This window comes from uncultured Nostoc sp. (assembly GCF_964245445.1).
In the GTDB taxonomy this organism is placed as follows: domain Bacteria; phylum Cyanobacteriota; class Cyanobacteriia; order Cyanobacteriales; family Nostocaceae; genus Nostoc.
Map to the genome: position 1 here is coordinate 1 of NZ_CAXTNE010000017.1, position 54,423 is coordinate 54,423.

General features: G+C 43.5%; 44 protein-coding genes and 2 pseudogenes. 17 read left to right on the forward strand and 29 right to left on the reverse strand.

Annotated features, from left to right (window positions below):
- On the forward strand, window positions 1–191 hold a 191-nt coding region (locus ACFE90_RS04845), incomplete at its 5' end, for a hypothetical protein (protein WP_375498253.1).
- Window positions 192–482: 291 nt separating this feature from the next.
- Window positions 483–1,619, forward strand: coding sequence for an aryl-sulfate sulfotransferase (locus tag ACFE90_RS04850; protein ID WP_375498255.1), 1,137 nt, complete (start codon window positions 483–485; stop codon window positions 1,617–1,619).
- 854 nt (window positions 1,620–2,473) lie between these two features.
- Here the strand turns inward: ACFE90_RS04850 and ACFE90_RS04855 are convergent.
- The 9 genes from ACFE90_RS04855 to ACFE90_RS04895 all read right to left on the reverse strand — a co-directional run bounded on the left by ACFE90_RS04855 (window position 2,474) and on the right by ACFE90_RS04895 (window position 12,728).
- Window positions 2,474–4,699: a xanthine dehydrogenase family protein molybdopterin-binding subunit gene (locus ACFE90_RS04855; protein ID WP_375498257.1), complete on the reverse strand. Its 2,226-nt coding sequence runs from the start codon at window positions 4,697–4,699 to the stop codon at window positions 2,474–2,476.
- Window positions 4,696–5,688, reverse strand: a complete 993-nt coding sequence (locus tag ACFE90_RS04860) for an FAD binding domain-containing protein (RefSeq protein ID WP_375498259.1) — start codon at window positions 5,686–5,688, stop codon at window positions 4,696–4,698. Before ACFE90_RS04860 ends, ACFE90_RS04855 begins: the two co-directional genes overlap by 4 nt.
- Window positions 5,675–6,205: a (2Fe-2S)-binding protein gene (locus ACFE90_RS04865; RefSeq protein ID WP_375498333.1), complete on the reverse strand. Its 531-nt coding sequence runs from the start codon at window positions 6,203–6,205 to the stop codon at window positions 5,675–5,677. Before ACFE90_RS04865 ends, ACFE90_RS04860 begins: the two co-directional genes overlap by 14 nt.
- Before the next feature lie 5 nt (window positions 6,206–6,210).
- Window positions 6,211–6,690, reverse strand: a complete 480-nt coding sequence (locus tag ACFE90_RS04870; RefSeq protein WP_375498261.1) for an ester cyclase — start codon at window positions 6,688–6,690, stop codon at window positions 6,211–6,213.
- A gap of 38 nt (window positions 6,691–6,728) precedes the next feature.
- Entirely contained in the window at window positions 6,729–7,193 is a 465-nt protein-coding gene (locus ACFE90_RS04875; RefSeq protein WP_375498263.1) for a YbhB/YbcL family Raf kinase inhibitor-like protein, read from the reverse strand.
- Between the two features lie 40 nt (window positions 7,194–7,233).
- Entirely contained in the window at window positions 7,234–8,349 is a 1,116-nt protein-coding gene (locus ACFE90_RS04880; protein ID WP_375498265.1) for an L-dopachrome tautomerase-related protein, read from the reverse strand.
- A 21-nt stretch (window positions 8,350–8,370) separates the two neighbouring features.
- Window positions 8,371–9,171, reverse strand: a complete 801-nt coding sequence (locus ACFE90_RS04885; RefSeq protein WP_375498267.1) for an SDR family NAD(P)-dependent oxidoreductase — start codon at window positions 9,169–9,171, stop codon at window positions 8,371–8,373.
- Window positions 9,172–9,352: 181 nt separating this feature from the next.
- Window positions 9,353–11,857 carry a glycoside hydrolase family 65 protein gene (locus ACFE90_RS04890; RefSeq protein WP_375498269.1) on the reverse strand — a complete coding sequence of 835 codons (2,505 nt, stop codon included), beginning with the start codon at window positions 11,855–11,857 and terminating at the stop codon, window positions 9,353–9,355.
- Complete coding sequence (locus ACFE90_RS04895) at window positions 11,772–12,728, reverse strand: ribokinase (protein ID WP_375498271.1); 957 nt, start codon at window positions 12,726–12,728, stop codon at window positions 11,772–11,774. Before ACFE90_RS04895 ends, ACFE90_RS04890 begins: the two co-directional genes overlap by 86 nt.
- Before the next feature lie 1,393 nt (window positions 12,729–14,121).
- On the opposite strand from ACFE90_RS04895, the gene ACFE90_RS04900 reads away from it, so the two are divergent.
- The 3 genes and pseudogenes from ACFE90_RS04900 (at window position 14,122) to ACFE90_RS04910 (ending at window position 15,716) form a co-directional block, all read left to right on the forward strand.
- Window positions 14,122–15,162, forward strand: coding sequence for an SDR family oxidoreductase (locus ACFE90_RS04900; RefSeq protein WP_375498273.1), 1,041 nt, complete (start codon window positions 14,122–14,124; stop codon window positions 15,160–15,162).
- A gap of 157 nt (window positions 15,163–15,319) precedes the next feature.
- Window positions 15,320–15,454: pseudogene (locus ACFE90_RS04905) on the forward strand (alpha/beta fold hydrolase); the annotation flags it as partial.
- Between the two features lie 25 nt (window positions 15,455–15,479).
- Window positions 15,480–15,716 carry a hypothetical protein gene (locus tag ACFE90_RS04910; protein WP_375498275.1) on the forward strand — a complete coding sequence of 79 codons (237 nt, stop codon included), beginning with the start codon at window positions 15,480–15,482 and terminating at the stop codon, window positions 15,714–15,716.
- 79 nt (window positions 15,717–15,795) lie between these two features.
- Here ACFE90_RS04910 and ACFE90_RS04915 read toward each other — a convergent pair whose 3' ends face one another.
- From ACFE90_RS04915 to ACFE90_RS04945, 7 genes are all read right to left on the reverse strand, one after another.
- The gene (locus ACFE90_RS04915) at window positions 15,796–17,163 is read right to left on the reverse strand and encodes an NAD(P)/FAD-dependent oxidoreductase (protein ID WP_375498277.1); all 1,368 of its coding nucleotides are present in this window, start codon (window positions 17,161–17,163) and stop codon (window positions 15,796–15,798) included.
- A 53-nt stretch (window positions 17,164–17,216) separates the two neighbouring features.
- A complete protein-coding gene (locus tag ACFE90_RS04920) occupies window positions 17,217–17,462 on the reverse strand; it encodes a hypothetical protein (protein ID WP_375498335.1) in 246 nt (81 codons plus the stop codon).
- A gap of 38 nt (window positions 17,463–17,500) precedes the next feature.
- Window positions 17,501–18,163: a heme-copper oxidase subunit III gene (locus ACFE90_RS04925; RefSeq protein ID WP_375498279.1), complete on the reverse strand. Its 663-nt coding sequence runs from the start codon at window positions 18,161–18,163 to the stop codon at window positions 17,501–17,503.
- Between the two features lie 131 nt (window positions 18,164–18,294).
- Complete coding sequence (locus ACFE90_RS04930; RefSeq protein WP_375498281.1) at window positions 18,295–19,971, reverse strand: cbb3-type cytochrome c oxidase subunit I; 1,677 nt, start codon at window positions 19,969–19,971, stop codon at window positions 18,295–18,297.
- Window positions 19,961–20,881: a cytochrome c oxidase subunit II gene (locus tag ACFE90_RS04935; protein ID WP_375498283.1), complete on the reverse strand. Its 921-nt coding sequence runs from the start codon at window positions 20,879–20,881 to the stop codon at window positions 19,961–19,963. The genes ACFE90_RS04930 and ACFE90_RS04935 overlap by 11 nt, the downstream gene beginning before the upstream one ends.
- A gap of 24 nt (window positions 20,882–20,905) precedes the next feature.
- Window positions 20,906–21,499 (reverse strand): DUF2231 domain-containing protein, encoded by a 594-nt coding sequence (locus tag ACFE90_RS04940; RefSeq protein ID WP_375498285.1) that lies wholly within the window; start codon window positions 21,497–21,499, stop codon window positions 20,906–20,908.
- Window positions 21,496–21,990, reverse strand: coding sequence for a DUF2231 domain-containing protein (locus ACFE90_RS04945; protein ID WP_375498287.1), 495 nt, complete (start codon window positions 21,988–21,990; stop codon window positions 21,496–21,498). The genes ACFE90_RS04940 and ACFE90_RS04945 overlap by 4 nt, the downstream gene beginning before the upstream one ends.
- A 438-nt stretch (window positions 21,991–22,428) precedes the next feature.
- Between ACFE90_RS04945 and ACFE90_RS04950 the strand changes: the two genes are divergently transcribed.
- Window positions 22,429–23,199, forward strand: a complete 771-nt coding sequence (locus ACFE90_RS04950; protein ID WP_375498337.1) for an SDR family oxidoreductase — start codon at window positions 22,429–22,431, stop codon at window positions 23,197–23,199.
- A 13-nt stretch (window positions 23,200–23,212) separates the two neighbouring features.
- On the opposite strand, the gene ACFE90_RS04955 is transcribed toward ACFE90_RS04950, so the two are convergent.
- Window positions 23,213–23,386, reverse strand: a complete 174-nt coding sequence (locus tag ACFE90_RS04955; protein WP_375498289.1) for a hypothetical protein — start codon at window positions 23,384–23,386, stop codon at window positions 23,213–23,215.
- A gap of 174 nt (window positions 23,387–23,560) precedes the next feature.
- On the opposite strand from ACFE90_RS04955, the gene ACFE90_RS04960 reads away from it, so the two are divergent.
- Window positions 23,561–24,376, forward strand: a complete 816-nt coding sequence (locus ACFE90_RS04960; protein ID WP_375498291.1) for an alcohol dehydrogenase catalytic domain-containing protein — start codon at window positions 23,561–23,563, stop codon at window positions 24,374–24,376.
- Between the two features lie 192 nt (window positions 24,377–24,568).
- Window positions 24,569–24,790, forward strand: coding sequence for a hypothetical protein (locus ACFE90_RS04965; protein ID WP_375498293.1), 222 nt, complete (start codon window positions 24,569–24,571; stop codon window positions 24,788–24,790).
- 142 nt (window positions 24,791–24,932) lie between these two features.
- On the opposite strand, the gene ACFE90_RS04970 is transcribed toward ACFE90_RS04965, so the two are convergent.
- From ACFE90_RS04970 to ACFE90_RS05000, 7 genes are all read right to left on the reverse strand, one after another.
- A complete protein-coding gene (locus ACFE90_RS04970; RefSeq protein WP_375498295.1) occupies window positions 24,933–25,094 on the reverse strand; it encodes a hypothetical protein in 162 nt (53 codons plus the stop codon).
- A gap of 1,116 nt (window positions 25,095–26,210) precedes the next feature.
- Window positions 26,211–30,485: an amino acid adenylation domain-containing protein gene (locus tag ACFE90_RS04975; RefSeq protein ID WP_375498297.1), complete on the reverse strand. Its 4,275-nt coding sequence runs from the start codon at window positions 30,483–30,485 to the stop codon at window positions 26,211–26,213.
- A complete protein-coding gene (locus tag ACFE90_RS04980; protein WP_375498299.1) occupies window positions 30,482–35,017 on the reverse strand; it encodes an amino acid adenylation domain-containing protein in 4,536 nt (1,511 codons plus the stop codon). Before ACFE90_RS04980 ends, ACFE90_RS04975 begins: the two co-directional genes overlap by 4 nt.
- Window positions 35,018–35,083: 66 nt before the next feature.
- Window positions 35,084–36,082, reverse strand: coding sequence for a cupin-like domain-containing protein (locus ACFE90_RS04985; protein WP_375498301.1), 999 nt, complete (start codon window positions 36,080–36,082; stop codon window positions 35,084–35,086).
- 34 nt (window positions 36,083–36,116) lie between these two features.
- Complete coding sequence (locus ACFE90_RS04990) at window positions 36,117–41,027, reverse strand: aminotransferase class III-fold pyridoxal phosphate-dependent enzyme (RefSeq protein WP_375498303.1); 4,911 nt, start codon at window positions 41,025–41,027, stop codon at window positions 36,117–36,119.
- 12 nt (window positions 41,028–41,039) lie between these two features.
- A complete protein-coding gene (locus ACFE90_RS04995; RefSeq protein WP_375498305.1) occupies window positions 41,040–42,953 on the reverse strand; it encodes an amino acid adenylation domain-containing protein in 1,914 nt (637 codons plus the stop codon).
- A gap of 733 nt (window positions 42,954–43,686) precedes the next feature.
- On the reverse strand, window positions 43,687–43,953 hold the full coding sequence (locus ACFE90_RS05000) for a hypothetical protein (protein WP_375498307.1): 267 nt from the start codon (window positions 43,951–43,953) through the stop codon (window positions 43,687–43,689).
- A gap of 785 nt (window positions 43,954–44,738) precedes the next feature.
- Between ACFE90_RS05000 and ACFE90_RS05005 the strand changes: the two genes are divergently transcribed.
- Window positions 44,739–44,963 (forward strand): hypothetical protein, encoded by a 225-nt coding sequence (locus tag ACFE90_RS05005; protein ID WP_375498309.1) that lies wholly within the window; start codon window positions 44,739–44,741, stop codon window positions 44,961–44,963.
- Window positions 44,956–45,132: pseudogene (locus tag ACFE90_RS05010) on the forward strand (ATP-binding protein); the annotation flags it as partial. The gene ACFE90_RS05005 and the pseudogene ACFE90_RS05010, both read left to right, overlap by 8 nt.
- A 15-nt stretch (window positions 45,133–45,147) precedes the next feature.
- On the opposite strand, the gene obgE reads toward ACFE90_RS05010, so the two are convergent.
- Together obgE and ACFE90_RS05020 are read right to left on the reverse strand one after the other, a co-directional pair.
- Window positions 45,148–46,176: a GTPase ObgE gene (obgE, locus tag ACFE90_RS05015; protein ID WP_375498311.1), complete on the reverse strand. Its 1,029-nt coding sequence runs from the start codon at window positions 46,174–46,176 to the stop codon at window positions 45,148–45,150.
- 74 nt (window positions 46,177–46,250) lie between these two features.
- Window positions 46,251–46,925, reverse strand: coding sequence for a Mo-dependent nitrogenase C-terminal domain-containing protein (locus tag ACFE90_RS05020; RefSeq protein WP_375498313.1), 675 nt, complete (start codon window positions 46,923–46,925; stop codon window positions 46,251–46,253).
- 259 nt (window positions 46,926–47,184) lie between these two features.
- On the opposite strand from ACFE90_RS05020, the gene ACFE90_RS05025 reads away from it, so the two are divergent.
- Together ACFE90_RS05025 and ACFE90_RS05030 are read left to right on the forward strand one after the other, a co-directional pair.
- On the forward strand, window positions 47,185–47,337 hold the full coding sequence (locus tag ACFE90_RS05025) for a hypothetical protein (RefSeq protein WP_375498315.1): 153 nt from the start codon (window positions 47,185–47,187) through the stop codon (window positions 47,335–47,337).
- Between the two features lie 101 nt (window positions 47,338–47,438).
- Complete coding sequence (locus ACFE90_RS05030) at window positions 47,439–48,542, forward strand: glutamate--cysteine ligase (protein WP_375498317.1); 1,104 nt, start codon at window positions 47,439–47,441, stop codon at window positions 48,540–48,542.
- Here the strand turns inward: ACFE90_RS05030 and ACFE90_RS05035 are convergent.
- Window positions 48,530–48,757, reverse strand: coding sequence for a hypothetical protein (locus ACFE90_RS05035; RefSeq protein WP_375498319.1), 228 nt, complete (start codon window positions 48,755–48,757; stop codon window positions 48,530–48,532). The two genes, ACFE90_RS05030 and ACFE90_RS05035, sit on opposite strands and share 13 nt — an antisense overlap.
- A gap of 393 nt (window positions 48,758–49,150) precedes the next feature.
- Between ACFE90_RS05035 and ACFE90_RS05040 the strand changes: the two genes are divergently transcribed.
- The 3 genes from ACFE90_RS05040 (at window position 49,151) to ACFE90_RS05050 (ending at window position 51,352) form a co-directional block, all read left to right on the forward strand.
- Window positions 49,151–49,510: a hypothetical protein gene (locus ACFE90_RS05040; protein ID WP_375498321.1), complete on the forward strand. Its 360-nt coding sequence runs from the start codon at window positions 49,151–49,153 to the stop codon at window positions 49,508–49,510.
- 383 nt (window positions 49,511–49,893) lie between these two features.
- Window positions 49,894–50,433, forward strand: a complete 540-nt coding sequence (locus ACFE90_RS05045) for a Dps family protein (protein WP_375498323.1) — start codon at window positions 49,894–49,896, stop codon at window positions 50,431–50,433.
- 151 nt (window positions 50,434–50,584) lie between these two features.
- Window positions 50,585–51,352 carry a ChaB family protein gene (locus tag ACFE90_RS05050; RefSeq protein WP_375498325.1) on the forward strand — a complete coding sequence of 256 codons (768 nt, stop codon included), beginning with the start codon at window positions 50,585–50,587 and terminating at the stop codon, window positions 51,350–51,352.
- A 178-nt stretch (window positions 51,353–51,530) separates the two neighbouring features.
- Here the strand turns inward: ACFE90_RS05050 and ACFE90_RS05055 are convergent, their stop codons facing one another.
- Together ACFE90_RS05055 and ACFE90_RS05060 are read right to left on the reverse strand one after the other, a co-directional pair.
- Window positions 51,531–51,926 (reverse strand): TIGR02588 family protein, encoded by a 396-nt coding sequence (locus tag ACFE90_RS05055; RefSeq protein ID WP_375498327.1) that lies wholly within the window; start codon window positions 51,924–51,926, stop codon window positions 51,531–51,533.
- Window positions 51,923–52,810 carry a TIGR02587 family membrane protein gene (locus ACFE90_RS05060; RefSeq protein WP_375498329.1) on the reverse strand — a complete coding sequence of 296 codons (888 nt, stop codon included), beginning with the start codon at window positions 52,808–52,810 and terminating at the stop codon, window positions 51,923–51,925. Before ACFE90_RS05060 ends, ACFE90_RS05055 begins: the two co-directional genes overlap by 4 nt.
- 280 nt (window positions 52,811–53,090) lie before the next feature.
- Here ACFE90_RS05060 and ACFE90_RS05065 point away from each other — a divergent pair, with 280 nt between their 5' ends.
- Window positions 53,091–53,273, forward strand: coding sequence for a CsbD family protein (locus ACFE90_RS05065; protein ID WP_100901031.1), 183 nt, complete (start codon window positions 53,091–53,093; stop codon window positions 53,271–53,273).
- A 170-nt stretch (window positions 53,274–53,443) separates the two neighbouring features.
- A complete protein-coding gene (locus tag ACFE90_RS05070) occupies window positions 53,444–53,995 on the forward strand; it encodes a Uma2 family endonuclease (RefSeq protein ID WP_375498331.1) in 552 nt (183 codons plus the stop codon).
- Window positions 53,996–54,423: the final 428 nt, after the last annotated feature.

Genomic DNA, 54,423 nt, shown 5'->3' on the forward strand with positions numbered 1-54,423 from the left:
CCTTGTTGAGAAGTAGATTACCATACTTTTTTATTAGTGGGATAGTTTCATATAATCATTTACCTCATCAAAGCTGCTGTGGATTTGCCGCGATCGCGCCAGTGTGCTGTAAGCATATTGCTTCTAGCAAATTCTGGAAATGCTGCATCATACGGGCAATAGTTGCCCCATCAAATAAATCGCTACTGTAACAGCAATAGCCCTCAAGACCTTACAGGGTTTCCCAAAAGTTTAGTTCAATGTCAAAACGCGCTGCATCAAGACCCCAAGGCATTTTCTCGACCCTTAAGCCAGGCAGATCCCAACCAGATTTAATTTTTAATTTGATACTCGACAACAATTGTGCCGCCTCCCACAATGCCATACAATGTATACATATAAATACGATAAATTGATCAAAATATAGTAGTTTAATTTATTCCGGTGACCGTCATTGGCGACAGTGGAAACAACCTCTAAATTCACCTTTGAAGAGATGGAACGTGACTGATATTGCAACTGGTACGGCGGCTAATGTTGACCCAGTGACGCTGCGGCGACGGGGAGTAGGATTAATTGCAGTCGATTACAGCCGCTCTGCGGGTGGTTATACGCTGTTTGCGCCCCAAACCGACGCAGGCAAGGTTTATCTGATTGACATTGAGGGAACCATCGTCCACACCTGGCAACTGCCCTATCGTCCGGGACGAGATGCTGTGCTTCTACCTAATGGCAATCTGGGCTACAACGGCAATCACCCCGATTCACCGAACCTCTACCCCGCTTGGGCACTCTGGCATGGAGGCGCTTTCTTTGAGGTGACACCTGATGGACAAATAGTGTGGCAATACACCGACTATTTCCATCACCACGACGCACAGTGGTTGCCCAACGGCGATCTGCTCTATGCGACAGTTGAGCCGTTGCCATTAGATTTTGCCAAACAGATTGTGGGTGGCAGTACTGCTCATGATCTGCCGGATGGGACGATTTACGCAGATGTGATCAAGCAGGTGAACCGAGCCGGTGAACTAGTCTGGCTCTGGCGCGTCTGGGAACACCTTAACCCCGCAGATTTTCCTATCTATCCGGGTTTCGACCGCTATCACTGGCCGTTGATCAATGGGCTTTGGTTGGCGCAAGGAGAGTTGGTCTTGATCAGCCTGCGAACGACATCGGGTGTGCTCGCTGTAGACAAACGCACAGGGAATATTGTCTGGCAGATTGGTCCTGACCAGGTTGCCCAACAGCATACGCCTATAGAACTGGACAATGGCAATATCTTGATTTTCGATAACGGCAATTTTCGACCTGGAATTGCGACTCCATTCTCGCGCGTCATTGAAGTGAATCCTATTACTGGGACAATTGAGTGGGAATATGCCGACGAGCTACGCACTGCATTCTTTTCGCCCTACATGGGGTCAGCCCAGCGACTGCTAAATGGTAATACGCATATTACCGAGGCGGCAACGGGTCGGCTGTTTGAGGTCACGCCGGATGGCAAAGTCGTGTGGGAATACATCATTCCTTACTTTAGGGAATATCCCGAAGCGGCAGCCCGTCTGTATGTGCCAGGTCATCACAATAGCGTGTTTCGATCGCACCGCTACGCGAAATCTCAGATCCCCTGGCTTTAACCACTCCTTGCGATCATGTCAAGCAAAGCGCAACTCTTGGCCGACACTGAACACAACCAGCAGAACAGCGATCTACCAACAGAGGATTTAAGCAATTTTCTACCCGTAGCTTGAGTGAGTCCGAAGGCAAAATTACTTTACTGGCGAACATAGACGGGAAAAAACTTTCACTGTTGGTAGAAGCGATTGCTTCAATGACAGGCAGAACAGATATTTGCTGTTGGCGCTACAACTTACTTTCTAATTATTTAATTCAGCAATTAAAACGTCCAGACGTTCAGATGTGTTTGGTCTAATTTAAATTGCCTTGTTAGCGATCGCCTGTCTGTCAAAATGCCTGGTTAACGATTGCCTGTGAAGATCAGTACAAAGGCCCTTTAGGAAAAGGTGAACCGCCAAGTTTGGAAAAAGCTTTGATGTACTGCGTGATGCTAATTGCGATCGCAGTTTTAGGCCCTGGTGCTTATTCGCTAGATGCTCTCATTTTTGGACGGTAAATCATCAATCATAAAAACTGGATCGTAACTAAGGAGATAAATATAAACTTCTCCTATAGATAGATGCTGCGTTGGATAATTACCACCTACATATATTTATAAATTGACAATTAACTGAGAAACTCAGTCTCAAAATAGATTAGTGGCTCTTGGATGAACTGAATATTTTGATCGCTGTGATCGGTGCGATCGGGGTGCAGACGCAAAGTTCTTCTAAGCTTTGTTTTATTAATAAGACTCCGGTCACTATATCTTATGTTTGAGCATAATTACTCATTATCTCATGCCAGAAACTTTCTTCGCTTACCCCTCCCCCAACCGCTATATGCGCCCCAAGTCGTCTTGAAAGCACCCTTGTTACAGTAGCTTGTCTAATGTAATGGGCAGATCGCGAATCCGTTTGCCTGTAGCGTGATAGACCGCGTTGGCGATCGCAGCTGCGGCTCCAACCGTGCCAATTTCGCCAATACCCTTGGTGCCAATCAGGTTAAGATGCAAAGCTTCTTCCTCGACAAAAAAGGCATCAATGGGGGGAATATCGGCATTCACCGGAATCAGGTACTCAGCGAGATTCGAGTTCACAACTCGTCCCGAATGCGGATCGACAATGCTCTGTTCCATCAATGCCATACCAATGCCCCAAATAATTCCGCCAATCAGCTGGCTGTGGGCAGTTTTGGGGTTAACGATCCTTCCAGCAGCAAATGCGCCGACATAACGAGTGATTCGCAGTTCGGCTAATCCTGGATGAAATTGTACTTCGGCAAAATGTGCGCCGAAGGAGTAGTGAGTAAATTTCTTGGTTTCTTCATCAGGCTGAACCTGTTCCTGTGCTGAAATCGATTCCATTTGGTGCTGCTGCAAAATCTCTACATAGGTCTGTGCCTGAGTGGGATTATCCTTGAGGTAGCAACGCCCATTATCCACCGTCACCTCAGCTTCGGTATGCCCGTAAAGAGGAGAGTTTGGATTGTTGAATGCCAGATTGAGCAGTTTGCGCTGTAGGGATGTGGTAGCAGCATATACCGCAGACCCAACGCTAGCAGTTGTCTTAGACCCGGCTGCAACAGGAGCTTCGGGCATCTGGGTATCGCCTAGCTCAAAGCGAATCGATGCCACCGATAGCCCTAAGGTATCTGCTGCAATTTGCTGCATGACCGTGTAGACACCCGTACCTGGGTCGCAGGTACTACTCTGCACTAAGACATTGCCATCAGCAAACAGTTTAGCCGAGGCAGTCGTCCCAGAAAAGCGGGCATCATAAGCCATCGTTGCCATTCCCCAACCTACGAGGCGATCGCCATTTCGCATGGAACCGAGTTGTGGGTTGCGCCGATGCCAACCGAATCGCTCTGCACCTTGCCGATAGCACTCCTTGAGCGACTTACTAGACCAAGGATCTCCCGTTTCTGGGTCAACGTCAGCGTGATTACGCAAGCGTAATTCGATAGGATCGATTTGTAAGGCGTATGCCAATTCATCCATTGCCGACTCGATCGCAAATAATCCTGGTGTTTCTCCAGGCCCACGCATAGTATAGGGGCCGCTGAGATTGCTGGGAGCGAGACGGTAAGTAGTGGTAACGTTCGGGCAAGCGTATATTTTGCGACTGGTGCGTTCGACTGGTGCAACGACCCGATTATCAAAGGTTGAAGTGCGAGCGATCGCATGGTGCGTGAGTGCTGTCAGTTGCCCTGTGGCGGTTGCACCTAACTGAATGTGGTGTTGAATGAGTGGACGGTAGCCGACACCTGCAAATTCCTGTCGGCGAGTCAGAACCAGCTTGACCGGGCGATTCACCTGACGAGCGGCGATCGCGGCAAGTACCACATGTGTCCAGGCAGGGCCTTTGTAGCCAAAGGAACCGCCAACAAACTGCTGAATCACGCGAATTTTTTCGCGCGGCATTTGCAGCCACTCAGCTATTGCATTCCGAATGCCGTAAACCCAGGTAGTCGGTTCGTATAAGGTCAGGAAATCACCTGACCAAACTGCGATCGTGCCATGAGGTTCGATGGCGTTGTGGTGCTGCATAGCGGTGGTGTAAGTCTGGTCGATCCGAACAAAGGCATCTGCCAGTCCCTTTACTGAATCACCTTGGACGATATCTGGTGGTTTTCCCCAAACGTTATCGGGTGGAAAGGCACGCTCCATCGCTTCTTGCATCGTTACCGTAGGTGGTTCTTCTTCATAACGAACCTTTACTAGTGATGCGGCATGATCAGCCTGCTCCAAAGTTTCTGCAACCACAACCCCAATGTGTTGCCCACTATAATGAATTTGGTCATCTTGAAGCGGGATATACTGCTCTCCCGCACCTCCCCCTTGACTGGCACTATCTAATGTAACTCTTGCAGGTGCAATTGGCGGCGCATTGCGGTGTGTGAGTATTGCCAGTACACCGGGAGCAACTTCGGCTGCTTTTGTATCTATCGACACAATGCGTCCGTTGGCGATCGTGCTGTTAATTAAGACTGCGTGAACCAGGTTAGGAATTGGCATTTCGGCACAGTAATGTGCGCCTCCGGTCACTTTTAGCCGTCCGTCTACGCGATCGACTGCTTTTCCAATTACCGGATTCATTGCTCACCTCCTGTAACCTTAAAAAATGCTTGTACTAGCGTGCGCCGCAGCAGTTCTACTTTAAAGTGGTTGTATTGCTGTGGTTTAGCATCATGGATTGTTGCAAGAGCGGCTGCTTCAAAAGTGGATGCATTCGCAGGTGAACCGATGAGAACTCGTTCTGCCTCGGTTGCTTTCCAGGGTTTTGTAGCAACTCCACCCAAAGCAATCCGTGCATCGGCAATTTGACCATCTTGAACGTCCAAAGCCGCAGCTACAGAAACCAGAGCGAAATCATAGGAGGCGCGATCGCGCACTTTCAGGTAATGTGACCTAGCCGCAAAGGGTAACGGCGGTAATTCAACGGCGGTAATCAGTTCTCCGGGTTCCAAGACGGTTTCGCGATCGGGAGTGTCTTCTGGCAATAGGTAAAAGTCGGCGATCGCAATCTGGCGAGTTCCATCCGTGTTCTGCGTGTGAATAATGGCATCCAGAGCAACTAATGCCACCGCCATATCAGAAGGATGGGTGGCAATACAGCAGTCGCTGGTACCGAAAATGGCGTGAATGCGATTGTAACCCGGAATGGCAGCACAGCCTGAACCAGGGATACGTTTGTTACAAGATGAAAATCCAGCATCCGTGAAGTAATAACAGCGAGTTCTTTGTAATAAGTTGCCCCCAATGGTTGCCATGTTTCGCAGTTGGGGAGATGCTCCAGATAAAAGTGCTTCAGACAACACCGGATACTGTCGCTGAATATTCTCGTCGTATGCAACATCACTATTTCGCGCCAGTGCGCCGATGCGAATTCCGCCGTTGGGTAAGCGTTCAATTTGCGATCGCGGCAAATCATTGATGTCGATCAACTGTTGCGGAGTTTCCACACCCTCCTTCATTAGATCCAGCAGATTCGTGCCACCTGCAATAAACTTTGCCTGATGATCTTGGATCGCAGTTCTCACCGCAATCGCGGCGTCTGATGCACGTAGATAGCTAAATGGTTGCATTCCCCGCCCTCACGCTTGCTGCTACAGACTGAATTGCTGCTACAATATTTGGATACGCTCCGCAGCGACAGAGATTGCCACTCATCAGTTCTCGAATGTCTGCATCCGAGTCTGCTTTGCCTTCACTCAACAACCCGATTGCCGAACAAATCTGCCCAGATGTACAATAGCCACACTGAAAAGCATCGTTTTGGATAAATGCTGCCTGCATCGGATGGAGTTCGTCTGCTTGTGCCAATCCTTCGATCGTGGTGATGGTTTTTCCCACCTGCATCACCGCTAGCGTTAAACAGGAATTAACCCGTCGTCCATCAATCAGCACCGTACAAGCACCGCACTGACCATGATCGCAGCCTTTCTTACTTCCTGTAAGTTCTAACCGTTCTCGCAATAAATCGAGTAATGTCACACGCGGTTCAATTTTGACCGTGTAAAGGCGATCGTTAATTTGGAGAGTAACTGAGACTGTTTCTGTCAGCAGGCGATCGGTTGATGGAGATAAATTTGTTGATGTCATCATCCTTACCCCTTCTGGGTTAAACACTCTTCAATCGGCCATCCAAACTGCTCCCACATAGACAGTTTGTTCCAGTCCTTGATGAACTCGGCTAATTTCCCGTTCTCTACCCTGAATGTGCCAGTGGCTGTCCACTGTGCCTTCTTTCCAGTAGGAAAAATATTCCCATGCGGCTGGCCGCTATGGCTTCCCTCAGCCGTGTACCTGAGACACACCTTGTCTTCTTTCGCAAAGAGAACATCGAAACTGACAAAGTGGAGATCGTTCACCTGCTTCATGATCTCACCATGATCCTGGGCATATTCCTCCAATGTATGGACATTAGGAAATGTAGTGGGAGCAATAAACCTGTTGTTTGATGCACACAGATGCCCTACTGCCTCGGCACTGGCACGCTTGGGATCGTATGCGATCTGCATATACTCCTTAACAAGCTCAATGTTTTTCTGCTCTTGCGGTGTATAGTTGTTTATCATCTCCCCCATGCTTACACCCTCCTCGGATTTTTAGAATTATGTAGATGTCAGGACTCATAGACTGCAACCAGCCGCGCTTGCTCAATCACATGGTCAGCGATCGCATTAAGTAGTTGCTCGCGGTTGATATTTGGTTTCAGGTCAAGCTCTGCATCTAGGGCATACAACCAGAAATAGTAATGGTGAAGCCCATGTCCCTGTGGTGGAGCCGGCCCGGTATACCCTGGCTGATTGGTACTGTTCATACCTTCAATAAATTTACTACCACCCGCCTCGGCAATCTGGTTAACCGTTGGCCCAATCCCATAGATTAGCCAGTGAGTAAACCCCTGTGGCAGGGGCGCATCTGGATCGTGGCAGATGAGTGCTAATTGCTGGGTTCCGGCTGGCAGTCCACTCCATTCCAAGGGAGGTGAGATGTTTTCACCGTCGCTGGTATACTGTTTCGGGATACGCTCACCAGAAGTGAATGCAGGGCTGGAAATCTGTAGATCCTTGATATTCAATGCCATTGTCTATTTCCTTTGGCAACAATCAGCTGCATTAAAGAATTTATCGCAGCAGCACAGGTTGAGCATTAATGCGAATGCGGAAGAGGTTATAAGGCTTCTGACGTAAATCGCGTCCCTTTTGGTAGCGTGCTTGACGCTGCAACTGGTTGGCTGTAACGTAAATGTAACCATCTGTTGCTACTGAAAGGGTATCGGGCCAAAGGAGGCGAGGATCGTGTATTACCGTTTCCCAGGCTCCATCAGGATGACGACGCAAAATTGCATTGTGTTCATAATTCGTCGCATAAATACATCCGCCTGCATCTGATTCGAGTCCATCTGCACCGCCGCCTTTATCTCCCTCATCAATTACTGTTGCGGCAACAGCACGATCGTCGATCGCTCGATCTACAAGAGCATCAACCGCAACACTGTAGAGACGACGACTAGCAAGCGGACAGTAATACAGGCGTGACCCGTCTGCACTAATGGCAATTCCATCTGACCCCATTTTGACGGGTTTGGTTGACCCATCTGGTTGACGTTCCATGAATGGGCGACCCTCAACCACAGGCAGAAAGCTCGATAGTTCTTCAGCTTTTGTGGAAGGATGATCGTGCAGTCTGCGCCAGCTTTCACCAGATGCCAAATCAACAACAATAATCCCGTTCGCGCCTTGATCCGATGAATCGGTAATGAATGCTGTACCCTGGGCACTACGCCGCAAGTCAAACCGAACATCGTTAAGGTAGGTTGTTGGCAATGCTACATCTTGGGGAAAGAGAATCGTTTTGATGACTTGATCGCTTGTTAAATCAACACAAACCAGCTTGGGGCCACCGTACTGCGTCGGTTGGAACATTGGGCTACCAGTATCGAGAATCCACAAGCGATCATGGGGGTCAACCACAACACTTTGCACAGATACAAGGGTTTGGGCCAAGTTATCTGGGTTTGTGCGATTAATTGCCTCATTGGGATAAGCCACCGCACGACCATCTCGGATTTCTGCCACCGTGAATTCAACTTCATCGCCCCATTTAGGAAAGTTGACGAAGATGCGTCCAGTATGAGATACCGTTACACCCGTTAGCATAGCACCGTCAAAGTGGGCAACAGGTTCTAGTAGTGTGCCTAATGATTCATCCGTTGGAAGCTTCTGTAACTGACTGACCATAACATTTTTCCCTGTCTGCAATTACTTGTTAGCCGATCCTGGCTCAGTGAGTTTGCGGTGCAGATCTGCATTAACGGTATCCGGCAAAACCTTGCTGATATTGCCTTGAATTTTGGTTTTTAATGAGCCTGCAACGAGGTCATCCTTGCCCGCCATCAGAGCCTCAAACCCCTGTTTAGCAACAATAGCTGGGTCGTCCTTCTTGTCTGCACCCGCCTTAGTATCATCCATTCCGGCTCGGTGGAAAAAGTTTGTATCCGTTGGCCCGGGCATGAGCGCTGTGACTGTTACATCTGTATCTTTTAATTCGTTGCGGAGTCCTTCTGCAAATGAGTGAATAAAGGCTTTCGATGCTGCATAAACCGCCTCAAATGGGCCAGGCATGAGCGCGGCAATTGACGATGTGAAGAGAATTTTGCCGTTACCTCGGTCAACCATATCCTTGACTACTCGTTTGGCGAGATGAACCGATGAAACCACGTTCAGGTTGATGAGATTCAGTTCTTCCTGTAAGTCAGTCTCAGTGAACTTGCCACCTACCCCAACTCCGGCATTAATTGCGATCGCTTCCACTGGTCTTCCAGTGGCTTGAATTTGATTAATTAGGGTTTCGACTCCATTGTATGTGGCAAGATCCGCCTGTACGGTTTCAACCTTGGCACCTAGTTCTTCAAAAGCAGCAGCCGCTTCATTGATGCTAGAGCCGGTGGCTGTGACAACCAGATCAAAGCCATTTTGAGCAAACTGTTTGGCGAGTTCATAGCCAATACCACTAGAGGCACCTGTTATAACGGCCAGGGGACGGGTTAAGGTCTGATTCATAATTGTCAAAACTCCTATGTAAGTTCTTAATGCTTACAATGGCTTACTCTAAAAGGTCTGAGCCGATTACAAGCTTTTAACTCTTACCATCCTACGGAAGCAGTTGTGCGATCGCGTCTTCCTAGTGAAAGATAACAACTGTGTATTTGAGAATCATTAATAGAACATCTACCTCTCAAGTTCAATGGCTCTTAACTGAGAAAACCGAATCTAGCAGGTTAATAGTAATTGAAGTACCAGGTTGTAAATCCATCACATCACCCCGACAAACAATTTGGACGGATGATGAGTTAATTGGCGATGCTATTACATTTAGATTACTATCGATGACTTCAATTTCTAAATCGTTCCCTTGATGCTGAAGGCTAACGCGAAATCGGTTTAGTGAAGTTGGAAGGCATGGATCGAGGCAAATGTTACCGCCGTAAGCGTGTAACCCAAGGTAATGGTGCTGAAGGAGATGGAGTGTGCCTGCCATTGCTCCCAGGTGGATGCCATTTTTTGTCTCTTCACTACTTGCCCCCGATAAATCGGCAAACAGTGTTTCCATGAATAGCTGCCAAGATTTTTCGCAATCCGCTATAGCAACTGCTCCAGCATACACAAGTCGGGAGAGGCTGGACTCATGCACCGTATGCTGGAGATGATGAGCGATCGTCCTCTGCATTTGTGTTCGATTAAAGGAATAACCATTACGCTCTAGTAATTTTGTCAATTCTGCCTCAGACAGTAAAAAGAACAGCATCGCGGTGTCTGCTTGCTTGCTAACCTGATAGCGATTGACATCATCCCCTTTTGCCTCCAGGATTAAATTAACCTGCTGATTATAGAATGGCTTCACATCAAATTCTTGCAAACGATCAAATCCTTCGTACTGGCTTAAAATACCGTCGTCATCAAAAACTACGTGCATCTTTCGGCTCACAGTATCCCAATGGTTGATTTCTTCTTGGCTGAGGTTGAGGCGAGTATAAAATTCACGACAACACGAAGGTGGCAATAGATTGAGGACTTCCTGCGTTTGACAGAGCGTCCAGACTGCCATGACGTTTGTGTAGGTATTGTTGTTGATGCCGGGAGTTTCGGCATCTAGATAAGCGGTATGATATTCATCAGGCCCCATTACCCTGCAAATTTCGTAGCGATCAAGGTCAGGATTATAGGTTGCAATACTCGCCCAAAAGCGGGTAATCTCAACCATCATCTCTGCTCCGTAGTCCATTAGGAAGGCAAGATCGTTCGTCAGGTTGTAGTAGCGCCACAGATTACAGGCAATGATGGCGTTAATGTGATGCTGCAAGTTTGTGCGATCGCGCATCCAATGCCCTGAAAGCAGGCTGAACTGAAAACTGGGTGTTTCTTCACGTCCGGTACTGGCACTGCGCCAAGGGAACATTGCACCTTTGTAGCCGTGTTGACGAGCGAGAATTTTTGCTGCACTGAGGCGACGGTAACGATATAGCAGCATTGATCGCGCAATTTCTGGAAAGCGACAGGCAAGAAACGGTAGCACAAAGGTTTCATCCCAGAAAATGTGTCCGCGATAATCCTCTCCGTGCCACCCTCGTGCCGGGACTCCCACATCTAAATCTGCTGTATGAGGCGAAACTGTTTGCAGGATATGAAAGATATGCAACCGTAACGCCCGTAAATTTTCCACTGGCTCAAGCTCAATATCACAGCGCATCCAGAGCCGTTCCCAAGCACATTGATGAGCAGTTAGCAATTTGGCAAAGCTGGGAGCATCCTGGATTGCCTGCCTTGCTGCTTCAGCACTTTCGCTGATCGCGTGGTCACGGGAGGTATAGAGGGCAGCAATTTTCTCAATTTGGATTGCTGCACCCCGATCAATCTGAAGCCGCAACTGTTCCCCAATATGTGCAGTTTCGTGATCGACAGTTCGGGACAAGTTTACTTCATGACTATCCACAAAAACACGGGTACGCGATGCTATAGTTATCTCGATTCGAGACTGCTTGGTTCGCACCATTAACCAGATACCCTCTGGTTGCATAGTTCCAGTTGTTAATGGCTCCAGATGTTGCTGATTGTAAGGTTCGTAGCGTTTGACATTGTTGTTCGTCACCCGTCCGTCGATCGCTGAACAAATTTCCAGTTCACCTGACCAGTTTTCGGCAGTTAGCTGAAGTTGCAATCCAGCAAGGTGGGGTTGAGCCATGCTGACAAACCGTTGCTCGTGCAGTTTCGTTTGTCGTCCCTGCAAATCGCAAAATTGTATCTCACGATGCAAAACTCCGCCTTTGAGATCCAGCGTTTGGCGGTAAGTTAGAATTTCAACTGCATCAATAGAAAACCAGTTTCCGCCATCAATGCGAAATGTTAGCGGCAGCCAGTTGGGTAGATTGACAAGGGATTCATCCTCGGACGCTTCACCTTCAATACAAGTAACTAAACGATTATAAAGACCTGCTCGGTAGGTTCCAGGGTAGTGGATCTCGTCGGCTGTTGCCTCGATCGCCGCTGCGCGAGTGACAAAATAGCCGTTGCCCAGCGCACAAAGTGCTTCTCGATGCCCTTCATCCTTTGGATCGTACCTGTCAAAAACAAGACTCCAAGCATCTTTGGAGTCGGGAGTGTTGTTATGAGAGAACATAAGCTTGGGGTGTGAGTCGTTGAAACATGGTATCAATTTCCGATCGCGTTGGATAGGCTGGTTGAGAACCATACCGGGTTACTGTAACGTGGGAAGCCGCCGTTGCGAAACAGGCAGCATCCTGAAGCGATCGCTTTTCCAATATTGCTACAGCCAGTGCGCCTGCAAACGCATCCCCCGCCCCTGTTGCATCGACAACATCCACGGGAACGGGGGGAATATGCAGCGTTTGCTCATGGTTAATCAGCACGCAGCCTCCGTCTTTCAGCTTCACACAAGCATTCTTGACTCCTCGATCTAAAAAATGATGTGCGGCTTGAATCGCACAATCCACCGAATTAATCTTGATTCCACTTAACTTCTCTGCTTCTCCTGCATCTGGAACCAAATAAGTCACCTGTGAGAACAAATTTTGCTCCACACGATCGGCTGGAGATGGGTCGAGAATTACCGGAAAATCTCGCTCACAAGCAGCATTCATCGCAACTTCAACAATGAATGGCGCAATCTCGTAATCGACAACCAGCACCGAACCAGAAGGCGCGTTAGCGATCGCATCTCGGACAGTGACAATATCCTCCTTTGTCCAGATGTTATTTGCGTTTCCAGCCAAAATAATTCCCTTTTTGCCATCGGGGGGCACGGTAATCATGGAAACACCCGTCGGTTCGCCCTTGATCGCACTTACATATTTCAGGTCTACCTCAATCTCCCGGAGGGGTTTGAGCGCCTGTTCTGCCAGCGTATCGGCACCGACATGAGCAATAAGCATAGCAGGAAGACCCAGTTTGCGAGCGAGATAGGCAACATTGGCTGCCTTACCTCCACTCAGTTGAAGAAAATCACTGGCAAGAAGCGTTTCACTTAGGTCTGGACGGCGATCAACTCGTACCTGAAAATCTGCATTAACGCTACCGAGAGATATTATGCTTCCCTGACTCATGATGTCTTGTGTTTTTAGATTCGATAGGAGATTGTCAGCCGCCAGACTGCGAAGACAATCTCACTACTTGCATTAAAGCCTTTTGTATCAATACAAGCATCTAGCTTAAGTTAACTCCCAAGCACCCGCGATCGCAATTACTCGATACATTCAGCCAGTTGGAAGTACAAACAGGTGCTTTGATGGCTTTTGACAAGCTGCGATCGGATGGATGGAGACATCATTGCCATGACTAATTGAATATTTAAGCGTTAAAGAGCAGGTTCACAAGAACATCTCTTCAATAGTGTGCTTATGGTCTATTGGGTAAATTGAATGTCTGCTTTAAAATTTCAGGTTGACAGCGACACCTAGAAGACAAAGACAGATCCACCCGTAGATAAAAACAACGGGAACGAGTTTAGCAAACTTAAGGCTTTCTCTTTTTATTATGTCCGTTGTCTGTTCAACTTCTCTGTGAGAGCTAGACCTTACCTTTTCGTATGCCCTTTTTATCTTAAAATCCTTTAAATCTTCGTTTTGCAGCACTTCATACTCCTTAACTCCCCATTTATTGATAATGGCGATCGCTCCATCAATAGAAGGCTTTATAAGTATGGAGGTAATAATGCCAAGTGTAGGAAGTATGAAACCGATGCCTAACCTAAAATAGATATTTGAATTACTCATCCCTGACGAAAAGGCAATGATTAGAAACGATTGACAGGTTACATACCAACTCACTCGCTGTCCTAGTAGGCTAAACTCGTGTCTAGTCTCTGCGCGGTAATACTTTAGTTTCGTCAAGTTATCCATTGTGACTTTGATTACCTATCCGACACAAAATTAAGACGCTTTACTTAGTACTTCAATAAGAGTGATAGATAAAGCACGAAATTGCCCCAACAACTAAAAGCTAAATGAAACAATGTATATTTAGCAAGAGTTTTGTATCGAAGTCTCATTAAGCATTAATTCTAGATAAGTTTGCCTTCTTAGGAATTTTTAATTCCTTAAAATACATTTGTATTCGGAAACACACAACAATAATAATTTACAACTAATCTCATTCTGTAGTTAGAGGTTGGGTAAAAGGATACATAGTTAATTGTTAAGTAGTAAAAATAAAGAATCAAACAACACGCATAAGAAGCATTACAGCGTGCCGCACAGCCAGCAGAACTCGCACCGATATACGTGCTAATTGCTTCCTCTGAGGCCAGTTATATTTCGGGCGCGGTCATTCCCGTGACTGGCGGTCAGCCTGTTCTTCCATAGCGCTTTGCTTTGATGCCAATTTCTATCAGTCTCATTGCAGATGCTTTAGCTAAAGCTACCCTGGCATTTGCGGATCTGCCGAGAACCTGCTTTCAAATCAATTTAGTGGAGCGAAATCCAAGTCAATAAACTCAGTATGGAACAAAAAAATATCTTCAAAAAAGCCTCACGTCGTCAAGTTCTCGGCGGCCTATCTATTGGCGTTGTCGCAGCGCAAACGGTACCAGTCTTCGCACAACAAACATCTACCCCAGCAAATCAACAAGTGACACCCAACCAGGAAACACCCAACCAGTCTGTCAAGCAGAACCCAGTTAAGCAATATCCGAGTCCGCCCTTTACGCAACAACCGCAGGAGCCACCCGGTCTTGTCAGTAAAATGATCCCGCGACCCGATCACGGTGAGAAAAGTTATGAGGGTTCTGGACGGCTAGTGGGGCGTAAGGCGCTTGTCACAGGGGGCGATTCCGGTATTGGTCGGGCAGCAGCGATCGCCTTTGCGCGTGAAGGTGCTGATGTTGCGATCAACTATCTCCCTGCCGAGGAGCCAGATGCCCGTGAAGTGATCCAACTGATTCGGGAGGCAGGACGCAAGGCGGTGGCGATTCCTGGCGATATTCGGAACGAAAACTTCTGCAATCAGCTTGTCGCTAATGCCGTGCGCGAACTCGGCGGACTCGATATTCTGGTCAACAACGCTGGTAAACAACAATCTGTTGACTCAATTCTCGATCTCACGACCGAGCAGTTCGACTCAACGTTCAAGACAAATGTCTACGCGATGTTTTGGATCACCAAAGCTGCTGTGCCGCACTTTAGTCCCGGTGCAAGCATCATCAATACGTCCTCAGTCCAAGCTTATGACCCTAGCGAGAACCTGCTCGACTATGCACAAACCAAGTCGGCGATTGTCGCCTTTACCAAGTCACTGGCAAAGCAGCTTGCTAAAAAGGGCATCCGTGTAAATGCGATCGCGCCTGGGCCTTACTGGACACCGCTCCAGGTAAGCGGCGGTCAACCGCAGAGTAAAATCGAGAAGTTCGGCAGTGACTCACCGATGGGACGGCCTGGACAGCCAGCAGAGCTTGCCCCCATGTACGTACTCCTTGCCTCACAGGAATCGAGCTATGCTACTGGGCAAGTGTTGGGCGCATCGGGTGGAAGCGGGAATCCTTAATACCCAACCAGCAACACAGCAATTCACATGAACTGGTATCCGATCAAATTAACTACCGATCGTTCCATAATGAGAATTAGCGATGCCCTATTGCACCAGTAATGATGGCGTTTGACTTTTTTACGATGACATCGGTCGAGGGCGACCCCTCGTCCTCATTCACAGCTGGAGCTTCAGTGGTCGGTTTTTTCATCGCAACGTCTGTGCGTTAGCAGAAAACTCCCGGATCATCACTGTTGACCTGCGCGGTCATGGGCGATCTGACAAGCCAAATCATGGCTACCGCATTCCACGGCTAGCCGCCGACCTGCACGATCATGCTGCAAGAACTGGGCTTGCACGATGTCACCCAGCTGGGCTGGTCTCTCGGCGCACCAGTGATCTGGAGTTACCTGGAATTGTTCAGGCGCGATGGGCAAAGCCCCGCCTTCGGCGATCGTGTCCGCGATATTGTGGTGGTGCAGCAGTCACCACGCCAATACTACACGCCGGACTGGAAGCTGGGACACCGAAGTTGCTACGATGCTGAAAGCCTAGCCCTGCTCCAGGCGTAGCCAGCCTCTGTACTTATAATTAACGTTCTGTTAAAACAGATTAGATCAAAGGTAAAAGCTTTTTCATACTCCCCACTCATTATTTACTTTTCTCCTCATCTCCTAATACTTTTAATAATTTTCTCGCAACTAAAACACCTACAACTCCTGCACCAACTAATTCCACTGCTTGCACCACTTTTTTCCCTACACCGTGAGAGTCAAGGTGGTGATGAAAAATCTCTTCATCCACCCATTCAGTTGTTGCTTTAAAGTCATGAATTGGTGTTGGTAATAGCGTTATATAAGTGCCTTGGCGAATTAAATGCCCAGGTTCTCCTGCAACTTCAAAAACATTGAAAAGGTTAGCGGCAGCATCCTTTAACCCCAATTTTAAGAGAGTTCCGCGTATATTTACTTTTGCTGGCTTAAGGTCTTCTCCTAGAGCGATCGCTTTCAAATTGTGAGCAATATTAGCTCCTTGTTGATAAGCAACTTGGGCTGTAGGTGGTAGTGAACTACCCTGAACTGCTGCACAATCACCGCCTGCAAAAACTTCTGGAAAGTCGAGCAGTTGCATAGTAGGAGTGACTAGGAGACGGTTATGATGATCCCGATGTTCTTTGGGAATTGGTAAGTCTTGAATTAGTGGATGAGTGGAAGTACCAGCAGTCCAAATAGTGGTGTATGTTGGCAGTGTATTAACTTGATTATTGCTCTTATATTCAATTGTGTTAGAGTGAACAGCAGTGACTTCTGCTCCCGTAAGGATTTCAATTGGTATAGTGCGTTTTTGTAATTCTTTCTCAGCAATTGGGCGTAGTGGATCGTTAATATTACCATCAAGGATTTTTTGACCATGATTGAGCAATACCACGCGAATTTCACTCGAATTGCCTCCTAAAGCGTTATACCAATGTGGTAGAAAATCCCCTAGAGTAGCTGCCATTTCTACACCAGAAGCACCACCACCAACTACGACTACTGTTAATAATTTTCGGCGTTGTTCTGAATCTTCAGTTTGGACGGCTTTTTGTAAACAGTCACGTAAATGACGGTCAAGAGCGATCGCATCTGCTTGCGTCCAGAAAGGAAAAGCATTAGCATTCGCACCCTCAACATGACGATAGCCAGTAACACTGCCCAAAGCTAATACTAAATTGCTGTAATTGTAGGAGTTTCCCGAAGCTAATTTAACTTCCCGTTGATGCAAGTCTATCGATTGCACTGCATCTTGAACGAAGATGACACCACTACCTTTAAGTAATTCCGAAAAGCGCGGCACTACTTGAAAGCTATCCATTTCGCTATCGAAATACTCATAAAGTAATGGCTTAAAGCAAAAGCGCTCATCTTTATCAATCAATATGACAGAGCGAGGATAATGTTCGTGAGCCAAATGTAAGGCTGTAAATAGCCCCGCAAAACCACCGCCGACAATCACAGTTTGATAAACTGGGCTGTTCATAAAATCCCTCGTAAATATTGTTAAATCAGGATGTTTACTTAATGGAAGCTTTGCTAAATAAATAAAAACAAAGCTATCAAAATAGCGCTGAGGAACACAGCAAATCCAATAGCATATTCCACTCTGCGACTAAAAAATCCGACAGCAGCAATTAGAGCGATCGCTAGGCCAATAATGCCAGCATATTGCTCTTTTTGTAATCCGCGTGCAATTAATGGATCTTGACCTGGTGCTGGAGTTTCTTGAATTGTTTTTGGGGCTAGTTCTGAAGCTGGTATTTCTTGCAAGAATAGATTTATCACATTACTCCTTAAGATATTTGGATTTTTGAATGTTTTTATGCTCGCCAAAGGTAGAGAAGTGAGAAAAGAAAGACCCAAACAACATCAACAAAGTGCCAAAACAGAGTAGTCGCACTTGTACCGAAGTGAGTCTTATTATAATTGCCTGGAATAAATGAACGAATCAGCATAATTATCTGAAGCACAACACCAGCCAGAACGTGTAGACCGTGGAAGCCTGTTAGTAAGTAAAATGTCGAACCAACTAACCCTGTAGTAATCTTGAAATCGAGGCTTTTCCACTCAATTAGCAGACCAACTAAGAAGTAACTCCCCATTGCGATCGTTATTAGCCATAGCCAGCGAAATTTACTCAGTTGATTACGCTTGAGGGCATTTTCTGCTGGTTGAATAACAAAGCTGCTAGAAAGTAATACTACCGTATTAATAATAACGAGTGTAGACAATTCTGGCCCAGAAATCCCAGGTGGTAGCCAATTAGTAGTATTCAGTCGCAGAGCTACATAAGTAAAGATAAAACTCAAAAAAATGATACTTTCTGACAGCAGGAACACCGTAAATCCGAACATTCCTTTACCATGATGATCTTCATGACTACCGCCACCACTTGGTAGGAAGCGCTGTAACCAATTTGGCAAGCGTCGCTGCCACAAATCAAAACGGATTGGACTTTCATCTATATGAGTGCGACGTTGCATAATTCGTAATACTCGCCAAAGGCGAGAAGCAAGCTACGTAATTCGTGAGGGAGTCGGAGTCTTGGCGGTTCCCGTCGAGTCCGAACTCCCGAACCCGAAGGGTAATTCGTAATTAAAATTTGTCTAACTCCTTACTCAATGTTGTTAGAATTTTTGATTACTGAGTAAATTGGATTACCGTAGTCATAAGGAGGTCTTGTAACAATTGGAATCTCTTCAAAGTTATCTCGCGGAGGTGGTGAAGAGGTTGTCCATTCCAATCCACTAGCGTGCCAAGGATTGTCAACTGCCCTCGGCCCGTAAAGCCAAGAGCCTACTATGTTAGCAATAAAAGGCAGCGTGGATGCTCCTAGCAAGAATGATGCCAAGCTAGCGATGACGTTCCATCCTTGATACTGTGGATCGTAGGAAGAAACTCGGCGTAGCATCCCTTGTAAACCTAATGGGTGCATGGAGAAGAAGGTAATATTGGCAGGAATAAAGGTCAGCCAAAAATGCAATTTGCCCCAACCCTCAGCATACATTCTTCCAGTGATTTTGGGAAACCAGTAGTAAATTGCCGCGAAGATTGCCATTGTAATCGTGTTAAAAACGATGTAGTGGAAGTGTCCCACTACAAAGTAAGTATTATTAACGTGGATATCAAATGGTGTGGCGGCAAGCATTACACCAGTAACACCACCAAAAATAAACATGGCTGCACCTCCCATCGCAAACAGCATTGGTGTCTCTAGATGTAGCTTGCTCCTCCAGATGGTGGCAGTCCAAGCGAAGGCTTTAATACCAGTGGGTATGGCAACTAACATTGATGTAGCCATGAAGGTCATCCGCATCCAACCGGGGGTAGCACTGGTGAACATGTGATGTACCCAAACGAAAATGCTGATCAAAGCAATACCCAAGGTTGCGATCGCAACTGACCGATAACCAAATAAGGGATTACGGGAAAATGCAGGCAAAACCTCAGCAAAAATACCAAAGGCTGGTAGTGCCATGATATAAACTGCTGGATGAGAGTAGAACCAAAATAGGTGTTGATAAATGATCGGATCGCCATTTCCATCCGGTTTAAAGAATTGTGTACCAACGGATAGGTCAAGCAACAGCAAGATCAATGCACCTGTCAAGGCAGGTAAATTAATCAGTTGTAATAATTGGGCGCTGAAAACCGACCAAACAAACACGGGCATCCGAAAAAATGTCATTCCTGGGGCCCGCATCCAAAAGATGGTTGTCACAAAGTTGACAGCCCCCATGATTGAAGAGATGCCTATTAAAACTAAGCTGACTATCCATAAGAATTCACCGTTAATCAGTTCACCGCCTGGAATTTGCAGACTAATTGGCGGATAAGACCACCAGCCAGATTGTGCAGTGCCGTTTGGGACGAAGAAGCTAGATAGTAGTAAAAGACCTGCGGGTGGCAAAATCCAAAAAGAGATGGCGTTGAGCAGGGGAAAAGCCATATCCCGCGCTCCAATCATTAACGGTACTAAGTAGTTAGAAAGACCTGCATTGAAGGGAATAATCCACAGGAAAATCATGATTGTCCCGTGCATGGTGAACAAACCGTTGTAAAGCGGGCGATCGACCAAATTTGATTCTGGGGTGAGCAATTCAGCCCGAATGAGCATTGCCAACAGCCCGCCAATCAGGAAGAAAATGAAGGTCATCACCATGTACTGAATTCCAATCACCTTATGATCGGTGTTGAAGCTGAAATATTGCCGCCAAGTATTACCCTGCTGGTTCTGGTAATTTTTCGATTCTTGATCCCCGGTAATCTCTTGACTAAAATCATGTGTCATTATTTTGCTTCCTTTTATTGGCAATGCCAGGTTGAGCAGGTGTGACGCTGTACCAGCCGCTATTAAACAATGTTTTTGGTGGTTGGATATTTTCGGCAACCGCCTGATTTACTGGAGTTTGTTCGCTAGTAGCAGTTTGCGTGAGCCACTGGTTATATTGATCGAGGGATTCAACGTATACATCTGTTTCCATTAAGGCAAAGTAAGTACCGCTAAATTGAGAATCTTTCAGCCGATATTTGCCTGGGCGAATGGGTGTTAGCACAATATCAATGTCGCGTCCTGGAATAATATCCTGCTTTAAGCGAAACTCAGGGACGTAGAAACCGTGGATCACATCCTGCGCTTGCAGATTTAAACGAGTGCTGCGATTGATCGGCAGATGCAGTTGATTGCTAGTAACATTATTTGGATAACGAAAAGACCAATCCCACTGCTTAACGAAAACATCAATAGTTTCAGATGCAGGTTTGGGGATATCGCTGACGGTTTCGGCATAAGCGGGTGCAGATTCTAAGGGTGTATGCAAATGCACGATTTGCTTTAGACCCAAAATATCTAACTGCTGATAAATATTGAAGCTTTGGAAAGCAATCCACACTACTAACAAAGTTGGGGTTGCTGTCCACAATATTTCTAACCTCGCATCACCTCTAGAGGGGTGTCCCTCGCTGTAGTCTTCTGGAGAGGCGCGATGGAATGCGATCGCATACACCATAATGCCAATTAGCCCAAGCAAGATAAATGCTCCAATTGAGACTAAGAAGCTAAACAAATCATCTACCCGTTGTGCTTCTGCTGTAGCTTGGGGAGGCATCCAAGAAAACGCCTGCTGGCCAATCCACCGACTGACAACGAGCAGTATTGCTACATAAACCGCTATTAATACATATTCAAAAACACTAAACATAAAATTCAATAAATTCTCGTTTAATTATTTGTTGTAACCATTTTTGGCAATGGTATTAGCAGCAGTAACATGAATCCCAAATTCTTCTCCCAAATGCGCCCCCAACGTTCCGTGAACGAATAATATGCCTAGTATTGCAATCCCTGCTAACAAGTAACTCCACTGTACCTGTCTGGAAGCATCCTTACGCCAGCGATAGCGTTGCAAACCTCTCCATACAGTCATGGCTACAATGATCCCCAACAGCAAAATGCCACCCAAACCATGTAAAAGCATCGTCCAACCAGGACTCAACCCCCAAGCACTCTTTTGATCGACTGGTGGATTTGCCAAAAGTAGCTCAAAAAAACCAGCCGCAACGGTGAAAAATGTGATAGCTGCTGCTGCTATGAGATTGTACCAGCCGACATCAAAAAAGCTAGAACGGATGGCAGCCAATCCCAAAAATTTGAAAATAGGTTTTTCTAAAGAAAACAGCACTCCTGCTAGATCAAAAATGATGGCAATGATGAACAAACCCAGCGTTAGATGCACCAACTGCGGATGTACAGGAATCTCGTAAGGTAATCCGTTAGCACCCAGGCGTAATCTCAACTGCTCAATCAGTTGCAGGTTCATGGTGAAACTCCCTGTTTCAAGGCTTGAACTATAGGCTCAACGTGCAATCCATACACCCAAAACAGTTTACTCCCCAAATACACTTGCAAAAACACTAGACACACTAAAAATGTTGCAGCCCCCAAGTAAGCAGGCGGTACTTTTCGCGGGTTACGGTTGCGAATCACAAAACGCCAAGCTGCGATCGCCGCAACAATCGCCCCCAGTGACCAACCCAAGACGGTATGATAATTCAGTGTTGACTGGGCTGCTTTCTGGGCTTGTGCTAGTCCTGCTTCAAACTGGCCAAAGATAATCGCGATGAAAATTGCGATCGCAGCAACAAACATATTCCAGAAACTCACCTCAAATAAACGCACATTGCGGCTAAAATATCCCACCACATCACAAAAAAAAGAAAAAACCACCATTGCAATCACAAAGTGAACGATAATTGGGTGTAAAGGATCAGGGTACGGTAAATTCTGGCTATTGAGAGGTAAGACAGACATCGCTTTTTCCTTAGGGTATCAGGCGCTATGATCTTAGATGTTTTGTAAAAATAAGATTCGGTAGTGAGCGTTTGGAGATTTTTAATTTTGTAGATGCTGACAAAATTTAGAATTATTAACAAGAGATATCTAAAAGATAGAACAAAAAGCTACTGTCTTAGGGATGAGTTGTCCAAAAATAAATTATTTTCTGTTAGCTAAATTCCTCCAATTTCCAATTTTATTAACAAAGGCAAATGGCAAAAGGAATTTATGAATTTTTGTGATTAAGAATAAGCACCTTAAAAGATACAGATGTATAAGATTAATAAATAACTTTAGTACATGGTTACTTGTCGTTAATCAAACTTTTCTATAAATAAATCCATATCAAAAAAAATAAAATTATCATAAAATCTATCTCGTGCTTAAGAAAGGCATGCAACGAGTAATTCAGGAATCAAATCGGATTGCTATATACAAGCTGATGTCAGTAACGAAGACCAAGTAAAGGAGATGTTTAACCAAACACTTCAACACTTCGGAACCATTGACATTTTAGTGAACAATGCAGGTCTACAAAAAGATTCACCCTTTGTAGATATGACCCTTGACCAGTGGAATAGAGTCATTGGGGTGAACCTGACAGGACAATTCTTGTGTGCTAGGGAAGCCGCCAAGGAATTCCTGCGTCGAGGTGTACAACCACAGATTTCATCTGCCGCAGGTAAGATTATTTGCATTAGTTCAGTGCATGAAGTGATTCCTTGGGCGGGTCATGTTAATTATGCCGCGAGTAAAGGCGGTATAAATATCTTGATGCAAAGTATTGCCCAAGAACTTGCCCCTCACAAAATTCGCGTTAATAGCATTGCCCCTGGTGCAATCAAAACTCCAATTAATAAATCAGCTTGGGATACTCCAGAAGCAGAGGCAAAGTTACTAAAATTGATTCCAGCAAAACGAGTGGGTGATGTAGAAGATATCGCCAAAGCAGCAGTTTGGTTGGCTTCTGATGACTCTGATTATGTCACCGGTATAACTATGGATGGACAGCGAGTCGAGATGGCCCCTGGCGAAATTTCATTTGGAGAAGATCAGGGTACAAAAGCAGACGCGCAAGGTCATAGGGGTCACTTATCTGGAACAGTAGGTGATGCGCCAGCTGTTCTGATAATGGTACAACTCGAAGAGACTGCCACTATAGAGCAATCGTGTCGATTTAACTAACTAGCAACATGGATTAGTAGCGATCGCTTCCGACGGGGCGATCGCTATTAACCATCATCCTGTTAAAAAGTTTGCTATTGCTTCCAGTTTCTTTGCCTGACATTGCTATCCACAACTTATATCCTTCTAGAGGACGATAAGAAACTATAGCAATATCGATACCATACTTTCTAAGTACGTATGTCATGTAGTCTAAAACAAACTCAATTGTCTGCTAAAGTTCTTCATTCAAGAGTTTAATTTGGATACAAGATTCATTACTCTACTGCATAAATATTTTCTCGTACTTTGTAGTAGCTAAAAACACAAGCTACCCATTTTTGTTCTGAAATTTAAACCTCATAAACTAGGAGGAATTACCATGAAAGCGGTTGTTTTTCACGGAATCGGAGATATTCGATTAGATAACGTACCAGAACCAAAAATTAAAGAACCAACCGATGCCATTATTCGGCTGACCTCTAGTGCAATTTGTGGCACAGATTTACACATGATTCGGGGAACATTCACAGGAATGAAACCCGGTACAATTCTAGGACATGAAGGTGTTGGCATTATTGAAGAAATTGGTTCCAATGTGCGGAATTTGAAAGTGGGCGATCGCGTTGTCGTTCCCTCGACAATTGCCTGCGGCTACTGTTCTTACTGCCGCACAGGTTATCATGCTCAATGTGATAACGCCAATCCCCACGGACATACTGCCGGGACAGCTTTTTTCGGAGGCCCAGAAGCAGCAGGCCCCTTCGATGGATTGCAGGCGGAATATGCTCGAATTCCTTATGCCAATGCAGGATTAGTAAAATTACCAAAAGAGGTTACAGACGACCAAGCAATTCTGTTGTCTGACATCTTCCCTACGGCATACTTTGGAGCCGATATTGCAGAGATCACACCAGGAGATACAGTTGCCATCTTCGGTTGTGGCCCCGTTGGGCAGTTTGCGATCGTTAGCGCCAGATTGTTCGGTGCAGGACGCATCATTGCAGTGGATACAATTCCCTCACGTTTAGAAATGGCGCGTGATTTGGGTGCAGAAATCATTGATTACAATGCCGAAGATCCAATTGAAGCAATCCGCGAACTAACTGGAGGAGTTGGTGTGGATAGAGCTATTGATGCAGTTGGCGTAGATGCGAATGCTCCTGACAGTGGCCCAGCAGCCGAAAAAGCACGATAAAAAGCACAACAATTCCAACAGCAGTTACAACAGATTGCCCCTAAAACCAATCCTCAAAACGGGAATTGGCATCCGGGTAATGCTCCTTCTCAAGTATTAGAGTGGGCAGTTCAAGCATTAGCCAAAGCTGGTACGCTCTCGATTATTGGAGTTTATCCCCCCACCCACAATTTCTTTCCCATCGGCACAGCAATGAACAAAAATCTCACAATCAACATGGGCAATTGTAATCACCGTAAATATATTCCTACGTTGGTGGATTTGGTTCGTAATGGCACAGTAGACCCCACAAAAGTCTTAACACAAGTCGAGCCGCTAATGTCAGTTATTGATGCATATAAGGCATTTGACCGACGACAACCAGGTTGGGTGAAGGTAGAATTAGTCCCTGGAGCAGCTTTAGCTAATGTTTAGAGTCTTTGTCAAGGTTGTATTGTGAACTAAAAACTTTTTTAACATCAGCAAGTAGGGTAACTTGCTGATGGTTTTTGATTTTAATTACGTCCTTCATCTTTATACTTTCTCACCCAACGAGTTATGGTTGCTTCATCACGCCCTAAACGTTTAGAGGCGCGATCGCCTGCTGCTCACTTGACCACTCTTGAGCCAATAGAGAAGAAAGCAATCTTTCTTTGCTACTTGCCTCTGTGACATGTCTGAGAGCTTTCTCCAATTCTTCTTGGCTTTCTGAAATCTCGATTTGAAATGGACAACTCATAACTAAAATTACTAAATGCACCTATCTATAAGTTTGACGTAGTTTGGCGCATCTTCATACAGAATTAGTATAAAGTGCAGATATGCATAGGGTGAGATGATGACAACTCCAACCCAAGAAGAAATTAGATTTGCAGAAGCCTTACATCACATAACCCATTGGTGCAGATGGGGGTAATATTTAAGCGATCGCCAATGGGGAAGGGTGCGCGAAGACTAAAGTCCTAACCCCTGTTATCAAAGTTTGAGAACGTTGAATCAAACGAGAAAGTAAAATTGTACAAGTTCAACACAAGTGACTGACACATCCGAATACTTCCCTAACAGAATAGACCGTATTGAACAAATAATCTTGGGGTTGGCTGAAAGACTTTCCTAGAACACAAGAACAATTAGACAATTTAACTATTAGACAAGCTAACACACAGGGACAATTGGATGAACTAAGCCAGGAAATGAGAGAGTTTACCAGTAACGTTGACCGTGTTCTGGGTCGTAGTGCCATTTTGGATGATGTGTTACTTGAGTTACGTGATAGCCATAAACAACATCAGCGTAATGCGTGAAGAACATCAACGCACCACAAACGCAGCATTACAAAGTCTTGAGTCTATCTTCTTACAGTTAATTAGAAATAATTCTTGAGATGCGATTATAAGAGTTAACGACCGCAGGTAGCGTGTAAGAGTACCTACGGTCAAACTTGAGTTACTAGGTATCGTCTTTATCCTTAGAGGTTTCCAGCAAATAGCGTACACCCATAGGCGATACACTTACAGCTATAGGTATAAAATCCGATTGTAAAAGCGCCCATAAGGAAGTTATAGCGGTTAGGACAGCAATAATTTCAATCCCCTTTTTGAACCAACAATTTCCCAGATACCCCAGCCGTAAAACCCAACCCAATCGCCGCCACAGTCACGCTAGGCTTGATAAATAACGTCGCAATTCCGATAACTGCACCCCAAAGACAGCCATAACAGCAAAGGATAATCAACTGATTTTTGGGTTTAGCTCTTTCGTCTTGAATTGCTCTATAAGGAGAACCAAGTTCTTAATTTTGGATAAAGTCGAGCTAAGGTGTACCAATGTTCTTTCTTCTTTTTTCTCCTTCCCCCTACTTACTGAGCGGATACCTCTGAGCATTATTTAGGCAATCATTTAATTTTTCAGACAAAACTAAGACATGGGGCAATGACATGATGCTATCGTGGGAACCAGGAGTTTTGTAAATTTCTATTCCACCCGTAGCTAGTTCCTTCCACTTCTCCATGAGATAATACTCTTCTACGGGTCTTTCCATTGCCCAAAAAAGTGTCACTTTACCATTATAATCCTTAGCTATGTAAGCTCTTTGCGCTTGAGTATTAGCATCTCGAACAGCTAAATCTAGCACAGAAATAGGTAAAGGTAGTTGCGTCTTCAGATGAAGCTTGTAAACAATTTCCCTAATAGAATTTTGCAATCTGTGATTGACCCGATCAACAAAAAATATGAGCTGCTGCTTTTGTTCTAACCTAGCAATATGACTTGTATTCCTTTTAATTATGTCCTGCCAATTAATGAGGAAATGACTAAAACGCTTTTTCAATTTACCCACAAAAGAGCGTTTGATATTTCCACCTGATTTTACTTGGGGAGGGTAACAATCAAATAAAGCTAGTAATTCTACCTTTTCTCCTTGTATTTCAAGTTGCCTAGCCATTTCAAATGCTACCGTACCCCCTATACACCAGCCACCCAATAAATAAGGACCTTGAGGTTGAATAGTACGTATTTCTTTGAGATAGTGGGCTGCCATATCTTCTATGCGAGTAAAAGGAGCCTGTTTTCTATCTAAACCCTGTGCTTGCAGCCCATAAACTGGCTGATCTAAATTTAAATTACCCAGTAGTTCGCGGCTGTGAAAAAGATTCCCGTATAGTGAATGGATATAGAAAAAAGGTAATTTAGAACCCTGTAGTTGAATGGGAATTAATGAAGACCAAGGCGTTGAGCATCCTTGTTGGCGGAGAATATTAGTTAGTTGCTCAACAGTAGGAGCTTGGAAGAGGATAGCTGTCGGTAAATTTTTGCCAAATATCTTATTAATTTGAGAAAACAGACGTATTGCGAGTAGTGAGTGCCCTCCTAAATCAAAAAAGTTGTCTTTTATGCCAATGGGATAAATGCCTAAAACATTTTCCCAGATTTTAGTTAATTGAAGTTGCAATGAATCTTCTGCTGTGGCAAAGGTTTTTTCTATCTCAATATTAGTTAAGTTAGGCACAGCTAAAGCTTTGCGATCAACTTTGCCATTAACATTAAGTGGCAGAGAATCTAGTATGACAAAGGCAGAAGGCAACATATAATCGGGCAGCTTTTGCTTGAGAAAGCTGTGAATTTCATCGTTAATAATAGTTTCACCTGGCTTGGTAACAAGATAAGCAACTATCAATTTATTGCCAGAAATATCTTCTCTAACAACAGTAACATTTTTCTGTACTGCTGGGTGTTGACCCAGCATTGCCTCAATTTCTCCTAACTCAATGCGGAAGCCGCGAATCTTTACTTGATGGTCTAAACGCCCGAGAAACTCAATATTACCATCTGGTAAGTAACGAGCTACATCGCCAGTTTTATACAGATACTCCGATTCAGATTGTGAGTTTTTAAAGGGGTTGAAAACAAACTTTTCGATGGTTAATTCTGGTCGGTTGAGATAACCCCTAGCCAAACCATCACCGCCAATATATAATTCACCTCGTATACCAATTGGGACAGGCTGCAAGTTGGTATCTAGTATGTAAGTTTGTGTATTGGAAATGGGGCGGCCAATGGGAATAGAACCATTAATATTGGTATTGCTGTCTAGGGAATAGCAACAAGTAAAAGTTGTGTTTTCCGTTGGCCCATACCCATTAATCAGGTGACAATCTCCACCTGCTTGCAAAAGTTTTTGAATGTGAGAGACAGATAAAACATCTCCACCAGCTAAAAGTTGCCGAACTTGTTTCAAGTCCAAAACATACTCGTCTACCATCAGGTTGAAAAGACCAGCAGTTAACCATAGTATCGTTATTTGGTAATATTTCAGAGCTGCTGCTAATTCTTGCAGCGATAGTGTGTGAGGTGGCATGATGACTAGCTTTGCACCATTGAGCAGACATCCCCAAATTTCAAAAGTGGAAGCATCAAAGGATATGGGCGCTAACTGTAAAAATACATTTTCTGCACCTATACTAATGTAATTAGTATCTTTGACCAAGCGCACGACACCCCGATGTAGAACAGTAACACCTTTGGGGATGCCTGTAGAACCAGATGTGTAGATTACATAAGCTAAGTTTTCAGGGGTAGTTTGGCTAACTGTATTCTCCTGACTATATTGAGCGTAGGCGTAGCCCGTCGTAGACATCGCTTCAGCCTCATTATCTAAATAAACCACCTTTGCTCCACACAGAGGTAATTTTTCGATCAGATGTTGTTGAGTAAGCAAGATTTCCACTTGAGCATCTTTTAACATCAAGCTCAGGCGCTCTTGCGGGTACATTGGATCTAATGGAACATAAGCTCCACCAGCTTTGAGGATACTTAGTAACCCGATTACCATTTCGAGCGATCGCTCTGCACACAATCCCACCATTACTTCTGGCCCTACACCCAGGCTTTGTAAATGGTGTGCTAACTGATTGGCTCGTTCATTCAACTGTTGGTATGTTAGTTGTTGCTCTGCAAATACGAGTGCTACGGCATCGGGTGTACTTTCGACCTGTGCCTCAAACAGTTGATGAATGCAAGCCTGTTGGGGATAGTCAGTTTGAGTATTGTTCCACTCTATAAGTAACTGCTGCCGTTCGGCTGGCGTTAATAGCGGTAACTCTGAGATGCGTTGCTCTGGATTAGCAAGAATACTTTCTAGCAACGTTTGGAAATGCCCAAGCATCCGAGCGATCGTCGCTTCATCGAATAGGTCAGTATTGTATTCAAAGGAAGCTCTCAATCCTTTGCCTGTATCCCGCATCACCAGGGTTAAATCCAATTTTGCCGTGCCGCTGTGGGTGTATCCAAAAGTGGAGGCAATTTTCAAACCTGCTAGTTCTCGCTCTGCTCCCTTTGTCCAAGGGGGATTCATGGCGAACATTACTTGAAACAGTGGTGAATGACTGCGATCGCGTTCCGGTTTGAGTTCTTCTACCAGTTTTTCAAAAGGTAAATCCTGGTGATCATAAGCACCTAAAGCTACCTGGCGCACTTGATCGAGTATTTCCCGAAAAGTAGGATTGCCGGAAAGGTCAGTCCGCATGACCAAGGTATTGACAAATAAACCCATCAATCCTTCGGTTTCTACCTGGTTGCGACCGGCAATTGGGGAGCCAACAAGAATATCCTCTTGTCCTGTATAGCGATGGAGCAATACCTTAAACGCTGCTAATAAAGTCATGAACAGTGTTACCCCTGACTGCTGACTCAAAGCCTTGAGGGCATCAGTTAACGTTTGTGGTAGCATCTGGCGACAGATTTCGCCTGAGTAGGTTTGTACAGGTGGTCGTGGGCGATCGCTAGGCAGTTCTAGTATAGGTATGTTACCACTTAGCTGCTGCTTCCAATAATCAAGCTGAGATTCTAGGACTGCACCTTGCAACCACTGACGCTGCCACTGAACGAAATCAGTATACTGGATAGATAATTCCGGCAGTGGCGAAGGTTTGCCAGCAGCAAAGGCTTCATAAAGTGTTGTGAGTTCCTGAAAGAAAACCTCTGAAGACCAGCCATCCGCAATAATATGATGCAAAATCAGGAGCAGCACATGCTCCTTTTCAGTTAGGCGTAGCAGTTTAAAGCAAAACAATGGCCCTTGCAGCAAATCGAAGGGTTGTTGAGCTTCTTGGGCAGCCAGTCTTTTGTCTTCAATTTCCCGCTGTTCTAGAGGCAACTGACTCAAATCAACAAGCGGCAGATACAGGGTTATGTCTGGAGATATGACTTGGCTAGGTTTTCCATCTATGGATGTAAAGGTAACTCGTAGGATTTCGTGGCGGCGGACAATTTCAACTAGACATTGCTCCAGTAGTACAACATTAAGTGAGCCTGTGAACCGATAGGCTAAGGGTATATTGTAGACAGAGTTACCAGGATCAAATTGCTCTAAAATCCATAAGCGTTGTTGAGCAAAGGAAAGAGGGAGTTTGCCATCTCTGATGTTAGGTAATATATAGGGAAGATTGTTACTACTAACAGAATTAGCCTGGAGGAGAAATTCTAGAATTTCGGCTTTCCGTTCTCGCATCTGTGCCAGCAAATCTGGTGTGAGACTTTCCTTAGCAGCTCGATAGCGCAGGCTACTACCTTCGACCCATAATTTAACATCTAGATGACGTAGTTCTGATAAAAACTCATGGATGGTTTTCATAGTTGTCCCTCTTCGTAGTCGCTCATTGTCTCAGTCTGAGAAGCTTGGGAATTTTGCGCTGCCCATTGCAGTGTTTCAACTCGTTCAGCTAGATCAGCTACAGTTGGTACTTCAAATAAGTTGAGTAAAGGTATTTCTACTTGAAAGGTTTGACGCAACCGTGAAGTGACTTGAATCGCCAGTACTGAATGTCCCCCTAGCTCAAAGAAATTGTCGTGAATGCCGATATTTTCTAAGTTGAGAACTTGTACCCAAATGCCAGCAATCTGCTGTTCAACCAAGGTGCAAGGTGCAACATAATTCTTTGCCAGTTCTGGACGAGCAAAATCGGGTATTGGTAGAGCCTTCCGATCCACTTTGCCATTAGGAGTAAGGGGCATCGCATCCAGTGTCACAAAGGTAGCAGGCACCATATAGTTTGGTAGCTTTTCCTTTAAGAACTCGCGTAATTGTGGGATTAGCTGATTATTTGCAGCCTGCTTCTGCATGGGGCTATTAGCATAAGCACTCCACGACTGAGGTCTTACTTGATTACCTGTCTGCGAATCGATGACAACAGTCTGTGCTTGTTTTAGAGAAATTCGTGTAAAAACAGCCTGAAAGTAACCATCTTTAGCAGCATTTGACCATCTGAGGTCTACGTTGTATGGCAAACTTTCACCCAATGCCCAGAGATTTTCTGGATCGATACCGCCTGGTAGCTTCTCCAATGCTTCTATCACATCTGCGACAGTTTGTAACTGGCTGTCTGTTTTCAGTAACGCCAAAGCTTGAACTTCTTTGTAAATTCGAGCGTTCGGAATTTTTTTGATGCAATAATAATCTGGCTGAGTTTTGTCGAGAATTTGCTGCACATCTGCTACTGTCAAGTTTTCATCTAGCCAGTCATGCCATGTTGGTTTAATAGCTGTTGTTGCTTCTGGTTCAATGGAAAGAAATACATCATAGTGAAACTGAGTTGTCTCATTCCAAATATGACCACGACGCAGCTTTATCTCAACATCCCCAATCGCCGGAATATACTGTTTCAGGGCATAAAAGAAATCTGGATCAACAACAAGTTCATCTTCATTACGAACTCGGTTCTCAGCAATATTTCTTAGTTTATCGACTGACATTAATGAGGATGAATTTTTTAACTGCTCGGCAGTATGGTAAGCTTCTAAGAGTGCATAGCTTTGGACATCACCGACATAAATCCAACCTCCAGGTTTGACTACCTCAACGGCATTTTTTAAAACTTGCAGTAAATAATTAATATCTGGGAAATATTGCACAACCGAGTGAATAATTACTGTGTCAAAGGAAGCTGGGTCAATTCCTTGAAAATTATCTGCTGCTCGGTGGTCAAGAACAATTTCTGGTAATTTTTTCTTAGATATTCGCAGTTGCTTATCTAATTCTTGCAATGCTGAAGCAGCATAATCTGTGCCAAAGTAATATGTACATTTTGAAGCAATTTCTAGTAGAATTTGACCCGTTCCACAACCAATTTCCATCACTCGACTGGGTTGCAGACCGAGAATCCGTTCTACAGTTTGGTCTAGCCACTCTTGGACTTGCTCTTCAAAATTATTTTGATTACTTAATTGCTTGATAATGGCAGCATCGCCTAAAGTTTGGTCTTGTAAAGATTCTGGTGAGGCATTCTTTAAACCTGATTCATACAGTAAATCCCACCTTTGATTCCAGGCTTGGATATGTTGAGTACTGCTAGCAGACTCTCCTGAAGACTCAACTTCAGATGGTATTTTTGGAACTAAATAACCGACTAAAGTTTTCTCATCTGGGATATCTTCTCGCACAACAACGACGGCTTCTTTCACAGCAGGATGTTGAGCCATTACCGTTTCAATTTCACCCAATTCAATCCGAAAACCGCGAATTTTCAACTGATTGTCAATTCGTTGCAGATATTCAAGATTGCCATCGGTGCGATAACGAACTAAATCACCTGTTCTATAGAGTCGAGCATGAGGTTCTTGGCTGAATGAGTTGGAAATAAACCTTTCTTTAGTCAACTCAGGTCTATTTAAATAACCCAGCGCTACACCTGCACCACCAATATAAAGTTCACCAGGAACTCCTACAGGCACGGGCTGCTGGTAAGCATCTAATAGATAGATTTCAGTATTGGCAATGGGTTGACCAATTAGAGGGATTCCATCTGCTTGAATCTGATAGCAGGTAGACCAGATTGTTGTTTCGGTTGGCCCGTACATATTCCAAACACTGTGGGCACGATTCACCAGTTCCTTGGCTAAAGTAGGTGGTAACGCTTCCCCACCGCACAGAATCTTGAGTTGTTTGGAACCTTGCCAGCCAGCCGCCAGCAGTAATCGCCAGGTTGCAGGAGTGGCCTGCATGACTGTTGCTCTTGAATGGTTGAGAGTTTTGAGCAGTTTCTCCCCATCTGTAGCCACCTCACGGCTGACTATTAGAGTAGTTGCCCCCACGATTAACGGCAAGAATATTTCCAGAACGGCAATATCAAAGGAGAGAGTGGTGACAGATAGCAGAATATCTTGCTGCGTCAACCCTGGTTGCTGACGCATACTTTCCAGGAGATTGACAACATTTTGGTGAGAAACTTTTACTCCCTTGGGTGTTCCTGTGGAGCCGGAAGTGTAGATGACGTAAGCTAGATTCTCAGCATTTGCTAGGTAAGCGGGTTTGTGAGTTGGATAATGGACAATTTTTTCTCCGTCTGTATCCAAACAAACCACCTTTATCTGATTCTCTGGTAACAAATCAAGTAGATTGGCTTGAGTAAGTAACACCGACACTTGAGCATCATTAAGCATGAAGGTCAAGCGTTCTTTGGGGTACGTGGGGTCTAAGGGGACATAAGCGCCACCTGCTTTGAGTACACCTAACAGAGCGATCGCTATTTCTGTTGACCGTTCCAAGGAGATGCCAACTAGCACTCCAGGCTTGACTCCCAAGGTTTGGAGATAATGAGCAAGCTGATTGGCACGCCAGTCAAGTTCCAGATAAGTCAGTTGTTGATTTTGAAACACAACAGCGATCGCATCTGGTGTTCGCTCAACTTGAGTTTCAAACAGCTGATGAATCGATTTATCTTCAGGATAAGCTGTTTGAGTATTGTTCCATGCTGCTAACAACTGTTGCTCAGTTGTTGGCAAGATTGGCAATTTGGCAATAATTTGATTGGGGTTAGCAACTATACCTGCTAAAAGAGTCTCAAACTCTGCCATCCGACGACGGATAGTATCAGCATCAAATAAATTGGTGTTGTACTGGCACTCCAGCGTAAGCTGACCACGCAATTCTGTAGCATTGATAAATAGTTCAAAATTCTCAAACGCTCGAGGATTGGAGAAAAATTCTACCTCCAGCCCTGCAAATGGCAAACTGTCTCCGTCTAAGCCTTGATCGATATTAAAGGTGATTGGTACTAAGGGAATACGGCTAGAATCCCGTGGAAACACTAATTTTTTGATCAGACTGCCAAAGGTAAATTGTTGGTGATCATAGGCATCTAATACAGCCGATCGCCGCGTTTGCAAATAGTCACTAAAGGATTTTTCTCCATTGATGCGGCTACGTAATGGTAATAAATTAACGCAGTGCCCCACAAGATTATATTGCCCTAAAGCAGCTTGTCCTGCGGCGGAAATACCTACAACTAGGTCGTCTTGTCCTGTCAGGCGGTAGAGCCACACCTCGAATCCTGACAAGATCGTAGTCATAAAGCTACAACCAAGTTTTGTTCCTAGTTGTTTAAGATTAGCAACTAGTTCAAGATTTAAATGCCAATCTTCACGGGCAGCGTTAAAGGTTCTAAATAATGGACGAGGGCGATCGCTGGGAAAATCGAGTACAGGCACAGAATCGGAGAATTGATCTAACCAGTATTGTTCTATAGCGATCGCTTCTGGACTTTGGGCTTCTTCTTCCTGCAAGGCCGCATATTCACTAAAGTAGTCTGGTTCTTCCAATTCAGGAACAATACCCTGTTGCAAGCCAGAATAGAGTTTACCCACATCTGGCATCAACACTGCCCATGACCAACCATCGCAAATAATGTGATGGGCAGTCAAAATGGCTAAATGCTCTTGCAGATGCAATTTGACAATTTTTGCCCGAAATAGGGGGCCGTGTTCTAAATCAAACGGTTGTTTTACCTCTTGTTGCAAGATACTAGCTATTTTTGTCTCTTGCTCCTGTGGCTCTAGTCCAGAAAGATCGATGATGGGGATTTTTATTCTTAGGGAGACAACAATGCAGAGTGTATTGCCATCTGTGCTAAAGGTTGTCCGTAGCGCTTCATGGCGTTGGACTAACTGTTGCACAGCAGATTGGAAAGCTTCTACATCAAGGTTTCCTTTTAGTCGCAGAGATTGGGACTCGTTATAAGCACAATTGGCACTATCTCCCATTTGTACAGAAGCCCAAATTTCTTTTTGAGATTCGGTTGCAGGAGCAGTTAATAATAACTCTCCACCGGAAAATGGATCGAAATCAACAGCAGTTAATACAGATTGCGAATTCAAGGGTAATAAACTCATAAAAAACCTTTGATGTTCTAGCTTTTTTTAATAGCTCAAAATTAGGAATATGTTAACTGAGTGTGACTAACGATGAAAAAAGTTCCTTAACTTAATTGCTGATTTTTCTAGATAATTCAACTTAGTTACCCCTGAACGTAGTAACTCAAATTTGCTTTTTGGTTGACGCTTAGATAAGATTCCCAGTGCCAATATTTTGGCGTGATCTTTTATTGCAAATTGACCAGGTGGGGTTGGTTCTAAACCTAGCTTTCGGAGGTAATGGTTGATTTGATAAACCCTAGCTTGTAAATCGAATGATTGCATACAGAAGTTGATACTGAGAGAAACAGAAACATTACTACCGTTTTTCACCCAATGAGGTGCTAGGACGGGATGGTGAACTGCTTTACCTGGAGTTAAATGATAAACGCTAGCTTTTGTCTGTTTTTCCTCTGTATAGTTCGCTGAATCCAACTGTCCAACGTAATATTGTTCAATCTCTCTCTCAGTCAGGACTGAGCGATCGCGTGGATTGAAGAGATTCATCTCCTTATTGCCATGAATCTGAAATAAGAAGTTTGACTCATGGTCAATGTGATAAGGAGTAATTGAATGGGGAGAGGCGATAAAGATGTAAGCATCCAGCCAGGTGATTTCTTTTCGTAAAGGTACACCTGTCAGTTCTTCCAGTTCAACTACAATCTGGTCTAGCAGGGTGTTGTATTCGGGGTCAAGCTGGACGCTCTTAAGCAATATCCAAGAACCTGATTCTTCAATGCGTGCGATCGCTTCCAAAACTTGATCTTTACGCGGTACTTCTGACCATTTTAGGTTGACTGGGATTTTACCTAGTTGACAAGTAACTTTTGCAGGTTCACATTTACCCAAAATGGTATTTGCTAGTTCAACCAAGCGGGGAATCTCAAATAAGGAATGTCCTGCAAGGTTGTGCGAAAACATAAAAGATGAAAGGTTGAACTCCTCACGAAATTCTGGTGTGTCAGCCTTGATAATAGGAGTAGGAAATTTCTGGGCGGGAGCAAGCAAATCTAGCTGCTTATAGGATGAATTTGCTAGTGACATATCAATTTTTTACTAAATATTTACTACCCCCGATTCAGGAAACACTAGCAACTTGTAGATATTTGCCAGGTCGCTCGGTATCGGGGATATACCAGGCGGGGTTCCCTTGGGGATCTCGTCCTAATTTGGCATCAGGTTGCGGAGGACGATTGCGTAGGCTGTTATTGGTAACTTCGCGGTTTGTGACATCTATAGTCGGTACAGACAAGAAGCCAGCAGACTGCATTTCGGCAATACTTTCTTTAAACGCTGCCATTACGAAAGCCAGATCGGCTTCGGAATGTGCTGTGGTCAAGAAGCAAGGACGATGATCCCAAGTATGCACTCCCTTATCCCGCAGCAAGTAAAATAGCAAATCTCCATAGGGAAACTCTGGTGCAGACTTCACCATGAAAAGGGAGCCGAAATTATAGGCTGTAAATGGAGCCTGAACTTGCTGGAAATAACTCATGAGTTCCGCTACAAACTTATCGGTTCTTGCATTGAGATTTTGCTGCAAGCTGGGGCCACTCTGCTGTAAATGCTGAAGTACTGCTTTGGCTGCTGCTAGCGCTAGAGGATGGCGGACAAAAGTTCCGGCAAAGTAAGTCACGCCTACCTCTGGAACGGAGTCATCCCCAAACTGCCAAAACCCACCATCTAAAGCATCCATATATTGTGATTTGCCAGCAATGACTCCAATTGGTAGCCCACCGCCCACAATCTTACCGTAGGTTGCTATGTCTGCCTTGATACCGAAATGTGCTTGAGCGCCACCTGGATGAATTCTGAATCCGGTAACGATTTCATCAAAAATCAGGGCAATACCAGCTTCTTGGGTGAAATCACGCAATTGCTGGAGGAATTCCTTGGGCTGGTATTCAGGGCGACGGCTTTGCACAGATTCAACCATCACTGCTGCTAACTCATCAGCCCGATTTCTGAGGATTTCTAGAGACTCAGGAGAATCATAGTCCACCACCAAAATGTTCTCTACCATTTCCGGTGGGATACCAGGAGCAGCTGGAATTGACCGGAGTTTCTTTGTACCCCGAACAATTACTTCATCCAAAATACCGTGATAAGCTCCAGAAAAGATGGCGATTAAGTTACGTCCTGTGATGGTGCGTGCCATCCGCATCGCTCCCAGAACTGCTTCCGAACCTGTGTTGCAAAAGGCTGCTCGGTCAAAGTTGGTCAACTCACACATCAGCCGCGCCACTTCTCCAACTAAGGGAGTCTGGGGGCCAATTTCCATACCGAGTTTCAGTTGTGCTTCAATTGCTTCGGTAATGAAAGGTGGCGACCAACCAAACAAATTCAAGCCAAAGCCATTGCTTAAATCCACATATTCATTACCATCAACGTCCCAAAGTTTAGAACCTGATGAACGAGACGCTACGATGGGGTAAACCATCTCTTTCATCGTCGGGTTAAACCCAGAAACAGTTCTTGGGTCTGCCAAATAAGGGCGATGAGTTTGAGTATATTCTTTGGATTTTTTAGTCCGTTGTGTATATCTTTGGATAATTTTGTCTAGATGAGTGCGTTGTTGCGCTGTCAGAGTTTTAGTCTGGGTTTTTTCAATTCGAGCTGCCGCACCAAATGGCTTTTTAGCGCCATTTGACTCCGTGTCTACCGATGCTTGTGATTCTTTGCTGGTTTGGATTGAGGGGATAGATACAGCATTTTGTGGCTTGACACCATTATTTTGAGATGTCGCTGTAGGTACAACTGGAATTGTTACAGATTGACTATTGTTACCCAATAACGCCAATTGCTGGCTCATGATTTGTAGCTGCTGATTAATCACAGTTTCTAGGAAACTGGATGCAGCAGGTTGGGGGGAAATCTGAGATGCAGATCCATTTGTATGAACTTCATGCACTACCAAAGTGGGTGATGTGGTTGCAAGTACTGGTAATGGTGGTTCTGGAGTAGAGTCTGTAACAGTTTCTGTTAATCCTAGTGCAGATAAAGTTTCGGGAGACAAGGCTTGATTGATCAAGTCAGCCAGCGTTCCTAAATTTGGGCAAACTTCTAGTAACTGCCTAAGTGTGACCTTGACTTGAAATTTTTTCTTCAAAGCTAACCCGACTTGCGTCAGAGATAAGGAATCTAATCCCATTTCTAAAAACGTTGTCGAGTCGTCAATACTAGCAATTTCTAATCCTGAGGTTTCTTCGATAATTTCTTTGAGCAGGGGAATGAGCTTTTGCTGAGGGGATGTTGTCATAGTTTGGGACTTTTCTAATAACCGGGGATTTGAGAGTTTGGGAGTTGCTGCACGATTGGGATGAGGTGGAGGATCAATCCAGAAACGTTGGCGTTCAAAGGGATAGGTAGGCAGAGGAATTCGCTGTCGCGTTTCCCTTTGATAGAAGTTGCTCCAGTCAATAGATACTCCTGCTAGCCACAGCTGTCCTACTGCCTTGAGTAATGCTGTCCATTCGGCTTCATTCTCAGCGTTATCACCCAGAGAAGCGATCGCTATTTGTTGTTTAATATCTTTTGCTTGTTGGCGGGCTAAGGTCGTAGTTGTGATTCGTGGCCCCACCTCTAACAGTAGTCGTTCTGGCTGTTGCCATAGTGTTTGTATGCCCTCCGCAAATCGCACAGTCTGACGTAGATGAGTAGCCCAATACATCGGATCAGTTGCTTCCTGGGCTGTAATCCACTCTGCGGTAACTGTGGAAACAAAGGGAATTTGGGGTGGTGATAATTTAACCTTTCCAACTACCTCAGCAAAGGGAGCAATGATGCTATCCATCATTGGAGAGTGGAAAGCATGGGAAGTGTGTAAATAGCGACAGACAACTTCTTCGCTTTCTAATTGTTTTTGCAGAGCCACAATCGCCTTTGTGGGGCCAGAAACTACACATAGGGAAGGGCCATTAATTGCGGCGATTGCAAGTTTTGCACTCAATCGCGGCTCTAACTCTTTGGCTGGTAGGCGCACTGAGAGCATAGCCCCTCCTGGTAACTCCCACATTAAGCGACCGCGAGTTGCAACCAACATCAGCGCATCTTCTAAGGTAAATACACCCGCTATACAGGCGGCGACAAATTCACCAATACTGTGACCAATCATGGCTTGGGGCTTGACTCCCCAACTTTGCCACAGTTGCGCTAAAGCATATTCAATGACGAATAATGCTGGTTGGGTAAAGCAGGTTTGCCGCAGGGAGATAACCGCAGTTTCGCGATCGCTCGGTGCGGGATACAGTATTTCTCGTAAATCCTTGCCCAGTAGAGGTTTAAGGATTTCAGCACATCGAGCTACTACCTCCTGAAATACAGGTTCACGGTTGTAGAGATTCAGTCCCATGTTCACATATTGCGATCCTTGTCCGGGGAACATGAAGACAATGGCTGGATTGCGGATTTCTGTATGACGGGTATTTACTTGATTTGGATCTAAAGATTGGAGGGCTGCGATCGCGTCTGTGATATCGTGACAAACTATACTGCGTCGGTAGTTGAAGGCTTTGCGCCCTCGCTGTAAGGTATAAGCTACATCGGCTAAGTTAATTTCGGCATTGTACTGTAAATGCTGCTGCAAATTCGCTGTTGCAGCCTCTAAGGCTTTACTAGTTTTTGCCGAGAGTAACAATAGCTGCTGTGGGCGCGAAGCCCCTGAATTTTGGATTTGTGGCGCTTCTTCTAGTACTATATGAGCATTAGTACCACCGACACCAAAAGAACTCACACCAGCTCGTCGCGGAGTTTCACCCTCTGACCATTCAGCTAGTTTGGTATTGACATAGAAAGGGCTGTTGGCAAAGTCAATCTTGGGGTTTGGAGCCTCAAAATTTAAGCTAGGTGGAATCTTTTTATAATGCAGGGCGAGAGCGGTTTTAATTAACCCTGCTACTCCCGCCGCCGCAACTAAATGTCCGACATTGCTTTTAAGAGAGCCGATCGCACAAAATTGTTTTGCGTCTGTATGCACACGAAATGCTTGTGTCAGCGCTTCAATTTCAATCGGATCGCCTAAGGGTGTAGCTGTACCGTGAGCTTCAATATAAGAGATGGTTTCCGGGTGAAAGTTGGCATCAGCTTGCGCCATTGCAACGGCCTCTGCTTGTCCGTCTACGCTGGGAGCCGTAAAGCTTACCTTATCAGCGCCGTCATTATTGATACCAGATCCCCGAATTACAGCATAGATGCGATCGCCATTATTGAGTGCATCTTCTAAACGTTTGAGGACAACCAATCCTGCGCCATTGTTGAACATTGTGCCCTGGGCGCTGGCATCAAAGGGGCGACAATGCCCGTCCCCAGACAACATACTACCTTCTTGAGCCACATAACCGCTATTTTGGGGTGTAGTCATAGATACACCACCAGATAAAGCCAAATCACACTGATAGCTGGTTAAGGCTTGGCAAGCTTGAATGACTGCTACCAAAGAAGTGGAACAGGCTGTATTGACGCTGACAGCTGGGCCTTTGAGGTTGAGCTTGTAAGCAGCACGAGTGGTTAAAAAGTCTTTTTCATTGGCTAACATGGTTTGGAACTCACCGATGCGATCAACAATTTCCATGCGTCCAGAAATGTGGTTAGCAAAATAAGTATTTTGACCGCAACCAGCGTACAAACCAATCAAACCCTCAAAAGACTCTGATTCATAACCAGCATTTTCTAGGGCTTCATAAACCAACTCTAGGAAAACTCTACACTGTGGGTCCATAACCACAGCTTCTAGCGGATTAACGCCAAAGAAGGCAGCATCAAAGGTTTCTCCCCCAGAAATGATTCCTCTAGCTTTCACGTAGCTAGGATCTTTGCAAAGGTTCGGGTCAATACTGGGATCTAGCTCCTCATCTTCAAAAAAAGTCGTTGACTCTAATCCCTCACACAGATTGTGCCAAAACTCATCGACATTCCCAGCGCCAGGAAATCTTCCTACCATGCCAATAATGGCAACACCATCAATAGGATCTTGGTTATCAGATGCTTGCATATTCACCATTTCTTAAACACCTTGTTGATGATTACGGCGACGAGTTCTAGCGGCTTGTTGGCGTTGAGCACGATTTTGCAGCTTGTCAGAAGACGGTTGGCTATTCTGGCTTGAATGCAAATACTTTGCTAAAGAACCAATCGTTGAATACTGAAATAACTTCACAGCCGATAGCTCAATACCAAGTTCCTGTTGCACTCGCACAGCAACTTGCAGAATTGAGATTGAAGTTCCTCCCAAATCAAAGAAATTATCATCAATCCCAACGCGATCGATTTTGAGTAGTTCGGACAAAATACCTGCAAGCAGACGCTCTAAATCAGTTTGGGGAGCAATGTACGCTTGTTCTAGTTGCGGACGTTCTCTACTTGGTGCTGGCAATTTATGTCTATCAACTTTGCCATTTGCAGTCAAAGGGAGTGACTCTAACATCACAAACGCTGATGGCACCATGTAATTAGGTAATCGCCCTTGTAAGAAGCTACGCAATTTATTGTGCGTGTATCTACTGTTATAGTGAGGAACAACATAACCTGTCAACTGTTTTTCACCTATTTCATCCTGACGAGCTAAAACAACAATTTCGCGAACGTCAGGATGTTGTGCAATTTCACGTTCAATTTCCCCTAGTTCAATTCGGAAACCGCGAATTTTTACCTGATTGTCAACCCGACCTAAGAACTCGATATTGCCATCGGGAAGATAACGAGCTAAATCTCCAGTCTTGTAAAGGCGAGTTGCTAAATTACTATCCAAGGAGTGAAAAATAAATTTTTCGGCAGTCAAGTCAGGACGGTTCAAATAGCCTCTAGATAATCCATCACCACCAATGTAAATTTCGCCAATTTCTCCAATTGATATTGGTTGTAGGTTGTTATCTAATATATAAACTTGGGTATTAGCAATTGGGCGACCAATAGGAATAGAAACATCTAGTTGCAGTGGCACTGTTATAGGATGGCAGCAGGTAAAAGTTGTATTCTCAGTTGGACCATAGCCATTAATTAGCTGACAGTTCTCTACTGTTTGGAGAAACTTCTGCACATGGGCAACAGATAAGACATCGCCACCGGCTAAAAGTTGACGCAAGGGTTTTAAAGCATCAATTTTCTCATCCACTATCAGGTGGAATAAACCGGCTGTCAGCCAAAGAGTAGTAACGTGATATTGTTGAATAATCTGCCCTAATTCTTCTAAGGATAGTGTATGAGGAGGGCAAACTATTAGTCGACCACCGTTAAGTAAGCAACCCCAAATTTCAAAAGTTGAAGCATCGAAGGAAATAGGAGCAAGTTGCAAAATTATTTCTTCCTCTGTGAGGTGAACATAATTAGTTTTTTTGACTAACCTAACTACACCACGATGGATAACGCTAACACCTTTGGGTGTACCTGTAGAACCTGAGGTATACATGACATAAGCCAAGTTATCAGCAGTGAAGCTAGTGCTTAGATTCTCTTTTTTATTTTTGGCGATTCCATTCCAATCTGCATCTAGGCAAATTACAAATGCTGTATGAGTTGGTAATTTGCCAACTAGTTCTTTTTGAGTTAATAGTACTGATACCTGAGTATCAGAGAGCATGAAAGCTAAACGTTCTTGTGGATACCCTGGCTCTAGTGGCACATAAGCTCCACCTGCTTTGAGGATAGCTAAAAGTGCTACAACCATTTCTAAGGAGCGCTCTATGCAAATTCCTACAAGAATTTCTGTTCCTACCCCTAGCGATTGCAGATGTCGTGCTAGTTGATTAGCACGACTATTCAAACCTCTATAAGTGAGATGCTGATTATTAAAGATTAGTGCTACAGCATCAGGTGTTTTATCTACTTGTGCTTCAAACAACTGATGAATACACGCTTGTCGAGGATAATCAGTTTGAGTATAATTCAAATCGAATAGTAGGTGATTTTTGGATTCTTTCAAGATAGATAATGTTTGATTATTTGGTTTTAAGTTATTTTCTGATAATGAAGCTTGACACTGAGTTACCAGCAATTAATTTTTATTTTGCTCCAATGAATTAGTTATTAATTTCATGTTTTTTCCGTAAAAAATATATTTTTGGCAAAACGTGGTTTTTTTTAAGTAGTGTTGCATTTGTAATTCAACTAATTTATGGGTTAGTGATGCAGTTAATATAACTACTAACATATACATAATCACAATGATTGTTCAGTGATAAATATTAAAGGTTGTTCCAAAGTTTAAATAAAAGATACTTTTGTATATTAACGATATAGACTTCTGCATAAATCAGTGAACTATGTAAATTGAGTAATATATTGTTTGGAGATAAATGAGTAACGAGGAATTTAGTAAATTTAAGATGAGCTTGTTATTTTTCGTATTTGTAGAAACAGATAAAATTAAAATTCAAAAACCTGAAATTATCAATATATCCTAATAATCATAATACATAACAATTATTACCCATAATAATGATAAAACTACAGTAAAATTAAAGCTTAGATATTTCCGATAATTACTACTACAGTAGACTTTATAAATAAGAACCCCGATTATCGTTTCTAGGGTGCATCTACCTATTGAAGTATACCTAAAAAATTCAGATGTCCATAGATGAATTTTATTAATAAAAGTAAATATATTAAAGAACTTAGATAAATCCCTAAATCACATATTTTTGGAAGCTTCACTAAAAAAATAAAGGTAATAGCATGTATGCAATCCACTCTGCACTGATTGACCATGCAGGCTCATTCCAATATGTACTATCCCCAAATAATGGCGGAGAATTTAAGTCTAAGGCTTGAATCATAAAAATGTTACTAAAAAGAGCAACAATGTTTTGAGTACCAGGAAATGGAAGAGAAGGTTGGTTAGCAGCGTCAAAAATTGATTTATTTTTAAATAATAAAAACCCTAGCTTTAAAAATTCAACTCCTAAAAACAACAGAATCATGAATATATGTAAAGGATAAATTTTAGTAAATCTTGAATATAAAAATTTCTGATAGTTCGAGATGCTAACTTTTGTTGTAAAATTCTCAGCCTAAACATGAGTTAAAATAAAACCGCTCAAAAGAAAGAAGAAGTCAATACATAAATATCCATTAAAAAAAATTACTATATGAAGTTACACTTTTACCTAAATTAGGTATGAAATACCCAATATAGCGGCAAGACCATGCAAGGATGTTAAAGCTTTTATATGTTTAAGCATTAGTATTTTTACTTACAATTTATAGTTCAATACGGTTCAGTTAGCGCCAAAAGCCTTAAACTGCGTAGGTTGGGTTGAGGAACGAAACTCAACATTTCCGAAGTTTTGTTGGGTTGCGCTTTGCTTAACACAACCTACAATTTTTCTTAAATGAACAATATTGATTTATAGTTCCGTTGTTAGCTTTAAATTTATATTAAAAAACTCATTTCACAATAAACTAGGCTACAATCCTACGATGTTTGTATGAAAGGACACTGACTTTAAGATTTGGTTTTCTCATTCTGACTTATTTTCTCAAAATCGTAGTTATTTTCAATACATCTTCATTGAAAATTAAAACTTTAGAGATGGTTTGCAATGGGAGTATTAACTCTACGTTCGCTGATTTTGAGATGGCAAGAGGAATTAAAAGCTTGAGGGGAAAGGAATAGGGCGATTTTTCAATCCAATCCCATTACTAACACATTTCCCAGTAGTGTGGAGAACAGCGATGCCTAATTTAATCAGAAATTCTCTCAGCTATGGCAAATCCCTGCGGCACTGATTCAAGCAGGGAGCGATCGCCAACTTGTGGGATGGGTACTAGACAAACTAGTAAATCCAGACGAATTCTGGCTAAGGTGGAGTATCTTTACCAGCATCCAGAGGAAAGCAGCCGTGATGAAATTTTCCTCAAGTCTGGAAAGATTTTTGAGCGCTATTCTGCACCCGTGCGTAAACAGGAAGGGGCTTGTGATGATATTTGACCCCTTCTTTACCACCAAGCCCATCGACAAAGGTACAGGGATAGGACTTGCCATCAACTATCAGATCATTACAGAAAGACATGGCAGTTCTTTAGAATGTATTTCGCAGTCAGGACAAGGGGCTAAGTTTGTGATTAACATTCCCCTGATCCAGGATACGTCAACATAATTTGTAATTATTTTGTCAGTTAAATACCTCTACTTCTTGAGGAACCTTCATTTGGTCGAAAATTCGCCAGATTTCTTGTAACATCGGCTCTAACCCGGTGCGGGTAACTGCTGAAATCACAAAAATCGGCGCATAGGAGAGATGATTAAGTTGGGTGGCTAACGCCTCCAAATCGACAGTTTCCCGATCAACTGCATCAATTTTGTTCAGCGCCAAAATTTGCGGACGTTCTGCTAAACCCCGTCCATAAGCTTTTAATTCTTCCTTAATTGTGTTATAATCTCTAACCACATCATCACTAGTGGCATCAATCAAGTGAAGTAGCACTCGCGTGCGCTCAATATGTCGCAAGAAATCGTGTCCCAGCCCTGCACCGTGAGCCGCTCCCTCAATTAATCCGGGAATGTCGGCGAAAACAGTACCATCACCAGTAGGTTTACGCACTACACCCAAATTTGGGATGAGGGTAGTGAAAGGGTAGTCTGCAATTTTTGGACGTGCTGCTGATAAAGATGAAATTAGAGTGGATTTACCAGCATTTGGTAAGCCAATAATCCCCACTTCTGCCAAAAGCTTCAACTCTAGGCGCAACTGCTTTATTTCCCCTGGTAATCCTGGGAGAGCGTATTCTGGGGCGCGGTTACGGTTACTCAAGAAATGCTGATTTCCCAGTCCACCTTTACCACCTTGGGCAATCAGCAAAGTCTGCTTAGGCTCAGTTAAATCGCCTAGCAATTCGCCAGTTTCAGCATCATAAATGGTTGTACCACAGGGAACTTCGATGATTAAATCCTTTCCTGCTGCTCCAGTGCAGTTATTTGGCCCACCACGAGTGCCTTTTTCTGCCTGAAAGCGATGGTTATATCTGAAGTCCAGCAAGGTTTGCAGGTTTTCGTCGGCAACGAAAAATACCGAACCGCCTCTTCCCCCATTACCACCAGAGGGGCCACCAGTCGGCACGTATTTTTCTCGCCGGAAGGCGACAATACCATCGCCGCCCTTACCAGCTTCAACTTCAATTTTTGCTTGGTCGATAAATTGCATATTTAAGTAATAGTGAGAAGTGAGGAGTTAGGAGTTAGGAGTTAAAAATTATAGCTCCTCACTCTCCACTTTAACTAAATATATGGTGAAACATCTTCACCACATTTATCTGCCAAATAAGAGAGGGCGCGGAAACGTAAGCCCACCAGTTGCTCATACAAGGGGTTGATTTTACACATCGGCGGTATGTGGACAATCTTTCGTCCAAATAAAGTGACATCCCGCTCAAATGGACACTGGGAGGGAATCATTTTACACAAAAAGCGGGCTACTCTTGGGTCTTGGATATCTAGCCTATCCAGCCAGTCGCGCAAGGGGTGTAGTGCATCAATTTGACGCTTTGTAAGCCCAGTGCTAGCGATAGTGGGGGTAAGCTGTGGGTGTTCTAGGGTGTGGCGAAGGGCTTCTAGTAAATTCTCTGGCTGTTCTAAGGCTTGGCAGAACTGATGTAGAACCTGATCTTCGCTGGGAGAATAAGTACCATCTGCGATCGCTACCATGATCGCTGTCCTTAAGAAATTTTCCGATGCTGGCGTACCTTTACCCAAGACTGCGGCTAATTCTTCTGGTGTAATTACCTCTAGTGAGTCCCATTTAATTTTAGGAGCTAATTCATTTTTGGTGATGCTGGCAATTAATTCCTGTTCTTGGGCATCAAAATTACCATCTGCCCAAGCAATGGTGAGCAGCCCACGCAACCAAGCGGCAATCTGTTGGTTGCTGTAGGGGGATTGAACGGTACTTGTCATAAACTCACGTCTCAAGCTTTCCTCAGTCACTACTAAGCTACCCTACCCAGCGACTAGGAAGATAGTGGGGGCAATACAGAATAATCAAGAAAGTGCGTAGGCGTAGCCAGCCGTAGGCATCGCTCTCTTAAGAAATAAACCAGAGAAGTTTTCAAATCCCAATAGTCGGTCTTCAGGTAAAATCCATTTTAGACTAATCTTGATAATTATTTCTATTTAGGCTGAAAAAGGGGATTTAATCTGTGTTGTGGAGGTATTCATGAATAAAACCAAAGTTCACCTTGGCATCATTCAAGAAACACTAGTAATTCTCCTCTGGGCTAGAGTTTATGAGCTTCAGGTAGCAGATCCAATTATAGTAGATCCTAAATCATCTGAGATTCTTGCAACGAACGCTTACGAATTTGATTAACTTACTACTGCAAAATCTTCTCAAATAAGCTGTTGTTAACGAGAAACTATCCTCGACAACTGGGTACGCACCTACTTCAATAAACAATAAAGGTATACATAATGTTTTTATTTGGCATTGAGCATGAAGTCGCTTTCTTAAACAAAGAAGGCAAGTTTGCTGATTTTTCTCATACAAAATTTGCTGATTTAAATCAAATTATTGAAAGGCTACCTACATACCCCAGCGATTATCCTCAACTGCGGGTTGGGGATGCGGGTATTAAGATGAAAAGATGGTATATTGAAGGATTTGAAAGATTTGTAGATTCCGACAAGGTGATAGACTGTCATGCTAAAGGTATCGAAATTAGAACGACTATACATTCTGATATTCAAGGCGCTATTAGTGAATTGTCAGAAAGTTTTCACTTGCTAAGTGAGGTTGCTGCTGACTTTGGTTTATCACCAGTTTTAGTTAGTTTTAATCCCTACAATCCGGTTTTTGAGCCTCAACCCCCATTAAACGATTATGAAATAAAACAGCTAGAGGCTTATCCTGACGAACAAACTGCTAATATTCACATGGTGTCATACGGCCCAGATTTAAATATTTCAATGGCAAATTTGTCTACTGAAGATGTGATTGATGTTGGCAAAAAGTTAACTTATTACAGTCCCTATATCGTCCCTTTTAGTTATAGTTCCCCTTTTTATAAGGGAGGATTATGGGATGGTTTATCGGTACGAACATTTATCAGAACCGGAAAAAGACCAGCAGCCCTGGTTTTTATTCAGAAACAAGAACAACTGATTAATAGTATACCTTCCTTGACAAAAATCGCCCGCATTCCGGCTGAAGTGGGACGCATTGAATTTAAGGCTTGTGATAGTTGTGATAACTTTTTAACCTATGCAGCTTTACTGGCATTCTTGAAAGGTTTGGTGTTAGATGAAACCTTGCTTGGTAGAGCAACTATACCCGATGCAGCATTACACCAACTTTCTGCAAAAGAAGGGTTTGACAACGAGGATATCTTTGGGAATGCGACAAAAGTATTGCAAGCAGCCGAAGTTGCTTTAGGAGATGACCCAGATGTTCATTATTTAACGCCGTTAAAAGTACTGCTGGCGAAGCGAAAAACAAGATCCCATGAATTAATAGAAATGTTCCATCGCCTAGGTTCAATAGAAAAAGTAATAAGACAGACTTATCAATTTAATTGAGAATTTACATCATTACTTTGAAGTTTATCTAGTAAAAGTAACAATTCGTCTTGTGTAATTAACTCGTTTAATGCTGATGCAGCTTCAGTACGAATATCTGTATATACGTATTGTTCTGGTGTAGAATGACCGGGAATGACTGTGGTATTCACTCCATCCATACCCATTGCGATCGCACCACTGCGACAGATGTTAGCCTTTTCTAAAATCAGCACATCTGTATTAGGATTCGCTTGCTTTGCCTTGATACCTGCCGTCGATATACCTAGAGACTGATTTTATTACGACTATAGATATAGGAAATTTCATTCTGGAGATTGATGTAGGCATTAGCATTTTCATAGTAAAAGTAAAAACAGTGAACCTTGAGAGAAGATTGTTAATAAAAAATGTAATGATTTTGCTAAAGAATTAAGGTGGTATTTGCTTATTATCCCTTATTAGTTTCGATGCAGAAATCCAAAGACAATTTCTTCGCCAGGTTCGTTTATAAAGAACTTCCAGATTGAAGCGGAGCTTGCTATTTTTGCTTTTTACCAAATAAGGTGTGAGTTTCCGCTATCTTAGTGAAAGTTCTGCGTTTTTAAAACTGTTATCGAGGATTTTAAATGAAAAAGATTGCTTCTGTTTTATCTATCTTAAGTCCAGTACGCTTCCTAGTTGTGGCTTTTACTTGCGCCTTACTATTGTTATCTAGTGCTTTTCCTGCTTTTGCGATCGATAGCTATCAAAGTGACCCTACCGAAGCTACTACACAACTGCTTGACATTCAGCGCAAAACTGATGAAGCCGCTAAAGAACCACCAGAAGGATTGGAAAAGACTCAAAAAGAGGCTAACGAAGGACTAAATGAGGTTCAAGGAGCTGCTGATATTGACAAGCAGAAGCGTCCAGAAAATTCCCAGGCTGCAACATCTGTGGAAGAAAATATAAAGAATGTGTTGGATAAAGTTACAGGTAAAAAATAGATTAATAGTCCTGGTAATTTTCCGCTAGTAATGGGTGATTGCGTAAAAGCAGTCACCCATTACTAATTAGTATTGTTATGGAGACCACAATTTAATTATAAAAATATGTTCACCCTGAGCATCTATGGTTCAACTGGATTTGCATAGTTTTGATTAAAAATATCTTAATTGATAATTATATTTAGTATATCTTATTGTTATAGCCGAAAAAATCAATAAAGTTCGCTAATTACTAGAATATTGGCTTAATACTACCTATTAAGGCATAGGCACAATTATCAATGGGTTAATTAATTAAAGCTGACAATGTTTCCTTTGGTTGATGTGGATTATGGTAAAAATTTGAGAAGTTAGTAGATAAGTTTGCTTAGGGATGGAAAACAATGCGTTCGATAAACATTGGTTTGACTGAAGAACAGCGTCAAGGTGTAATTAATCTGTTAAATCAAGATTTGGCAGATGCTTATCTACTGTTGGTGAAAACCAAAAAGTATCACTGGGATGTAGTTGGCCCTCAGTTCCGCTCTTTGCATCAGCTTTGGGAAGAACACTACCAAAAGCTAACTCTAAATATTGATGCGTTGGCAGAGCGGGTTCGTGCTTTGGGCGGTTTCCCAGTTGGCACGTTGGAAGGATTCCTCAAGATTGCTAGCCTTAAGGAACATGCTGGTAGTGTTCCCACAGCAACAGGGATGGTAGCTAATCTAGTGGATGATCACGAGCAGGTTATTCGCAACTTAAGAGACCATGTGGATCAGTCTGGTGAACAGTTCCACGATCAGGGAACTGCTGACTTTTTAACTGGACTGCTGGAACAGCATGAGGAAATAGCTTGGATGCTGCGTTCATTTATTGAAGGGGAAGCACTAGACGCAGATGGTAGAAAGCCAGCAGAAGGCGCCAAGACTCCTGTAAGTGTGTAGCTCATAAGTCACCACTTAAGGATGGCTGACTGTCAAACTAATTGAGGGAGGATTGATTCCTCCCTCAACTCGTGTGATAAGGATTAATCTGCCTGCATCTACCTATTCACTATATTCATTGCAAAAACAACATAATACCAGGAGTTTTTAAGTGTCAGAAGTATATCAAGCAGAACGTACTATCTCTGCTGTATTTAAAGAACAGAAGCAAATTGATGATTTGATTCGGCGTTTACTAGACAGGGGTGTGCCTAGAGATCATATTTCGGTCATGGGCAGAAACTTCCAGTCGGAAACTAGAATTGCTGGCTTTATTAGTAAAAAGGATGTGATTCTGGGAGGTTTGAGAACAGGGGCAGTTTTTGGTTCCTTGTTTGGTTCCTTTCTCAGCTTGCTCACGGGTGTAGGCGTACTATTTATTCCTTTTGTTGGTTCAATCGTGGCAGCAGGGCCTATTGGTGCAGTGCTGTTGGGGGCTGCCAGTGGAGCGATCGCAGGTAGTGCAGGTGCTGGTCTAGTATCGGTTCTAACTACTTTGGGGATGCCAGAAGATAAAGCGGCTATCTACCAAACCCGCTTACAAGCTGGTGAGTTCTTAGTGATGGCAGAAGTACCGAGCGATCGCACTGGCGAATTTCAATTGTTGCTCGAAAGTGCTGGAGGTGAAGAAATTCACACAATTGAAAAAACTTTTGCTCGCCCTTGTCCTGGACAGTGCAACAGCCCACAAGACTTGTCTCCTGAGGTTCGCGCTCATCTTTCTGATGAAGCTCAAGGCACATTCATTGAGCGCTATAATACTGTTTTCAATGAGAAAAATGACGAGTTCACTGCTGAACAAGCCGCTTGGGAGTCTGTTCATCAGCAATATGATGAAGATGAAAACGGCGTTTGGTCAAAAGCTAAGGTTAAAGCTTAAAGATTTTCAAAAAATAAATTATCTAATTTTATCGGGTGGGTAATCCTACCAGATTTTTTTTAGTTAAGGGCGGACGAGATGCCCACCCTACAAGCAGATGAATATAGATACTCGTGGGACACGGCATTGCCGTGTCCCTAACCGTGAGCATCGCTATATCTGCGGTTTTAAATCTTTATTAGGGCAATTTATAGCTACCAACACGCAGATTTAATTGACCTTGGTGCGGGTTTTGGCTGAATATAAATGCACCTTCTTCAGTTTCCCCACTAGATAAAAAATCGATCTGTTGCTCTCCTGTTTCTGTAACTTTACCGTTAATTAGTAACTCAGCCATAATTTGAACTGACTCGGCTGTGTCTCCTCCACTATTGACAACTTCAAAGGGAACATAAAATTGCCCATTAATTTCCCGAATTGTTTGTTTTTTGCTGACAGAAAGGATGGGAGGTTGATTCTTTTCGTTTAGCCAAGTGTAGCCTACCAGACTCACAATGATTGCTAGGATAAGTGAGGCAACGCTGAATGTTACCCACTCAGCTATTGAGCGTGATGGTTGTTCTGTTTTAGTCATATTGCTAACCTTCCGGCTGCACCGCCAATAGTTGCAGGTAAACCCAGCATCAAGGTGTGATCTAACCACATTGTCCAAGGGTCGCTAAAAGTTAACTTTTGAAAGAACCACAGCATAAAAGCGCTTGCTAGCAGTGATACTAGGTAGGACATAATGGTTTCGCTCGATGGTCGTTGGAAAATTCCCTTTTGCTGTTTCCGCTTTTGCTGGTCAGAAAAGCCAGCCTGAAATACAATGCCATAAGAAATTAGCAAAGATGTGGCGATCATTGCCAACTGCCAAGGTGGCGAGGCTGCGGCTGCAAGCATAGGAATTTCATCTGTTGGAGCAATGTTAAATGCAATTATGGTTGCACCAATTAGGGTTCCACCCACATCGGCAAAGGTGGCTTGTAACTCATCCTCTTTGTTCTTGGTTGTGCTGTTTACCTGATCGCTTGCTTGTGCTTCTGCATTGCTATTTCTAGTATCTCCTAAAAGCTGGTTGGCTAATGCTACACCGAGAGTGAAAGGCACACTTTCAAAGATGATTTTACCTAAAGATTCCTTTAGGGAAGTTTCTAGGGTCAATTCTCGCAATAGTAGCAGTACAAAGGCAGAGCAAGCTAGTCCGATCGCGATCACTTCTATAGTATCCATTGCGGCTTGAGGAGTTAGCCAGCTATATCTGGGTTTCCGAAAGCCTTCTGTCTGATTGAGCAAGTAAACCACAATAAACATGAATGCGATCGCCATCATCATCAGTTGTGGTTTTACCAATGATCCAATCCACCAGACCTCCATTGTGTACAGTAAAGGTATACCAAATAAAAAACCTCCGCAAGCACCGCGAATGATGTCATTAATCTCACTCCTCCATACATTTTTTTGACGTTTTGTTGTCACTCCTTTACTTTCCTTTTATTGAAAATTTCCTTTGACTTATACTAATTCTCTATGAAAATGCATATAGCAGCCCTAAATCCTTTTAAAGAAACCGGGGATCTGGACACCGCAAATTTATAATATTTTTATATTTTTGAAAGTGGGTGTTCTGTCGCACTTCGTATCTATCTTAAGATACATAATCTACTAAATTATTGTATCGGTTGATGGAAGTCCAAAATAATACACTACTGTTAGTTTATGTAATAGCTGAATCAACTACAAGCTGGAAATAAAAACCATGAGTGCCGAAAAAAGAGTAGAAGCTACTGCAAAAAATATTGAAGGGAAAATTCAAGAGGTTGTGGGTGAAATAACTGGCAATCCACAAGATAAAGCTGAAGGACAAACAAAGCAAGCCCAAGCCCAAGCTACTCACACTGTAGAAAACATTAAAGACGAACTTAAGAAAGCTTTAGATTAATTTAGTTTTTGCAGTGTAAATAGAAATACTAGACTAGCGATGATTCATGACTCATAGTCTAACATTAATTACTCCACTTACTTTGAGAAAGTGGAGTTTTTGTGTCGGCTTCTTTTGAAATACATCTAAGATGGGAAAATATCAAAAATTATTGGGAGGAATCAATCGTCATGACTGTTATTCTTGCTAAGTGGACGATTGACGAATATCACCGCATGATTGATGCTGGCATTTTGAGCGATCGCAAAGTAGAACTACTTAAGGGAGAAATTGTCGAAATGTCGCCGGAAGGGGAACCCCATGCTTATTGTAGTGATGAATCTGGTGAGTATCTAGCAAAGTTATTGGCTGAACGCGCCAAAATTCGTCATGCCAAGCCTATCACATTACCCAACGACTCGGAACCAGAACCAGATATTGCCATTGTCCAACGTTTAGGACGCGAGTATCGAGTGCATCATCCCTATCCAGAAAATATTTTCTGGTTGATTGAGTATGCTAACTCTAGTTTAGAAAAAGATTTAGAGAGAAAAAGCAAAATCTACGCCGAAGCAGGTATTTTAGAGTATTGGGTTGTCAATCTCAAAAAGCTACACTTAGTGGTGTTTCGAGAAATCTTAGACGGAGAGTATGCGACAAAATTGACATTGACTACGGGAACAATTACACCTCTGGCATTTCCAGATGTTTCTGTTGTGGTGGAACAGATTATTAACAGTTAAGATAATTAAAATAAAAAGTCAAAATACAATAAAAAACTTTAAAAAACTTTAATTTAACCTGAGTTTGATAAACCTCTCCCTGCCTTGAACTTTCGTTCAAGTTTGTCCCTCTCCAGGGCAAAAGCATCTAAATTAATCTTGATCACAGCCAGCGTTAAGAACCAACGAGAAAATCAGCATTTTTCGTTTGATTCACTTTCTAAGCCCCAAAGCGATGTCTACAAGGGGCTACGCTTACGCTTAAATTTTTATCAATAAACAAAGCTTGATGAGATAATTTTAGATTCTATTGATATGATAAAAAACTGTTCTTATTGACATGATGCGCCCACTCTGGCTATTTTCCAATACTGTTTCTATAACTAAAGTTTAGCCGGGAGCAACGCGATTTGGTGAGGTAGGATCAAAAACCAGCGATCGCTAAAAAT

Bases quoted from the DNA above. Each gene is read 5' to 3' on its own strand.
- ACFE90_RS05005 (WP_375498309.1), top strand. From the start codon at position 44,739: ATGGCAAATCCCTGCGGCACTGATTCAAGCAGGGAGCGATCGCCAACT.
- ACFE90_RS04900 (WP_375498273.1), top strand. From the start codon at position 14,122: ATGGAACAAAAAAATATCTTCAAAAAAGCCTCACGTCGTCAAGTTCTC.
- ACFE90_RS04925 (WP_375498279.1), bottom strand. From the start codon at position 18,163: ATGCAACGTCGCACTCATATAGATGAAAGTCCAATCCGTTTTGATTTG.
- ACFE90_RS05025 (WP_375498315.1), top strand. From the start codon at position 47,185: ATGAATAAAACCAAAGTTCACCTTGGCATCATTCAAGAAACACTAGTA.
- ACFE90_RS04965 (WP_375498293.1), top strand. From the start codon at position 24,569: ATGAACAAAAATCTCACAATCAACATGGGCAATTGTAATCACCGTAAA.
- ACFE90_RS04865 (WP_375498333.1), bottom strand. From the start codon at position 6,205: ATGACATCAACAAATTTATCTCCATCAACCGATCGCCTGCTGACAGAA.
- ACFE90_RS04885 (WP_375498267.1), bottom strand. From the start codon at position 9,171: ATGAATCAGACCTTAACCCGTCCCCTGGCCGTTATAACAGGTGCCTCT.
- ACFE90_RS05065 (WP_100901031.1), top strand. From the start codon at position 53,091: ATGAGTGCCGAAAAAAGAGTAGAAGCTACTGCAAAAAATATTGAAGGG.
- obgE (WP_375498311.1), bottom strand. From the start codon at position 46,176: ATGCAATTTATCGACCAAGCAAAAATTGAAGTTGAAGCTGGTAAGGGC.
- ACFE90_RS04980 (WP_375498299.1), bottom strand. From the start codon at position 35,017: ATGAGTTTATTACCCTTGAATTCGCAATCTGTATTAACTGCTGTTGAT.
- ACFE90_RS04855 (WP_375498257.1), bottom strand. From the start codon at position 4,699: ATGAATCCGGTAATTGGAAAAGCAGTCGATCGCGTAGACGGACGGCTA.
- ACFE90_RS04910 (WP_375498275.1), top strand. From the start codon at position 15,480: ATGCTGCAAGAACTGGGCTTGCACGATGTCACCCAGCTGGGCTGGTCT.
- ACFE90_RS04930 (WP_375498281.1), bottom strand. From the start codon at position 19,971: ATGACACATGATTTTAGTCAAGAGATTACCGGGGATCAAGAATCGAAA.
- ACFE90_RS04895 (WP_375498271.1), bottom strand. From the start codon at position 12,728: ATGAGTCAGGGAAGCATAATATCTCTCGGTAGCGTTAATGCAGATTTT.
- ACFE90_RS05040 (WP_375498321.1), top strand. From the start codon at position 49,151: ATGAAAAAGATTGCTTCTGTTTTATCTATCTTAAGTCCAGTACGCTTC.
- ACFE90_RS04880 (WP_375498265.1), bottom strand. From the start codon at position 8,349: ATGGTCAGTCAGTTACAGAAGCTTCCAACGGATGAATCATTAGGCACA.
- ACFE90_RS04985 (WP_375498301.1), bottom strand. From the start codon at position 36,082: ATGTCACTAGCAAATTCATCCTATAAGCAGCTAGATTTGCTTGCTCCC.
- ACFE90_RS04860 (WP_375498259.1), bottom strand. From the start codon at position 5,688: ATGCAACCATTTAGCTATCTACGTGCATCAGACGCCGCGATTGCGGTG.
- ACFE90_RS05070 (WP_375498331.1), top strand. From the start codon at position 53,444: ATGACTGTTATTCTTGCTAAGTGGACGATTGACGAATATCACCGCATG.
- ACFE90_RS04890 (WP_375498269.1), bottom strand. From the start codon at position 11,857: ATGGTTCTCAACCAGCCTATCCAACGCGATCGGAAATTGATACCATGT.
- ACFE90_RS04945 (WP_375498287.1), bottom strand. From the start codon at position 21,990: ATGTCTGTCTTACCTCTCAATAGCCAGAATTTACCGTACCCTGATCCT.
- ACFE90_RS05000 (WP_375498307.1), bottom strand. From the start codon at position 43,953: ATGATTCTGTTGTTTTTAGGAGTTGAATTTTTAAAGCTAGGGTTTTTA.
- ACFE90_RS04990 (WP_375498303.1), bottom strand. From the start codon at position 41,027: ATGCAAGCATCTGATAACCAAGATCCTATTGATGGTGTTGCCATTATT.
- ACFE90_RS04870 (WP_375498261.1), bottom strand. From the start codon at position 6,690: ATGGGGGAGATGATAAACAACTATACACCGCAAGAGCAGAAAAACATT.
- ACFE90_RS04975 (WP_375498297.1), bottom strand. From the start codon at position 30,485: ATGAAAACCATCCATGAGTTTTTATCAGAACTACGTCATCTAGATGTT.
- ACFE90_RS04960 (WP_375498291.1), top strand. From the start codon at position 23,561: ATGAAAGCGGTTGTTTTTCACGGAATCGGAGATATTCGATTAGATAAC.
- ACFE90_RS04955 (WP_375498289.1), bottom strand. From the start codon at position 23,386: ATGACATACGTACTTAGAAAGTATGGTATCGATATTGCTATAGTTTCT.
- ACFE90_RS05045 (WP_375498323.1), top strand. From the start codon at position 49,894: ATGCGTTCGATAAACATTGGTTTGACTGAAGAACAGCGTCAAGGTGTA.
- ACFE90_RS04935 (WP_375498283.1), bottom strand. From the start codon at position 20,881: ATGTTTAGTGTTTTTGAATATGTATTAATAGCGGTTTATGTAGCAATA.
- ACFE90_RS05030 (WP_375498317.1), top strand. From the start codon at position 47,439: ATGTTTTTATTTGGCATTGAGCATGAAGTCGCTTTCTTAAACAAAGAA.
- ACFE90_RS04915 (WP_375498277.1), bottom strand. From the start codon at position 17,163: ATGAACAGCCCAGTTTATCAAACTGTGATTGTCGGCGGTGGTTTTGCG.
- ACFE90_RS05055 (WP_375498327.1), bottom strand. From the start codon at position 51,926: ATGACTAAAACAGAACAACCATCACGCTCAATAGCTGAGTGGGTAACA.
- ACFE90_RS04875 (WP_375498263.1), bottom strand. From the start codon at position 7,193: ATGGCATTGAATATCAAGGATCTACAGATTTCCAGCCCTGCATTCACT.
- ACFE90_RS04940 (WP_375498285.1), bottom strand. From the start codon at position 21,499: ATGAACCTGCAACTGATTGAGCAGTTGAGATTACGCCTGGGTGCTAAC.
- ACFE90_RS05020 (WP_375498313.1), bottom strand. From the start codon at position 46,925: ATGACAAGTACCGTTCAATCCCCCTACAGCAACCAACAGATTGCCGCT.
- ACFE90_RS04970 (WP_375498295.1), bottom strand. From the start codon at position 25,094: ATGAGTTGTCCATTTCAAATCGAGATTTCAGAAAGCCAAGAAGAATTG.